This window comes from Pseudomonas sp. 31 R 17, assembly GCF_900004915.1.
GTDB lineage: Bacteria > Pseudomonadota > Gammaproteobacteria > Pseudomonadales > Pseudomonadaceae > Aquipseudomonas > Aquipseudomonas orientalis_A.
This window is the reverse complement of sequence record NZ_CVTN01000075.1, coordinates 160403-206172: the sequence shown is the minus strand read 5'-3', so window position 1 is coordinate 206172 and position 45770 is coordinate 160403. Positions and strand designations below refer to the sequence as shown.

The 45770-nt window shown below is 61.4% G+C and carries 41 protein-coding genes; 13 read left to right on the top strand and 28 right to left on the bottom strand.

Going from position 1 to position 45770, the window contains the following annotated elements; all coding sequences use genetic code 11:
• A partial coding sequence (locus BFP89_RS19840; RefSeq protein ID WP_141689112.1) for a DUF3482 domain-containing protein occupies positions 1-345 on the top strand: 345 nt, incomplete at its 5' end.
• Here the strand turns inward: BFP89_RS19840 and BFP89_RS19835 are convergent.
• The 7 genes from BFP89_RS19835 to BFP89_RS19805 form a co-directional block, all read right to left on the bottom strand.
• Positions 324-896, bottom strand: coding sequence for a phosphonate degradation HD-domain oxygenase (locus BFP89_RS19835; protein ID WP_065887078.1), 573 nt, complete (start codon positions 894-896; stop codon positions 324-326). The two genes, BFP89_RS19840 and BFP89_RS19835, sit on opposite strands and share 22 nt — an antisense overlap.
• Complete coding sequence (locus tag BFP89_RS19830) at positions 896-2020, bottom strand: TIGR03364 family FAD-dependent oxidoreductase (protein WP_065887077.1); 1125 nt, start codon at positions 2018-2020, stop codon at positions 896-898. Before BFP89_RS19830 ends, BFP89_RS19835 begins: the two co-directional genes overlap by 1 nt.
• Positions 2021-2150: 130 nt before the next feature.
• Entirely contained in the window at positions 2151-3164 is a 1014-nt protein-coding gene (locus BFP89_RS19825) for a putative 2-aminoethylphosphonate ABC transporter substrate-binding protein (protein WP_065887076.1), read from the bottom strand.
• A 20-nt stretch (positions 3165-3184) separates the two neighbouring features.
• Complete coding sequence (locus BFP89_RS19820) at positions 3185-4897, bottom strand: putative 2-aminoethylphosphonate ABC transporter permease subunit (protein ID WP_065887075.1); 1713 nt, start codon at positions 4895-4897, stop codon at positions 3185-3187.
• A 1-nt stretch (position 4898) separates the two neighbouring features.
• Positions 4899-5963: a putative 2-aminoethylphosphonate ABC transporter ATP-binding protein gene (locus tag BFP89_RS19815; RefSeq protein WP_065887074.1), complete on the bottom strand. Its 1065-nt coding sequence runs from the start codon at positions 5961-5963 to the stop codon at positions 4899-4901.
• Between the two features lie 226 nt (positions 5964-6189).
• Positions 6190-7053 (bottom strand): LysR family transcriptional regulator, encoded by an 864-nt coding sequence (locus BFP89_RS19810; protein ID WP_065887073.1) that lies wholly within the window; start codon positions 7051-7053, stop codon positions 6190-6192.
• A gap of 16 nt (positions 7054-7069) precedes the next feature.
• Positions 7070-9316, bottom strand: a complete 2247-nt coding sequence (locus BFP89_RS19805) for a heavy metal translocating P-type ATPase (protein ID WP_065887072.1) — start codon at positions 9314-9316, stop codon at positions 7070-7072.
• Positions 9317-9401: 85 nt separating this feature from the next.
• On the opposite strand from BFP89_RS19805, the gene cadR reads away from it, so the two are divergent.
• Positions 9402-9842 carry a Cd(II)/Pb(II)-responsive transcriptional regulator gene (gene cadR, locus BFP89_RS19800; RefSeq protein ID WP_065887071.1) on the top strand — a complete coding sequence of 147 codons (441 nt, stop codon included), beginning with the start codon at positions 9402-9404 and terminating at the stop codon, positions 9840-9842.
• 130 nt (positions 9843-9972) lie between these two features.
• On the opposite strand, the gene BFP89_RS19795 is transcribed toward cadR, so the two are convergent.
• Together BFP89_RS19795 and lgt are read right to left on the bottom strand one after the other, a co-directional pair.
• The gene (locus BFP89_RS19795; RefSeq protein ID WP_065887070.1) at positions 9973-10806 is read right to left on the bottom strand and encodes a thymidylate synthase; all 834 of its coding nucleotides are present in this window, start codon (positions 10804-10806) and stop codon (positions 9973-9975) included.
• 51 nt (positions 10807-10857) lie between these two features.
• A complete protein-coding gene (gene lgt / locus BFP89_RS19790; protein WP_065887069.1) occupies positions 10858-11670 on the bottom strand; it encodes a prolipoprotein diacylglyceryl transferase in 813 nt (270 codons plus the stop codon).
• A gap of 217 nt (positions 11671-11887) precedes the next feature.
• On the opposite strand from lgt, the gene BFP89_RS19785 reads away from it, so the two are divergent.
• Complete coding sequence (locus BFP89_RS19785; protein ID WP_065887068.1) at positions 11888-12634, top strand: NRDE family protein; 747 nt, start codon at positions 11888-11890, stop codon at positions 12632-12634.
• Positions 12635-12699: 65 nt separating this feature from the next.
• Here the strand turns inward: BFP89_RS19785 and ptsP are convergent, their stop codons facing one another.
• Positions 12700-14979 (bottom strand): phosphoenolpyruvate--protein phosphotransferase, encoded by a 2280-nt coding sequence (gene ptsP, locus BFP89_RS19780; protein WP_065887067.1) that lies wholly within the window; start codon positions 14977-14979, stop codon positions 12700-12702.
• A gap of 22 nt (positions 14980-15001) precedes the next feature.
• On the bottom strand, positions 15002-15481 hold the full coding sequence (locus tag BFP89_RS19775; protein WP_053128161.1) for an RNA pyrophosphohydrolase: 480 nt from the start codon (positions 15479-15481) through the stop codon (positions 15002-15004).
• A 143-nt stretch (positions 15482-15624) separates the two neighbouring features.
• On the opposite strand from BFP89_RS19775, the gene BFP89_RS19770 reads away from it, so the two are divergent.
• Complete coding sequence (locus BFP89_RS19770) at positions 15625-16281, top strand: histidinol-phosphatase (RefSeq protein ID WP_065887066.1); 657 nt, start codon at positions 15625-15627, stop codon at positions 16279-16281.
• A gap of 95 nt (positions 16282-16376) precedes the next feature.
• On the opposite strand, the gene BFP89_RS19765 is transcribed toward BFP89_RS19770, so the two are convergent.
• Positions 16377-16790, bottom strand: coding sequence for a DUF2269 family protein (locus BFP89_RS19765; protein ID WP_065887065.1), 414 nt, complete (start codon positions 16788-16790; stop codon positions 16377-16379).
• 40 nt (positions 16791-16830) lie between these two features.
• Complete coding sequence (ilvA, locus tag BFP89_RS19760; protein WP_065887064.1) at positions 16831-18345, bottom strand: threonine ammonia-lyase, biosynthetic; 1515 nt, start codon at positions 18343-18345, stop codon at positions 16831-16833.
• Positions 18346-18482: 137 nt separating this feature from the next.
• Between ilvA and rpiA the strand changes: the two genes are divergently transcribed.
• A complete protein-coding gene (gene rpiA / locus BFP89_RS19755; RefSeq protein WP_065887063.1) occupies positions 18483-19154 on the top strand; it encodes a ribose-5-phosphate isomerase RpiA in 672 nt (223 codons plus the stop codon).
• Positions 19155-19316: 162 nt separating this feature from the next.
• Here the strand turns inward: rpiA and BFP89_RS19750 are convergent, their stop codons facing one another.
• From BFP89_RS19750 to BFP89_RS19735, 4 genes are all read right to left on the bottom strand, one after another.
• Positions 19317-20225, bottom strand: coding sequence for an SdiA-regulated domain-containing protein (locus tag BFP89_RS19750; RefSeq protein WP_065887062.1), 909 nt, complete (start codon positions 20223-20225; stop codon positions 19317-19319).
• A gap of 120 nt (positions 20226-20345) precedes the next feature.
• Positions 20346-21272 carry an SdiA-regulated domain-containing protein gene (locus BFP89_RS19745; protein ID WP_065887061.1) on the bottom strand — a complete coding sequence of 309 codons (927 nt, stop codon included), beginning with the start codon at positions 21270-21272 and terminating at the stop codon, positions 20346-20348.
• A gap of 228 nt (positions 21273-21500) precedes the next feature.
• On the bottom strand, positions 21501-22166 hold the full coding sequence (locus BFP89_RS19740; protein ID WP_065887060.1) for a fumarylacetoacetate hydrolase family protein: 666 nt from the start codon (positions 22164-22166) through the stop codon (positions 21501-21503).
• Between the two features lie 22 nt (positions 22167-22188).
• A complete protein-coding gene (locus tag BFP89_RS19735; RefSeq protein ID WP_065887059.1) occupies positions 22189-23583 on the bottom strand; it encodes an FAD-binding oxidoreductase in 1395 nt (464 codons plus the stop codon).
• A gap of 205 nt (positions 23584-23788) precedes the next feature.
• On the opposite strand from BFP89_RS19735, the gene serA reads away from it, so the two are divergent.
• Positions 23789-25018, top strand: coding sequence for a phosphoglycerate dehydrogenase (serA, locus tag BFP89_RS19730; protein ID WP_003176761.1), 1230 nt, complete (start codon positions 23789-23791; stop codon positions 25016-25018).
• A 66-nt stretch (positions 25019-25084) separates the two neighbouring features.
• On the opposite strand, the gene BFP89_RS19725 is transcribed toward serA, so the two are convergent.
• A complete protein-coding gene (locus tag BFP89_RS19725; RefSeq protein WP_065887058.1) occupies positions 25085-25525 on the bottom strand; it encodes a DUF4399 domain-containing protein in 441 nt (146 codons plus the stop codon).
• 134 nt (positions 25526-25659) lie between these two features.
• Between BFP89_RS19725 and BFP89_RS19720 the strand changes: the two genes are divergently transcribed.
• On the top strand, positions 25660-26139 hold the full coding sequence (locus BFP89_RS19720; protein ID WP_065887057.1) for a transporter substrate-binding domain-containing protein: 480 nt from the start codon (positions 25660-25662) through the stop codon (positions 26137-26139).
• A gap of 79 nt (positions 26140-26218) precedes the next feature.
• Here the strand turns inward: BFP89_RS19720 and BFP89_RS19715 are convergent, their stop codons facing one another.
• Positions 26219-26851, bottom strand: a complete 633-nt coding sequence (locus BFP89_RS19715) for a 2OG-Fe(II) oxygenase (RefSeq protein ID WP_065887056.1) — start codon at positions 26849-26851, stop codon at positions 26219-26221.
• Positions 26852-26982: 131 nt separating this feature from the next.
• Between BFP89_RS19715 and BFP89_RS19710 the strand changes: the two genes are divergently transcribed.
• Entirely contained in the window at positions 26983-27735 is a 753-nt protein-coding gene (locus BFP89_RS19710; protein ID WP_065887055.1) for a DUF2059 domain-containing protein, read from the top strand.
• 119 nt (positions 27736-27854) lie between these two features.
• Here BFP89_RS19710 and BFP89_RS19705 read toward each other — a convergent pair whose 3' ends face one another.
• Positions 27855-28790, bottom strand: coding sequence for an alpha/beta hydrolase (locus BFP89_RS19705; protein ID WP_176718433.1), 936 nt, complete (start codon positions 28788-28790; stop codon positions 27855-27857).
• Positions 28791-28889: 99 nt separating this feature from the next.
• Here BFP89_RS19705 and BFP89_RS19700 point away from each other — a divergent pair, with 99 nt between their 5' ends.
• A complete protein-coding gene (locus BFP89_RS19700) occupies positions 28890-29465 on the top strand; it encodes a DUF6436 domain-containing protein (protein WP_065887053.1) in 576 nt (191 codons plus the stop codon).
• Between the two features lie 27 nt (positions 29466-29492).
• Complete coding sequence (locus BFP89_RS19695; protein ID WP_065887052.1) at positions 29493-31847, top strand: penicillin acylase family protein; 2355 nt, start codon at positions 29493-29495, stop codon at positions 31845-31847.
• Between the two features lie 556 nt (positions 31848-32403).
• Here BFP89_RS19695 and BFP89_RS19690 read toward each other — a convergent pair.
• Complete coding sequence (locus BFP89_RS19690; protein WP_065887051.1) at positions 32404-33414, bottom strand: GlxA family transcriptional regulator; 1011 nt, start codon at positions 33412-33414, stop codon at positions 32404-32406.
• 268 nt (positions 33415-33682) lie between these two features.
• Between BFP89_RS19690 and BFP89_RS19685 the strand changes: the two genes are divergently transcribed.
• Complete coding sequence (locus tag BFP89_RS19685; protein ID WP_065887050.1) at positions 33683-34324, top strand: HD domain-containing protein; 642 nt, start codon at positions 33683-33685, stop codon at positions 34322-34324.
• Between the two features lie 130 nt (positions 34325-34454).
• Here BFP89_RS19685 and BFP89_RS19680 read toward each other — a convergent pair whose 3' ends face one another.
• From BFP89_RS19680 to BFP89_RS19650, 7 genes are all read right to left on the bottom strand, one after another.
• Complete coding sequence (locus BFP89_RS19680; RefSeq protein ID WP_057723417.1) at positions 34455-35339, bottom strand: ABC transporter permease subunit; 885 nt, start codon at positions 35337-35339, stop codon at positions 34455-34457.
• Positions 35336-36256: an ABC transporter permease subunit gene (locus BFP89_RS19675; RefSeq protein ID WP_065887049.1), complete on the bottom strand. Its 921-nt coding sequence runs from the start codon at positions 36254-36256 to the stop codon at positions 35336-35338. Before BFP89_RS19675 ends, BFP89_RS19680 begins: the two co-directional genes overlap by 4 nt.
• A complete protein-coding gene (locus BFP89_RS19670; protein ID WP_057723416.1) occupies positions 36253-37395 on the bottom strand; it encodes an ABC transporter ATP-binding protein in 1143 nt (380 codons plus the stop codon). Before BFP89_RS19670 ends, BFP89_RS19675 begins: the two co-directional genes overlap by 4 nt.
• Before the next feature lie 62 nt (positions 37396-37457).
• Positions 37458-38552 (bottom strand): polyamine ABC transporter substrate-binding protein, encoded by a 1095-nt coding sequence (locus BFP89_RS19665; RefSeq protein WP_065887048.1) that lies wholly within the window; start codon positions 38550-38552, stop codon positions 37458-37460.
• A gap of 218 nt (positions 38553-38770) precedes the next feature.
• Positions 38771-39865, bottom strand: coding sequence for a polyamine ABC transporter substrate-binding protein (locus tag BFP89_RS19660; RefSeq protein ID WP_065887081.1), 1095 nt, complete (start codon positions 39863-39865; stop codon positions 38771-38773).
• Between the two features lie 149 nt (positions 39866-40014).
• Positions 40015-41379 (bottom strand): aspartate aminotransferase family protein, encoded by a 1365-nt coding sequence (locus BFP89_RS19655; protein ID WP_065887047.1) that lies wholly within the window; start codon positions 41377-41379, stop codon positions 40015-40017.
• Positions 41380-41436: 57 nt separating this feature from the next.
• On the bottom strand, positions 41437-42795 hold the full coding sequence (locus BFP89_RS19650) for a glutamine synthetase family protein (RefSeq protein WP_057723413.1): 1359 nt from the start codon (positions 42793-42795) through the stop codon (positions 41437-41439).
• A 597-nt stretch (positions 42796-43392) separates the two neighbouring features.
• On the opposite strand from BFP89_RS19650, the gene BFP89_RS19640 reads away from it, so the two are divergent.
• Both BFP89_RS19640 and BFP89_RS19635 read left to right on the top strand, forming a co-directional pair.
• Complete coding sequence (locus tag BFP89_RS19640; RefSeq protein ID WP_003176781.1) at positions 43393-44769, top strand: glutamine synthetase family protein; 1377 nt, start codon at positions 43393-43395, stop codon at positions 44767-44769.
• A 222-nt stretch (positions 44770-44991) separates the two neighbouring features.
• Complete coding sequence (locus tag BFP89_RS19635) at positions 44992-45615, top strand: TetR/AcrR family transcriptional regulator (RefSeq protein WP_065887045.1); 624 nt, start codon at positions 44992-44994, stop codon at positions 45613-45615.
• Positions 45616-45770 lie beyond the last annotated feature (155 nt).

The following is a 45770-nucleotide window of genomic DNA, read 5'->3' as shown; positions in this document are numbered from 1 at the left end:
ATTGCCGGCGGCGCCCTGCAAACCGCACGCAGCTATGGCAGTCGCCTGCTCGGCAAGATCAAGGGCCAGCGCGAGCTGACCGTCGACGACAGCGTGCTGCGCCTGCTCGCCCTGCGCCAGCGCCAGTTGGTCAAGGCCTTGAACCTGCGCGGCCATGCGGCCATGCACAGCATCAAAGTCGACACGCCCCAGGACAAGACCTGGCGCGAAGGCAAGCTGCCGGACGCATTGAACAGGGCCCGCGCCTATCCGCAATGGTCGTCGCTCAACCCACACCCCAAGTTGAACCAGACCGAGCGTCAGGAGCAAATCCAGGCGCTGGCTCAGCGGCTGGACGCGTCCTGATCGGCCAATAGTCGCAGGGCCTTGGCCTTGAGCACTTCAAGGTCCAGCACCGAGACGTGCATCTGCTTGGCCTGTTCGTCCCAATGGCGCATGCGCAGGCTGATGTGACAGAGCGGGTCCTGCTCGAATGCCTGTGCTTGCTGCGCGGTCATCACTCCTCCCTGATACGCCAGCGTGCGGCGGCTGGCCTCGCTCAACTGTGCGTAATAGTCCGGCTGCTTGAAGGTCAGGTAGCGCTTGGCTTGTACGTGATATTCCACCAACTTCGCCATGCGTTCGCTGAAGCCCGCACGGCGCAGGTAGTCTGCGCCAAGCCGCTCATGGCTGAGCACGCCATACCCACCCATGCCCTCGCCACCCTGACCACAGAGGTGGCCGATATCGTGGAAGAACGCCGCCAGCACCACTTCATCGTCGAAACCTTCGGCCATCGCGAGCTGCGCGGCCTGGGACATGTGCTCGATCTGCGACACCGGCTCGCCGATGTAATCGGCCGTGCCATGCCGTTCGTACAGGCCGAACAGCTCGGCAAGCAAGCGCTCCCGAGTCATTACGCCGGCCCCCACACTGTGGTGATATTTCGCTCGGCCATCGCCGGGCCCACGCTCATGCCCACACCGGTATGCATCAACGCGGCGCTGATGCCCGCAGCCGCCTGGACAAAAGAAAACGGCGCGGGCCCACGCGAGCCATACACACCCTGCCAACGCTCCACCACCTGGATCTTGCAACCCAGGGTCTGCTCGGCCAGCTCGATCAGCCAGTCATCGATCTGTTCGGCGTTGAAAGGCGATGCATCGCTGCCGTAATCATGGGAATCGCCGATGATCAACTCGCCATGGGGCGTGGGGCTGATCAGCAGGTGAATCCCGTGCGCCTGCAAGTGCGGCGTTTCGCGCAGGATCTGCGCCTGTACCGCGGCGGCCCCGGGCAAGTCGGCAAACGCACCGTAATGCACGCAACTGAGGCCGGTCAGCAAGGCATGTTGCAGGTTCAGGTCATGCGCCGGCCGTGCCCGCAGCATTTGCAGGCGGCAGACTTGCGGGTTGAGTGCGGCCATCGAATCGGCCAGCAGGGTCTGGTAGTCGTGACCGGAACACACAATGATCTGCTCGCCGCGAAAACGCCCCGCCGTGCTGTGCAACTGGCCCGGCTCGACGTCATGCACCAGGGTGGAAAAGTGAAACTCCACGTTCAGCGCTTGCGCCAGGTAGTTGATCAGCGCCGGAATCGCTTCGCGTGAATAGAGTTGCTGGTCGTCCCTGCCATGCAGCGCGGCGCGGTGATGGCGGAACTGGCCGGCGTACAGGTCATTCAAGGCCGCGCCTTGCAGCAGCTCGACGTTGTAGCCGTGCTCGCGGGCACGCCCGCGGCAAAAGGCTTCGAGCAGATGCACTTCGGCTTCGGTACGGGCGAACAGGTAGGAGCCATTGCGCTTGAGCGCAAGGCCGGCCACCTGCGCCCAATGTCCCCAGATAGCGCGGCTTTCCCTTGCCAGGTCGAGCATCGGCCCCGGCGGTTGGCCGGTGACCAGCGCCTGGCCGAAGTTGCGCACCGAGGCGCCCAGGGGCGTGGCGCTGCGTTCGAAGACCTTGACCTTGAGGCCGCGCTTGGCGGCGGCGTAGGCATGGGAGAGGCCGAGGATGCCGGCGCCGACAATCAGTAAATCTGTCATGGAGTATGCAGCCCTCTGTAGGAGCGAGCTTGCTCGCGAAAGTCGCCAACGATGACGCAGTGCGTCTGATTACCCGCGTCGCCTGTTGGTTTTTCGCGAGCAAGCTCGCTCCTACAGGTTGAGGTAAAAGTTATTGTTTCTCCGACTTCCCGTCATAACGCTTGCGCCACTCAGCCAGAATGCTGTCGCGATGCTTCGACGCCCACACAAAGTCGTTCTTGATCAACCGCTGCTCGTAATCGGCGGGCAATTCGGTCTGCGGCTTGGCGATTCCCGGTTGGGCGAGCACGGCGAAATTGTCCTTGTACAACGCCATCGCCGCCGGGCTTGCAGAGAAGTCCGCCAGTTTTTTCGCAGCCTCGGCATGGGTCGTGCCCTTGATCACCGCCGTGGCTTCGATGTCCCAGCCCAGGCCCTCTTTGGGCAGGATGATGTCCAGCGGTGCGCCCTGGCGCTTCAACTGCACGGCCGGGTATTCAAACGAAATCCCGATCGGGAACTCACCGGATGCCGCCAACTTGCAGGGCTTGGAGCCGGAGTGAACGTACTGGCCGATGTTCTGGTGCAGGTCGTCCATGTACTGCCAACCCTGCTTCTCGCCGAAGGTCTGCAACCAGGCGCTCACGTCCAGGAAGCCGGTGCCGGAGGAGGCCGGGTTGGGCATGACGATCTTGCCCTTGTACTCAGGCTTGGTCAGGTCCTGCCAGCTCACCGGCTTGCTCAGGCCCTGCTTTTCGGCTTCGACGGTGTTGAAGCAGATGGTGGCGGCCCATACATCCATGCCGACCCAGGCCGGCGGGTTGGCGGCGTCGCGGTAGTTTTTGCCGATCTTGTCCAAGTCCTTGGGCGCGTAGCTGTCCAGCATGCCTTGCTGGTCGAGTATTGCCAGGCTGGAGGCGGCCAGGCCCCAGACCACGTCAGCCTGCGGGCGGTCTTTTTCGGCCAGCAGCTTGGCGGTGATGATGCCGGTGGAGTCGCGTACCCATTTGATCTCGATGTCGGGGTTGGCCTGTTCGAAGGCCTTTTTGTAGGTCTTCAACTGTTCGGCTTCGAGGGCCGTGTACACGGTCAGCTCAGTCTTGGCGAAGGCATTCAGGCTGAATGCAGTGAGTACGGCAGCGACCAGCGCCAGGGGCTTGAACATGGAATACCTCCTTTGAAGGATCATTGCCCGGGCGCGGTCTGGCGCCAGGCTTGGGAGCGGCGCAAGGCGCCACGTGAAGCCCACGCCAGCAGCAACGAAACGCTGCCTGAGGTGAACAGAATCAGGGTCGACATGGCCGCCGCACCGCCCACATTGCCGGCGTCGTCCATGTTCAACACGGCAACGGCGGCGAGGATGGTGTCGGGGCTGTAGAGAAAGATCGCAGCGGAGACGGTGGTCATTGCCGACACGAACAGGTAACGCAGAATATCCAGCAGCGCGGGCAGGCAGATCGGCACCGTCACTTTCAGGTAATGGCGGTAGAGCGGCGCCTTGAGGGACAACGCGGCGGCTTCGAACTCGGCGTCCAGTTGGCGCAATGCGGTGGTGGCGGTCATTTGTGCAGTGGTCAGGTAGTGAGCGATGGTGCACACCACCAGCAGTGCCATGCTGCCGTAGAACACATGCAGCGGGTTGCCGCCGAGGTTGAAAAAGAACACATAGCCCAGGCCAAGCACCAGGCCCGGCACGGCCATCGGCACAAAGCTGAGCAGGCGCAGGGCCAGATTCAGGCCCTTTTGGCCCTTGGTTTTTTCCATCAAATAGGCACCGGTGAAGATCAGCACACTGCCGATCAGCGCCGTGCACAGTGCCATGGTCAGGCTGTTGCGATAGGCCAGCCAACCGCCACCGGCGGTGTCTTCGAACTGATAGTGGTTGAGCGACAGCGACAGGTTATAGGGCCAGAATTTGACCAGCGAGGAATACACCGCCATGCCGAACACCAGCAGCAGGGCCGCGCAGATCAGCAGCACGATGGCCAGGTAGCAGCCATCCCTTGGACGCGACGGCAGCGGCTGAAAGACCTGGGCACGGCCGCTCATCGCATCACCGTGACGGCGGCGCAACCACGCATCCACGCCAAAGCTGAACAGCGCCGGCAACAGCAGCACCATGCCGATCAACGCGCCACGCCCGAATTGTTGCTGACCAACCACCGCCTTGTAGGCTTCCAGGGCCAGCACCTGGTAGTCGCCGCCGACCACCACCGGCACGCCGAAGTCGGTGATCGTCAACGTAAACACCAGGCAGAACGCCGCGAACACCGCCTGGCGCGTGGCCGGCCAGGTGATGCTGCGAAAGGCCCGGGCGGGGCTGGCGCCCATGCTGGAAGCTGCGTCGAACAAGCGCGCATCCGCCAGCGACAATGCGGACAGCAGAATCATCAGGGCGTGTGGGAAGGTGTAAATCACTTCGCCCAGGACAATGCCCCAGAAACCGTAGATATTGTCCGAGAGCAACCCACGCAGCAGCCCCTGGTTGCCGAACAGATACACCAGCGCGATGCCCGGCAACATCGAGGGCGCCATTAAGGGCAGCAGCGACACACCGCGCCAGATCACTTTGCCGGGAATCAAGGTGCGCTGCAGCGCGTAGGCAAACAGATAGGCCAGCGGTACGACGATGGCGGCTACGCTCAGGGAGACTTTCAGGCTATTGCCCAGCAACCAGTGGAAATTGGCGCTGGTCAGCAATTCCCGTGCGGCGATCAGGCCGCCGCCCTGTCCGGCTTCGCTGCTGAAGCCACGCCAGAAGATCGCCAGCAGCGGCAGCAGCACCGCCACCACCAACAGGCCCAGCCAGAGCCATTTGCCGCCGACCACGAAGAGGCGGTCACCCCACCCGGCGCGGGCCGCCTGACGCGGCAGCTGCACGCTCATGATCGCAGCCATCTCAGGCAAACACCTGCAGGCTGCGCGGCGGCAACGCCACCCAGATATCCTGGCTGCCCAGGCGCGGCATGTCGTGTGGCGCAAGTTCGGCCAGCAACGCGTGGCCCGGCAGCTGCGCCAGTTCGAAGCTCATGCGGCAGCGGTTGCCCAGAAACGTGATCTCGCGCACCTTGGCCGCAAACAGGTTTTCTTCATGCACCGGCGGATTCACGCTGATGGCTTCCGGCCGGCAGAACAGGCGACCGGAGGTGGCCATGCCGGCGTCGTCGGCCAGGCGCATCTTCAGCCCACCGACCTGGGCGTGGCTGGCGCTGTTGCGGCTGAACGGCAACCAATTGCCCTGGCCGACAAATTCCGCCACGAACGGCGTGGCCGGGCGGTCGTAGATGTCCTGGGGCGTCGCGTATTGCTCGACCTTGCCGTTGTTCATCACGGCGATACGGTCGGCCATCAGCATGGCTTCGTCCTGATTGTGGGTGACCATCAGCGTGGTGATGCCCAGGCGTCGTTGCAGTTGGCGCAGTTCGGTGCACAGATGCTCGCGAACCTGGGCGTCGAGGGCCGACATCGGTTCATCCAGCAGCAATAACGAAGGTGCCGGCGCCAGGGCACGCGCCAGGGCTACCCGCTGCTGTTGCCCGCCGGACAATTGGCCGGGGTATTTCTTTTCGCTGCCGAGCAGGCCGACCAGCTCAAGCATCTGCCCGACACGCTTGCGCACCTCATCGCGACCGCTGCCGGTAAGGCCGTAGCCGATGTTCGCTTCTACGGTCAGGTTGGGAAACAGCGCGTAGGACTGGAACAGGATGCCGTAGTCCCGCGCCTGGGGCGGCAGCCGGGAAACATCGCGGTCACCCAGGTAAATTTCGCCGCTGTCCTGGTGCTCAAGGCCGGCGATGCAGCGCAGCATGGTGGTCTTGCCGCAGCCGGACGGGCCCAGCAGGCACACCAGCTCACCGGCGGCGACATCCAGGGACACGTTATCGAGCGCGGTAAAGGCGCCGAAGCGTTTCTGGAGACCGCGCACCTTCATCGGTGCGCCGGGGTGGGTCAGGGCTGTGTTCATGGTGGCGCCTCATCGATCGGATGAAGGCCATGCTAGGGGGGGAATACTTCGCTGATGTGGCAGAAGGGCAAAAGGGCGTGATAGGGGTATTGGTGGATTTGGGTTGTGCATCTACCGCTATCGGGGGCAAGCCCCCTCCCACATTTTGACCACGTTCTCATGTTGGAACTCGGTCAACTGTGGGAGGGGGCTTGCCCCCGATTGGCCCTCAAGCCAGCCACAAAGGTTAAATTGGCGACATTTCCTGAGCCAGGCCAAGGAAAGCCGCCGGCAGCCGCGCACCTTTGCGCTCCTTGAGGCAGTACAGATACTCCGGAATCTGCGGCGCATTCTCGAGGGTCAGCACCTTCAGCTGCGGATCATGGGGCACTTCCTGCCGCGCAATGATGCTGATGCCGATATTGCGCAGCACCGCCTCGCGGATCGACTCACGACTGCCGATTTCCAGCAGCGGCCCGTAGCTGACGCCAGCGCCCTGAAGCATGTCTTCCGTCAGCCTGCGGGTGGTGGACCCCGCTTCACGCATCAGCAGCGTATGCCCGGCCAGCGCAGTCAACGGCACATGATCAAGCCTGGCCAACGGATGGTTGCGATGCACCGCCAATACCAGAGGATCAGTGCCGAGCACACGACGCACCAGGCGCGCGTCCTCCAGCAGTTGCGACGAGGCGGCGACGTCGACACGGTAGTCGTCCAGCGCTTCGAGCACCTGCTGGGAGTTGCCGATTTCCACCGACACTTCCACTTGCGGCAGGCGTTCGCGAAAGGCTTTGACCAGATCGAGGATGTAATACGGCGCCGTCGCGGCGATCCTCAGCGCGCCTTGAACCTGGCCGTTGTTACGCAGGAAAAACTCGATATCCGCTTCCTGCTGCAACAGCGCCTTGACCATCGGCAACAGCCGCGCGCCTTCATCGCTTACCGTCAGACGGCGACCGCCACGGTAGAACAGTTCAACGCCGTATTGGCTTTCCAGGTTGCGAATCTGGGTGGTGACTGTGGGCTGGCTCAGGCCGAGTTTTTTCGCCGCCTGGGTGATGCTGCCCAGGCGGGCGACCTTGTAAAACGCCTTCAGCTCAGCACTCAGCACACCGCCCTCTCATCGTCTATTTGCGCAACAGGCGCAGGCCATTGAACACCACCAGCAGGCTGACGCCCATGTCGGCGAACACCGCCATCCACATGGTCGCCATGCCCAGGAACGTGACCGCCAGGAAAATCGCCTTGATCACCAGCGCCAGGGCGATGTTCTGCTTGAGGATACTCGACGTTTGCCTGGAGAGCCGGATGAATGCCGGAATCTTGCGCAGGTCATCGTCCATCAATGCCACGTCGGCGGTCTCGATCGCGGTGTCGGTGCCCGCCGCAGCCATGGCAAAGCCGATTTCGGCACGGGCCAGGGCCGGTGCGTCGTTGATGCCGTCGCCGACCATGCCGACGCGGTAGCCCTGGCCGTAGAGCGTTTCAATCGCTTGCAGCTTGTCGGTGGGCAACAAGTCGCCCCGGGCCTGATCGATACCGACCTGAGCCGCAATCGCCTGGGCGGTGTGGGTGTTATCACCGGTCAGCATCAAGGTCTTGACGCCCAGGTCGTGCAGTTGCCGGATGGCTTCGCGGCTGCTGTCCTTGACGGTGTCGGCCACCGCGAACAAGGCCAGTGGGCCGGACTTGTCGAGCAGCAACACCACGGATTTGCCCTGTTTTTCCAGGGCGAAGAGCTTCTCCTCCAGCGCCGGCGAGCACAGCCCGAGGTCTTCCACCAGACGGTGGTTGCCCAGATGGTAGGTTTCGCCGTTGATGTCACCGCGCACACCACGCCCGGGCAATGCCTCGAAGTTATCCACAACGTGGGACGGCAGGTTTTTATCCACCGCCGCGTTGGCAATGGCCAGGGACACCGGGTGGTCGGAACGCCCCGCCAGACTCGCGGCCAGGGCCGGCGCGCTGTCCTGTACGGTGTCGAACAGCGGCACATAGTCGGTTTGCACCGGCTTGCCGTGGGTGATGGTGCCGGTCTTGTCCAGGGCCAGGTAGTCGAGCTTGTAACCGCCCTCCAGGTACACGCCGCCCTTGATCAGGATGCCTTTGCGCGCCGCCGCCGCAAGGCCGCTGACGATGGTCACCGGGGTGGAGATCACCAGGGCGCACGGGCACGCGACCACCAGCAACACCAGGGCGCGGTAGATCCAGTCGAACCAGACGCCCGCCATGAACAGCGGCGGGATGACGGCCACGCCCAGGGCGAACAGGAACACCGCCGGGGTGTAGATTGTCGAGAAGCGGTCGACAAAACGCTGGGTCGGTGCTCGGGCGCCCTGAGCCTGCTCCACCGCGTGGATGATCCGCGCCAGGGTGGAGTTGTTGGCCGCTGCGGTCACTGTGTATTCCAGGGAACCGGCCTGGTTGATCGTGCCGGCGAAGACTTTATCGCCCACGGTCTTCTCAATCGGCAGGCTTTCACCGGTGATCGGTGCCTGGTCGATAGTGGATTGCCCAGCAGTCACCTCGCCGTCCAGGCCAATGCGCTCACCGGGCTTGACCCGCACAATGGCGCCAAGATCGATGCTTTTCACTTCCTGTTCCATCCAGGCACCATCAGCCTGCCGCACCGTGGCCTGTTCCGGGGTCATCTGCATCAAGCCGCTGATGGCATTGCGCGCACGGTCCAGCGACTTGGCTTCGATCAACTCGGCCACCGTAAACAGGAACATCACCATCGCCGCTTCCGGCCACTGGCCAATCAGCACCGCGCCGGTCACGGCGATACTCATCAATGCGTTGATGTTCAGGTTGAGGTTTTTCAGGGCAATCCAGCCCTTTTTGTAGGTGGTGAGACCACCGCTGAGGATCGACACCAATGCCACCAGGGCAATCACCCAGGTCGGTGCAATGCCGCTGAAATGCAGGACCTCGGCGCCCAACGCGCCCACGCCCGACACAGCCAGCGGCCACCAGTGCTTCTTGGCAGGCGGGGCGGCGGCAGGCGTGCCTTCTTCAATCGGGTCGGCCTGCATGCCGATGGATTTGATCGCGTCGATGATCGGCGCAGTGCTCGGCAAATCGTGGGTGACGCCGAGGATGCGGTTGACCAGGTTGAATTCCAACTGCTGCACGCCGGCAAGCTTGCCCAGTTTGTTCTGGATCAGCGTCTGTTCGGTAGGGCAGTCCATCGCTTCGATGCGAAAGGTACTCAGGCGCGAGCCGGCGGTGGGGGCGTCGCTCAGTTGCACCCGCGCAGGTGCCGGAGCGCCGGAACAGCAGGCGCCGCCGTGGTCATGCACCGGCTTGAGCGTGTGCTCGCCGTGATCGTGATCGTGGTCGTGCTTGTGCGGGGTGTGGAGGGAATCGCTCATGGTGTCGCGTCCGGAAAGGTGCCTGTTGCCAAGTAAAGACCCTGTAGCCACTATAGGGTCAAGCACCCATTTGGAGATTGCTGCGATGAAGATAGGCGAACTGGCCAAACTCACCGACTGCCCGGTGGAAACCATCCGTTATTACGAGAAGGAAGGCCTGCTGCCACCCCCCGCGCGCACGGACGGCAACTACCGCGTGTACACCCAGGCGCATACCGAGCGGCTGATCTTTATCCGCAACTGCCGCAGCCTCGACATGACACTGGAAGAAATCCGCAGCCTGCTAAACCTGCGCGACAGCCCCCAGGACCAGTGCGAAAGCGTGAATGCGTTGATTGATGAGCATATCCACCATGTAAAGGCGCGGATCGATGGGCTGCTGGCGTTGCAGGAGCAATTGCTGGACCTGCGCCAGCGCTGCGGGGGTGGGGAGCCGTGTGGAATCCTGCAGCAGTTGGAAGTCAGCGGCGGGATTGCGGCCAGCGAGGCCGAGCCCTCGCACGTGGGCCGCAGCCACGGCCATTAGCCTCAAGTGAACACAGATCAAAATGTGGGAGGGGGCTTGCCCCCGATTGCGGTGTGTCAGTCAGAATATTGGGTACTGACACACCGCTATCGGGGGCAAGCCCCCTCCCACACTTTTACCGAGACTGGGTTTAGATCGCGACTTCAGCCTTGATGCTCGGGTCCGCGTCATAGCCAACGATTTCGAAGTCTTCGAACTTGTAGTCGTAGATCGATGCCGGTTTACGCTTGATCACCAGTTCCGGCAGCTTTTTCGGCGTGCGCGCCAGCTGGGTGCGGATCTGTTCCATGTGGTTGCTGTAGGCGTGGGTATCGCCGGTGGTGACGATGATCTCGTGGGGGATCAGGTCGCACTGCTGAGCCAGCATGTGGGTGAGCAACGCCAGCGCGGCGGTGTTATAGGGCAGGCCGAGGAAGACATCGGAGCTGCGGATGTACAACTGCATCGACAGGTGGCCGTCGTGCACGAACGCCTGGTAGAGCAGGTGGCACGGTGGCAGCGCTTGCTTGCCGTTACGCGCGTTTTCCTGGGGGCTCTTGGTTTCGTCCGGCAGGTATTCGACGTTCCAGCCGTGGAACAGGATGCGGCGGCTGTTGGGGTTGGTCTTGAGCGTGTGAACCATGTAGTCGATCTGGTTGATCGTGCCGCCGTCCCTGGTGGGCCAGGCGGTCCACTGCTCGCCGTACACCGGGCCCAGGTCGCCGTCTTCGGTGGCCCATTCGTCCCAGATGCGCACGCCGTTTTCGTTGAGCCACTTGATGTTGGTGTTACCGCTCAACATCCAGATCAGCTCGTTGGCGATGCTTTTGAAGTGCAGCTTCTTGGTGGTCAGCAGCGGGAAGCCGTCGGCCAGGTTATGCCGATACTGGCGGGCGAACACGGCCTTGGTGCCGGTGCCGGTACGATCGCCCTTGGTCAGGCCATTGGTCACGACGTCGTGCAGGAGTTCGAGGTATTGCTTCATGTGATTACCCGTATCGTTGAAGCCAGGACCTCCTGGTCCTGGCATTCGAATTTAAAGCGCGGCGTTCTTCAGCGGTTGCGGACGGTTGTATGCCCACCACAACAGGCCCAGGCCCGCCAGGATCATCGGAATACTGAGGACCTGGCCCATGGTCAGCCAGCCCCATGCCAGGTAGCCCAACTGCGCATCCGGCACCCGCACGAACTCGACGATAAAGCGGAAGATCCCGTAGAACAGCGCGAACATCCCGGAAACCGCCATGGTTGGGCGAGGTTTACGTGAAAAGAGGTAGAGGATGAGGAACAGTGCCACACCTTCCAGGGCGAATTGGTACAGCTGCGACGGATGGCGCGGCAGTTGCGCCGGGTCGCTGAACGGCGGGAACACCATGGCCCACGGCACGTCGGTGGGCTTGCCCCACAGCTCGGCGTTGATAAAGTTACCGATGCGCCCGGCGCCCAGGCCGATGGGCACGAGCGGTGCGACGAAGTCCATCAACTGGAAGAACGACTTGCCGTTGCGTCGGCCGAACCACCAGGCGGCGATCATCACGCCGACAAAGCCGCCATGGAACGCCATGCCGCCCTTCCACACCTCGAAGATCAGCGTCGGGTTGGCGATATACGCCGACAAATCGTAAAACAGCACATACCCCAGGCGTCCGCCGACAATCACCCCCATCGACATCCAGAACACCATGTCGGAGAGCTTCTCCTTGGTCCAGGTCGGGTCGAAACGGTTCAGGCGCCGGGAAGCCAGCAGCCAGGCACCGCCGATGCCGATCAGGTACATCAACCCGTACCAGTGGATTTTCAGCGGACCGATGGCCAGGGCCACCGGATCGATCTGCGGGTAAGGCAGCATTGCGACTCCTCGTTAAACATTTAGTCATGACGCATCGGACCATGCCGATGCGCGATTAAGCCTGCGTTACAGCTGCGAGATCAAATTAAGAAGTTCACATACACACCCAACGGCCCGGCATGTTAACGGATCGAAGGTGCGCGGCCCAACTTCGTTGCGATGGAACGCCTGCGGTTGTGTGGGTAGAGTGGAGAAAAAACACACAAGGGATCGCCCGATGTGCCTGATTGTCTTTGCCTGGCGGCCGGGCCATGCCCAACCGCTGATCGTCGCGGCCAACCGCGATGAGTTCTACGCCCGGCCCAGCCTGCCCCTGGCGCAATGGCCGGATCTACCCCAGGTCTATGCCGGTCGCGACCAGGAAGCGGGCGGCACCTGGCTGGGGGTTAACGCCGACGGGCGCTTTGCCGCACTGACCAATATCCGCGACCCGCACCAGCCACCGTCACGCAAGTCCCGTGGCGAACTGGTGGCGCGTTTTCTCAGTGGTTTGCTGTCGATTGACGACTATCTGGCCGATGTTAATGGCCGCTCGATTGAATACGCCGGGTTCAACCTGCTGGTGGGCACACCGGACCAATTGTGGCATTACAACGCCAACGAGACCACGCCGACGCGGTTGAAGGCCGGCGTGTACGGTTTGTCTAATGCCGGGCTGAATACGCCCTGGCCGAAGTTGCTCAAGGCCAGGGCCGCACTCGCAGACATCCTCGACGATCCGCAGCCACAGGCGTTGCTGGATATCTTGAGCGACCCGCAGACCGCACCGTTCGCCGAGCTGCCGGATACCGGCGTCGGCCTGGCGACGGAGAGCCTGTTGTCGAGCGTATTTATCGCCAGCCCCAGTTACGGAACACGGGCGAGCACGGCGCTGATTGTGAATGCCAACGGCACGCGGCGGATGGTGGAGCGCAGTTTCGGGCCGCAGGGTGGCAGGCTGGGTGAAGTCGAACTCAATCTTTAATCACACCAAAAATCAAATGTGGGAGGGGGCTTGCCCCCTCCCACATTTTTGATCAGCGCATGTCTCTAGAGAGTTTTCGCAGAAGCCGGATTGATCATCCGCGTCAGCCCCAGATTCTTCAGCGCCAATTGCAGCGAGCTGTGGATAACCTGCGGGTTGTCGATGGTCATCAGCTCGGCCAGCAAATCCTTGGCCATGCTCAATTCAACCTGGCGCAGCATCCACTTCACTTTCGGCAAGTTGGTGGCGTTCATCGACAGGCTGTCAAAGCCCATCGCCATCAACAGCACCGCCGCCGCCGGGTCGCCGGCCATTTCCCCGCAGATACTCACCGGCTTGCCTTCGGCATGGGCGTCGCGCACGACGTGTTGCAGCGCTTGCAGCACGGCCGGGTGCAGGTAGTCGTAAAGGTCGGCGACCCGTGGGTTGTTGCGGTCCACGGCCAGCAGGTACTGGGTCAGGTCGTTGGAGCCCACCGACAGGAAGTCCACCTGCCGCGCCAGCTCCTTGGCCTGGTACACCGCCGCCGGAATTTCGATCATCACGCCAATCGGCGGCATCGGCACGTCGGCGCCTTCGTCGCGCACTTCGCCCCAGGCGCGGTGGATCAGGTGCAGGGCTTCTTCCAGCTCGTGGGTGCCGGAGATCATCGGCAGCAGGATACGCAGGTTGTTCAGGCCTTCGCTGGCCTTGAGCATGGCGCGGGTCTGCACCAGGAAAATTTCAGGGTGGTCGAGGGTGACGCGAATACCGCGCCAGCCGAGGAAGGGGTTGTCTTCCTTGATCGGGAAATACGACAGTGACTTGTCGCCGCCGATATCCAGGCTGCGCATGGTCACCGGCAACGGATGGAAGGCTTGCAGTTGCTCGCGATAAATCGCCAGCTGCTCCTTCTCACTCGGGAAACGCTGGTTGATCATGAACGGCACTTCGGTGCGGTACAGCCCTACCCCTTCCGCGCCACGCTGCTGCGCACGGGCCACATCGGCCAGCAGACCGGTGTTGACCAGCAGCGGCACACGGTGGCCGTCGATGGTCACGCACGGCAGTTCGCGCAATGAGTCCAGGCCCAGCGCCAGCTGTTTCTCTTCCTCGACCACCTCGGCGTATTGCTTGCGCAGCAATTCGCTGGGGTTGGTGAAGACTTCGCCGCGATGGCCATCGACGATCATGTCGATACCATCCACTTTGGAATACGGCAGGTCCACCAGGCCCATCACCGTCGGGATGCCCATGGCACGGGCCAGGATCGCCACGTGGGAGTTGCCCGAACCCAATACCGAGACCAGGCCCACCAGTTTGCCCTCAGGCACTTCGCCGAGCATGGTGGCGGTCAGTTCTTCGCTGATCAGGATGGTGTTGTCGGGGTAGACCAGGTTGGTGGTGCGGTCTTCCTGCAGGTAGGCGAGCAGACGGCGACCCAGGTCGCGTACATCCGAGGCACGCTCGCGCAGGTAGGCGTCGTCCATCATTTCGAAACGGTTGACGTGATCGGTGACCACCTGGCGCAGTGCGCCCTGGGCCCACTGGCCGGTCTTGATCACGGTCTTGACTTCGTTGCCCAGGGACGCGTCGTCCAGCATCATCTGGTAGACATCGAACAGCGCACGCTCTTCGGGGCGCAACTGGGTCGCCAGCTTGGTCGACAGGTTGCGCATATCGGCGCGCACGCCTTCCAGGGCGGTCTTGAACAGTTTGATCTCAGCGTCGATGTCATCGACGGTCTTGTCCGGCACCACATCGAGGTCGGCCGGTGGCAGCATGACCACGGCGGTACCCACGGCGGCACCCGGCGAACCCGGCACGCCGACGAACTTGGCTTCCTGGATGCCCTTGCCCTGGCGCCCCAGGCCGCGAATCGAGCCGGTGGCCTCGGCGTGGGCGATAACCCCGGCGAGCTGCGCGCTCATGGTCACCAGGAAGGCTTCTTCACCTTCGTCGAACTGACGGCGTTCTTTCTGTTGGATGACCAGCACGCCGACGACGCGGCGGTGGTGAATGATCGGTGCACCGAGGAACGAGGCGTAGCGTTCTTCGCCGGTTTCGGCAAAGTAGCGATAACGCGGGTGATCGGCCGCATTTTCAAGGTTCAGGGGTTCTTCACGCGTCCCCACCAGGCCCACCAGACCTTCATTGGGCGCCATGCTGACTTTGCCGATGGAGCGCTTGTTCAAGCCCTCCGTGGCCATCAGCACAAAACGGTTGGTCTCGGGGTCCAGCAGGTAAACCGAGCAGACCTGGCTGCCCATGGCTTCCTTGACGCGCAACACAATAATCCCCAACGCCGCCTTGAGATCCTTGGCGGAGTTAACTTCCTGGACGATCTTGCGCAGCGTATTGAGCATGGCTCGGGGTCGAACTCCGTCGTCAGTCGCGCGATAAAAGGCGCGGGGCAAGCTCTTTGAGAGCGCGACGATAAACCTCGCGCTTGAATGTCACCACCTGGCCCAGCGGGTACCAATAACTGACCCAGCGCCAGCCGTCGAACTCCGGTTTACCGGTCAAATCCATCCGCACCCGCTGCTCATTGGAGATCAGGCGCAGGAGAAACCATTTCTGCTTCTGGCCGATACACAGCGGTTGGCTGTGGGTACGCACCAGGCGTTGCGGCAAACGATAGCGCAACCAGCCACGGGTACAGGCCAGAATTTGCACATCTTCGCGCTCAAGGCCGACTTCTTCGTTCAACTCACGGTACAAGGCGTCTTCAGGGGTTTCATCGGGGTTGATCCCACCTTGAGGAAACTGCCAGGCATCTTGGTTGATTCGGCGAGCCCATAGCACCTGTCCGGCATCATTCGTGAGAATAATCCCGACATTAGGACGGAAACCATCGGGGTCGATCACGGCAACAACCTCGCAAACGCATATCGTCGCATTGTTCCACAAAGCTTCCTCCAGCGGCAACGAGGCTTCTTACCTTATGTGCACTCTTGTGAAAAGACCGTATTCTGGACGCCTTTTTACAGACTTTTCAGCGAGTAACTGCAATGCGCCTGGCTTTATTCGACTTGGACAACACCCTGATCGGCGGTGACAGCGACCACGCCTGGGGCGATTACCTGTGTGAACGCGGGATTCTCGATGCGGTGGCCTACAAGGCCCGCAACGACGAGTTCTACCAGGACTACCTGGCCGGCACGCTGGACAACGCCGCTTACCTGAACTTCTGCCTGGAAATCCTCGGCCGCACCGAGGTGGCTCAGTTGGATGAATGGCACAACGACTATATGCGCGACTGCATCGAGCCGATCATCTTGCCCAAGGCCCTGGAACTGCTGGCCACGCACCGCGCCGCCGGCGACAAGCTGGTGATCATCACCGCCACCAACCGTTTCGTCACCGCGCCGATTGCCGCACGCCTGGGCGTTGAAACCCTGATTGCCACCGAATGCGAGATGGAAAACGGCCGCTACACCGGACGCAGCACCGATGTGCCGTGCTTTCGCGAAGGCAAGGTGACGCGCTTGAACCGTTGGCTGGAAGAGACCGGGTATAGCCTGGAGGACAGCTACTTCTATAGCGACTCGATGAATGATTTGCCGTTGCTGGAGCAGGTGACGCATCCGGTGGCGGTGGATCCGGACCCCAATTTGCGGGCTGAGGCTGAACGTCGCGGCTGGCCGGTGATTACGCTGCGCAGCTGATAACGCTATCGGGGGCAAGCCCCCTCCCACACTTGGAACGCATTTCAAATGTGGGAGGGGGCTTGCCCCCGATGAAGCCGACGCGGTCTCAAGCCTTAAACCGGCTTGGCCCCCATAAGCCCGGCAATCGCCACAAACCCCACCAGGCTCACCACCGCCAGCACCACAGTGAAATTCAGGCTGCCACCCTCGCCTCTACGCAGCCGATTAAGCCGCGCCACCAGCCAGAACCACGCCAGCGCCGCCACGGTGTAGAGAATGCTGGAGCCCAGAATCCAGGTTTGCCCCAGCGGCCAGCCGGTCAGGTGCACCAGCCACCAGCCGGTGAACGGCATGCTGAGCAGGCAGATACCCATCAGCAGCCACACAAATGCCCACGGCCGTTGCACAGTCACCGCCGGCCCGGCGCTGCGCTTGCGCCAGGCCAGTACCGCCAGGCCGAGGCCGCTGAGCAGCAGCAACACGGTGGCGGCAATGTGGATAACCTTGAGGGTGGTCAGCGTTTCCATAGTCTCGATTCCTTGAAGGCCGCTCAGTCAGTTTAGTCGCTCAACCGAGGAACAACTGGTAGGCCGGGTTTTCGCTTTCATCCCAGTATGGGTAGCCGATTTCCGCCAGGGCCGCCGGCACCAGGTGGCGCTCTTCCGCCGGCACTTGCAGGCCGGCGACCACACGGCCATCGGCAGCGCCGTGGTTGCGATAGTGGAACATCGAGATATTCCAGCGCCCGCCCAGTTTGTTAAGAAAGTTGAACAGCGCCCCCGGCCGTTCGGGGAACTCAAAACGAAACACCAGCTCGTCGCTGACCTTGGCGGCGTGCCCACCCACCATATGGCGGATATGCAGCTTGGCCAATTCGTTTTCGGTCAGGTCCAGCACCGGGAAACCCTGGTCCGTGAGGCTTGCGATCAACGCACTGCGCGGATCGTTTTCCGGGTGGGTCTGCACGCCGACGAAGATGTGCGCCTCGCTGCCGGTGTGATAGCGGTAATTGAATTCGGTAATCTGGCGCTTGCCCACCGCCTCGCAGAACGCCTTGAAGCTGCCCGGCTTCTCGGGAATGGTCACGGCGATGATGGCTTCGCGGCCTTCACCCAGTTCGGCACGTTCGGCTACATGGCGCAGGCGGTCGAAGTTGACGTTGGCGCCCGAATCGATGGCGACGAAGGTCTGGCCGCTGACGCCGCGGGTCTCGACGTACTTCTTGATCCCGGCCACGCCCAACGCACCGGCCGGCTCGGTGATGGAGCGGGTGTCGTCGTAGATGTCCTTGATCGCCGCACAGATTTCATCGGTGCTGACGGTGATCACTTCATCCACATAGTCTTTGCAGATGTCGAAGGTGTGCTGGCCGATCTGCGCCACCGCCACGCCATCGGCGAAGATGCCCACGGTCGGCAACACCACACGCTCACCGGCGGCCATCGCCGCTTGCAGGCAGTTGGAGTCGTCCGGCTCGACGCCGATGATCCTGATCTCCGGACGCAGGTATTTCACGTACGCCGCGATACCGGCGATCAGCCCGCCGCCGCCCACCGGTACGAAGATCGCATCCAGCGGCCCGGGGTGCTGGCGCAGGATTTCCATCGCCACCGTGCCCTGCCCGGCAATGGTGTGCGGATCATCGTAGGGGTGAATGTAGACGTAGCCTTTTTCGTCAACCAGCTTCAGCGAATAGGCCAGCGCTTCCGGGAAGGAATCACCGTGCAGTACCACTTTGCCGCCACGGGAGCGCACGCCTTCGACCTTGATTTCCGGCGTGGTCTTGGGCATCACGATGGTCGCCTTGACCCCCAGCACCTTGGCCGCCAGGGCCAGGCCCTGGGCATGGTTGCCCGCCGAGGCGGTGACCACGCCGCGTGCGCGTTCCTCGGCGCTGAGCTGGGTCAGCTTGTTGTAGGCGCCGCGAATCTTGAACGAGAACACCGGCTGCAAGTCTTCGCGCTTGAGCCAAATCTGATTGCCCAGCCGCTCGGAAAGCTGGCGGGCAGTCTGCAAGGGTGTTTCTACGGCAACGTCGTAAACGCGCGAGGTGAGGATCTTTTTGACGTAGTGTTCAAGCATCGGCAGGCATCTACTTCGGGGGTTGGGCAGGACCACGGAGTCTAACCCGGCTTTTGGCCGGGAGACCACACGAATCCCAAGGTTTGTTGGGGTATACTCGCCGCCCTCGATAACTCCCCGCCCGCTCCGGAGCCCGCATGACCCAGGATCAACTCAAACAGGCAGTGGCCCAGGCCGCCGTCGATTTAATCCTTCCCAAACTCGACGACAAGAGCGTCGTCGGTGTCGGCACCGGCTCCACTGCCAACTGCTTTATCGATGCGCTGGCCCAGCACAAAGGTGCGTTCGATGGCGCCGTGGCCAGCTCCGAAGCGACCGCCGCACGCCTTAAAGGCCATGGCATTCCGGTGTACGAGCTCAACACCGTGAGCGACCTGGAGTTCTACATAGACGGCGCGGACGAAAGCGATGAACACCTGAACCTGATCAAGGGCGGCGGCGCAGCCCTGACCCGCGAGAAGATCGTCGCGGCCGTGGCCAAGACCTTCATTTGCATCGCCGACGCCAGCAAGCTGGTGCCGGTACTCGGTGCTTTCCCGCTGCCGGTGGAAGTCATCCCGATGGCCCGCAGCCACGTGGCCCGCGAGCTGGTGAAACTGGGCGGCGACCCGGTGTACCGCGAAGGCGTGCTGACCGATAACGGCAACATCATCCTCGATGTATTCAACATGCAGATCACCCACCCGGTGGAGCTGGAGACGCAGATCAACGCCATCGTTGGCGTGGTCACCAACGGCCTGTTCGCCGCACGTCCGGCGGATGTGCTGCTGCTGGGCACCCCGGAAGGCGTAAAAACCCTCACAGCTTGAGAACACCGCAGTTCCAATGTGGGAGGGGGCTTGCCCCCGATAGCGGTATATCAGTACCCGATAGGCTGACTGACACACTGCAATCGGGGGCAAGCCCCCTCCCACATTTGGTATGGGCTCCACGCTGGGTTTATGTAACACAGCGTGCAGTGGATGTTCTGATCAGGGCTTTTTGAACACGTAGAACAGGTTCGGCTCACTGACCAGATACAGCGTGCCCTCGTCGTCCATGGCGATGCCTTCGGCCTGGGGCACACGCTTTTTCAGGCCGTGGCGCCCGTTGAGCAGCGACAGACTGCTCAGCGGGCGACCGTCGATGTCCAGCTCCAGCACCAGGAATGACTCATCCGACAGCGCCAGCAAATGGCCGCTGCGCTCGTCGTATTGCAGGCTCGACAGGTCGCGCACAAACAGCCCGGCATCGCGCTTGGGGTTGTTGATCACGTGCACCGAGTAGGTTTTTTCCGCTTTGAAGTGGGGAAAACCGTGGACCTCGTAAATCACCATCGGGTCGCGTTCCTTGGCGACAAACAGGCGCTTGCCCACCGAATCATAGGCCAGGCCCTCGAAGCCCTTGTTGCTGCCAATGTGCACGCCCAGGGTCATTTGCTCCGCATCGGCGGCATCGAGAAACTGGGTGTCATCATCCACATGCACTTTGATCAGCCGTTGCTGGCGCTCGTCGCTGATCACATAGATGTTGTCGCTGATGAACTCCACCGCCTCGGCATCGCCAAAGCCCACCAAGGGAATCCGCCGCAGGATCTTGCCCTGCAGGGACAGCTCGACCAACTCGGCGTTTTTATTGGTGACGGTAAACAGGCTTTTGCGCACGGGGTCGTAGGTGAGGGCCGACACATCGTCGTCGAGCCCCTCGATCACCTGGCCCTCCAGGGACACGCGGTAATCGGCCAGGCCTATGCTGCGTTCATCGGCGGGCTGATGCCACACCCGCCAGTTGAACCAGGCACGTTCGAACAGACGAAACTGCTGCGCAACGACCCCGGCGGCAACCAGGGCAATCAGAATCAGGATGACTAAAGCGGGTTTGGGGCGGGCAAGTCGACGCATCGGGGCGGGCTCAGTGAAAAAACTGGCGAATAGATATCAAGGTCGCCTGAATTTAAACTTAAACGCGCCGGGATGCCTGTCGAATGCCGCTCATGGAGAATTCCCTGACGTAAACGGGCGTTATTTCTGTTTCTCAAAACGATAAAACAGATTCGGCTCGCTGACGATATACAGCGTACCGCTCTCGTCCATGGTCACGCCTTCGGCACGCGGGATGGTGTCCTTCAGGCCGTTGAAACCGCCCAGCAAGGTCATGAAGCTGACTTGCTCACCCTTCTCGTCCAGCTCCAGCAACAGGTGGGAGTCGGCCGACAGCACCAGCAGATGCCCGGTACGCGGGTCGACGGCCAGCGCCGAGAGGTTGCGCATATCAAGCTCGGTGCTGGCCAGTTTTTGCTTGTCGCCTGCCAGGGTCTGGCTGCCATCGCTTTTCCAGGTGAACAGCGCCGGTGGGCGCTCTTCGCCCAGCACGAGCTGCTGGTTGCGCTTGTCCCAGGTAATGGCTTCGAAGGCTTTGTTCTGGTCCTTGGACGGGCCGAGGTCATAACTGGGAAAATCGGCCTTGTTCAACGCCGTGGTGCCGGCGTCGACCTTGATCAGGGTCAGGCTGTGCTGGCGCTCATCGACCACAGCCATCAGGCCGTTTTCCATCACCGTTACGCCTTCCGGGTTGTTCCAGCCATTGAGCGGCATCTTGCGCAGCACATCGCCTTGCAGGCTCAGCTCCACCAGGAACGGGTTCTTGCCCATCACGGAAAACAGGGTTTTTGTCTGGGGGTTGTAGGACAGGTCCGAAGCCTCATCCTTCTCCATACCGGGCAGCAGCTTGGCGTCGATGACCACGCGATAGTCAGGCAGCCACACACTTTCCCGGCGTTCGGCCGGGCTTTCAAAACCCTCCAGCACCCACAGCACACCCCGATCGTCCCAGTGCATGGCCCAGGCGATGCCATACAGGATCGCGCCGGCCAGGAACACCCAGGAATACCAGCGCATGGTCAGGCGCGAGCGAAGCGTAGGTTTGGAAGTGGGCAGAGGCACGGCCATGGGGCGCTTTTTTCCGGAAAGTCAGCGGTAGGGAATAGCACAGGATCGGGATTATCCGGGTGACGTGTGAAAAAAATGCAAAAACACCGGTTTTGGCAGATGTACACAATCAAATGTGGGAGGGGGCTTGCCCCCGATAGCGGAGTGTCAGCCACAGATTTGCTGGCTGACACACTGCAATCGGGGGCAAGCCCCCTCCCACATTTTTTACAGCATATATGCAGATAATCAGCGCACCACGCTTTCGAAGCGGTTCACGCCCGACAACTCCAGCACCAGCTTGTCACCGACATTCAGCGGCCCGACGCCCGCCGGTGTGCCGGTCAGGATCACATCACCGGCCTGCAGCGAGAAGCAGCCGGCCATGTGCTGGATCATCGGCACGATCGGGTTGAGCATCTGCGCGCTGTTGCCGTTCTGGCGCACTTCGCCATTGATGGTCAGGCGAATGCCGATATCGGTCACGTCGGCGAAGGTGCTGCTCACCACGAAAGGCGCGATCACCGCAGCGCCGTCGAACGACTTGGCGATCTCCCATGGCAGGCCCTTGGCCTTGAGCTCCGCCTGTTTGTCGCGCAGGGTCAGGTCCAGGGCCGGGGCGAAGCCGGAGATGGCGTCCAGCACTTCTTCGCGGCTTGGCTTGTTCGACAACGGCTTGCCGATCAGCACCGCGATCTCCGCTTCGTAATGCACTGAACCGCGCTCGGTTGGAATGGCGAAACCGCCTTCGAGCGGCACCACGCAACTGCCCGGCTTGATGAACAGCAGCGGCTCGGTGGGTACCGGGTTGTCCAGTTCCTTGGCGTGCTCGGCGTAGTTACGCCCGATGCACACCACTTTACCCATGGGAAAGTGGATATTGGTGCCGTCGACGTACTTGTGCTGGTAGCTCATGAAACGACTCCTTCAGGGGCGGTTAAACAGCGAAGATCTTGCCAGGGTTCATGATCCCGTTGGGGTCGAACACGGCTTTCACTGCTTTCATGTATTCGATTTCAACCGGCGAGCGGCTGTAGGTCAGGTAATCGCGCTTGGTCATGCCCACGCCGTGTTCGGCGGAGATCGAGCCGTTGTACTTGGCGACGGTCTCGAACACCCACTTGTTCACGGTGGCGCACTTGGCGAAGAACTCGTCCTTGCTCAGGTTTTCCGGCTTGAGGATGTTCAGGTGCAGGTTACCGTCGCCAATGTGACCGAACCACACGATTTCGAAATCCGGGTAGTGTTCGCCGACGATTGCGTCAATTTCGCTAAGGAACGCCGGCACTTTGGAAACGGTGACCGAGATATCGTTCTTGTACGGCGTCCAGTGGGAAATCGTCTCGGAGATGTACTCGCGCAGTTTCCACAGGTTATGCAGCTGGGTTTCGCTCTGGCTCATCACGCCGTCCAGCACCCAGCCCTGCTCGACGCAATGCTCAAAGGTTTCCAGGGCGTGATTGGCGACTTCTTCGGTGGTGGCTTCGAATTCCAGCAGTGCGTAGAACGGGCATTCGGTTTCGAACGGCGCCGGCACATCGCCACGGCCGAGGACCTTGGCCAGGGCCTTGTCGGAAAAGAATTCGAACGCGGTCAGGTCGAGCTTGCCCTGGAAGGCATGCAGCACCGGCATGATCGAGTCGAAGTCGATGGTGCCCAGCACCATGGCGGTGAGGTTTTTCGGTGCACGGTCCAGGCGCATGGTGGCTTCCACCACAAAGCCCAGGGTGCCTTCGGCGCCGATGAACAGCTGGCGCATGTCGTAGCCGGTGGCGTTCTTGATCAGGTCGCGGTTCAGTTCCAGCACATCGCCCTTGCCGGTGACCACTTTCATCCCGGCTACCCAGTTGCGGGTCATGCCGTAGCGAATCACCTTGATCCCGCCGGCATTGGTGCCGATATTGCCGCCAATCTGGCTGGAACCGGACGATGCGAAATCCACCGGGTAGTACAGGCCGTTTTCTTCAGCGACGTTCTGCAACTGCTGGGTGACCACGCCCGGCTGGCACTTGGCGGTGCGGTCGGTGAGGTTCACGTCGAGAATCTGGTTCATGTAGTCGAACGACACCACCACCTCGCCGTTGGCCGCAACGGCCGCCGCCGACAGGCCGGTGCGCCCGCCGGACGGCACCAGCGCCACCTTGTGGGTGTTGGCCCAACGGACGATGGCCTGCACCTGCTCGGTGGTCTTGGGGAACACGATGGCGCATGGCGCGGGCGCGAAGTGCTTGGTCCAATCCTTGCCGTAAGCCTCCAGGGAGTCGGCGTCGGTCAGCACTTTGCCGGGCTCAACCAGGGTCTTCAGCTCATCAATCAGGGCAGGATGGGTCATCGACAGAACTCTCGAACAATTCATGGTCATCCTGAGAACGCTTCACGTCGCAGGAATAGGTGTTTAGCGGGGCGCATATGCTAGCATACCGCCCCCGCAGGACAGAGCCCAAGGGCGTTTCTGCGGTGACGGCTTTCCTGCCGTCCGGGTCAGCTTGCGCTGCTCGATTCCCTGCCATTTTTCTCCGGGATACAGGTTTACGCAGATGAGCAAGACTTCTCTCGATAAGAGCAAGATCAAGTTCCTTCTTCTGGAAGGCGTCCACCCATCGGCTGTCGACGTTCTGAAAGCCGCCGGGTACACCAGCATTGAGTACATCACCAGTTCTCTGCCGGAAGCCCAGCTCAAGGAAAAGATCGCCGACGCGCACTTTATCGGCATTCGCTCCCGCACTCAGCTGACCGAAGAGATCTTCGACCACGCCAAGAAACTCGTGGCCGTCGGCTGTTTCTGCATCGGCACCAACCAGGTCGACCTCAACGCGGCGCGCGAGCGCGGTATCGCGGTGTTCAACGCACCCTACTCCAACACCCGTTCCGTTGCGGAGCTGGTGCTGGCCGAGGCCATCCTGCTGCTGCGCGGTATCCCCGAGAAGAACGCTTCCTGCCACCGTGGCGGCTGGATCAAGAGCGCGGCCAATTCCTTCGAAATTCGCGGCAAGAAGCTGGGGATCGTCGGTTATGGTTCGATCGGCACGCAGCTGTCGGTACTGGCTGAAGGCTTAGGGATGCAGGTGTTCTTCTACGACACCCTGACCAAGCTGCCGCTGGGCAACGCCACGCAAGTGTCGAGCCTGACCGAGCTGCTGGGCATGTCCGATATCGTCACCCTGCACGTTCCGGAAACCGCCGAGACCCAGTGGATGATCGGCGAGAAGGAGATCCGTGCGATCAAGAAAGGCGGGATCCTGATCAACGCCGCACGCGGCACAGTGGTCGAGCTGGACGCCCTGGCCGACGCGATCAAGGACAAGCACCTGATCGGCGCCGCCATCGACGTGTTCCCGGTGGAGCCGCGCTCCAACGACGACATCTTCGAAAGCCCGCTGCGCGGCCTGGACAACGTGATCCTGACCCCGCACATCGGCGGCTCCACCGCTGAAGCCCAGGCCAACATCGGCCTGGAAGTCTCGGAAAAGCTGGTCAAGTACAGCGACAACGGTACATCGGTATCGTCGGTCAACTTCCCGGAAGTGGCCTTGCCGGCTCACCCTGGCAAGCACCGTCTGCTGCACATCCACCAGAACATTCCGGGTGTGATGATGGAGATCAACAAGGTCTTCGCGGAAAACGGCATCAACATCTCCGGGCAGTTCCTGCAGACCAACGAGAAGGTCGGCTACGTGGTAATCGACGTCGACGCCGAGTACTCGGACCTGGCGCAAGAGAAGCTGCAGCACATCAACGGCACGATTCGTAGCCGCGTGTTGTTCTAACGCCTTAAACGCTGCACAAAAAAAGGGAGACCCGGCGGGTCTCCCTTTTTTTCGCCTGGACAACGCTTACTTGACGTTAACCGTGATGACTTTCGAGGCAACCGTCGGGTTGAACTGCATGTGCAGCTTGTCGCCGGCCACCAGTTGCAAGGTGTGCTTGCCTGGGGTCAGGGTCAGCTCGGTCTCGGTCTGGGCCTTGCCGTAATGGATCACGGTGTCGGTGGCCGGGATCGGCAGTTTTGCATCCGGCAGTTCTTTCTGGTCGATCAGAAGGTGGTGATGGCCGGTGCCGGGCGTCTGATCGGTGGCCGGGGCCAGTTTCAGGCCTTCCATGCCGAATTTCACGGTAAAGGTTTTATCGACGGTGGCGCCGTCTTTCGGCGAAACGATAAACACCTTCGCACCTTCAGGTGGAGCGCTACGCGGGATACCGTCAGCGGCGGTCGCCAACATCGAAGCACCCAGCAACAGGCTGGCCAGGGTTGCACGGGACAAAAGGGCTTTCATTCGCTTCTCCAGTTTTTCTGTGAAATCTGTAGGGTTATGACAACTTCGCGGCAAATTGCTGTCCAAGGCACTCAACACCATAGCAAAACGATGCTGAACAGCGCCTCGTACATCCGAATTCCTTAGGAGTGACCATGCGCTTCTCGCCTGGCCTGTTACTGTTGCTTCCCCTTCTGAGCCCGTGGGCTCACGCCGAGCTGATCGACGACGTCAACGATCGCGGTGAACTGCGCATCGCCCTCGAAGCCAATACCCCGCCCTTCAATTTCAAGGAAGGCGACAAACTCACCGGCTTTGAAGTGGAGCTGGGCGAGCAACTGGCCAAGGAAATGGACGTTCGCTCCTCGTTTATCACCACCGATGATGCCGACCTGCTGAACGGCGTGGCGACCGGCAAATACGACGTGGCAATCAACCATATCGCTATGACTGCCGAGCTGAAGGATCGTTTCGATTTCAGCGCTGCGTATAACGACAAACCTGAACTGGCGATTCCGTTTCAGAAGGGCAACCCTGCGTTCAAGAGCAGCCTGGACGGGGCGTTGAAACGGGTGAAGGACGATGGTCGGTTAAAGGCGCTGGAAGAGAAGTGGCTCGACGGGAATACGCGATAACCCATGTGGGAGGGGGCAAGCCCCCTCCACATTTTGTTCCAGGCAAGACTCGAGGGATGGGTCGGAGCCTTTTGCCTGCTCAGAACGGCTCGTTGCCGCGCCTACGAAACCAGCCGGTCAGGGACAGGCGTTCGCGCGTGGCGGGCAGGACTTCGTGGGGCACCTCGCCCGACAGGAACACCACCAGGCTGCCACCGGCGGGCACCACGTCATGTTCGATGCCGCCCTTGAGGTACATGCGCAACTGACCGCCGTGCTCGGGCAGCCAGGCTTCATTCAAATAGATCACCGCCGAGACCATGCGCCGGTCATCGTCGCGAAAACGGTCCAGGTGCTTGAGGTAGAACGCCCCGGGCGGGTACATCGCGAAGTGGCTTTCGAAGTCTTCCAGGCCGAGGAACAGGCCACGGTTCATCGCCAGGCGCAGGCCGTCCATCACGGCCATGTAGGTGTCGCAGACGGCGGCGTCGCCCTCCTCCAGCCATTGGATATGATCGCCGCGAATCCCCTCGCGAATTTCCTGGGCCGGCCCGCGCCCCACGGCCGCCGGAGCAAGCTCACCTTCGGCCGCACGTTTACGGCACTCGGCCGCCAGCTCCAGGGTCAGAGCCTGGGGCAGGAAGGCGTTCTGCTGCGACCAGCCTTTTTCGGCCAGGTCGTCGACAATGCGTTGCAGCAGCGGGTGATCGAGGGGTGTTTGCATGGCGCGCATAGTATCCATACGCCTGTGAATCCGACAGCGCCGTCGAGCGCCCGAATACACTTTAGTCAGGTGACTGATAGGACTTCTCGACAAATCCTACGCCCGACACGGACAATAGTGGCCGACTGACAGGAGTCCTTATGCGTCGTTTGTTTTTTTCCTTGCTGATGTTCTGCGTTTTACCCGCCTGGGCAGACGGCCATGACCAGTTGTACAACGTCGCCGGCTGGGCCGAACAACGCGCGCACTTCAACGACGCCCTCACTGCCGCACAGCAGCGCTACCGCAACAGCCTGCCGCCGGCGGTGTACCAGGCGCTGGTGGACAACAGCAGCAAACGCTTTGCGGCCCAGGCCATGGACCAGCGTGCCGAAGCGCAATTGCGCAAGCACCTGGCGGACCCGAAACCGGCCCTCGCGTTTTTCCAATCGCCCCTGGGCCGCAAGATTGTCGCCGCCGAGCTGCTCGCCACGCGTCGCGACCAATTGGCGAAAAACGCCCAGGGCCTGCCGAAAATCCAGGCCGACGCCACCCGCAGCCTGATCATCGGCCACCTGGCCCAGGCTCTGCCCGCGCGTGAAGCGGGCGCCGAAGTCAGCCTGGCGATTGCCGGCGTGGCGGCGGACAGCTTGAGCCAGATGATCCCCGGCCTGCTGGGCGGCGGTCAGGCCCAGGGCATGTTGAACGGGCAGCGTGAGCGGTTGATGCAGCAGATCGACAAGGATCTGAATAACACGCTGCTGTACGTCTATCGGGACTTGTCCGACCCGGAGCTGGAAGAGTTCGCGACGTTTGCCGAATCGCCGGAGGGGAAGGCGTATTACCAGGCGGCGCTGGCGGCCATCCGTGCGGGATTGGCTGTCGGCCAGAGCACCTCAAGCCTGGCGCAGTAATAAAATGTGGGAGGGGCGGTGCGACGATTCGACTTGCCCCCGATTGCGGTGGGTCAGACAAACATTTTTTGCTGAAACACCGCTATCGGGGGCAAGCCCCCTCCCACATTTGGATTGTGTCAGGTCAGATGGTTCGTCAAATAGCGGAAGTACTCCTCGCGAATCTCGGGGATCTCATTGGCCAGATGATGCCGGCCGCGCTTGAGCATCAACACTTCGGGCTGATCGAACTTACTGCGCAGCACCTGCAAGTTGTGCTGCCAATCCACCGTCATATCCTCCTCACCCTGCACGATCACTGGCCGCCGAGCGCTGCGGGGTGCGGCTTCGATGCGTTTGATCCAGCACGCCAGGGCGCCCACCCAGGCGGTGGGCAGTTGGCGCGGCTGCAACGGGTCGGCTTCGAGAAAAGGCCTGAATGCCGGGTCGTTGGAGTTATCGCTGAAACGTCGCGCGATGCCTTTGACGAACGGGCGCAGCAGGTAATAGCTGAGCTGCGACCAACCCCAGGCTCGCGGACGTACCAGGGGCGAGAGTAGAAACGTCTTGCCCTGGGCCGGGCTTTCGTCGCCGTGGTTGAGCAGGTGGTCAATCACGATTGCGCCACCGGTGCTTTGCCCGAACAGGTGCCAGGGGTGCGGCAGTTGCAACGCCGCGGCTTCGGCGAACAAGGCCTGCACCACGTGCTGGTACACCGCAAAATCATCGATGCTGGCCCGTATGCCGCTGGACAAGCCATGGCCCGGCAGGTCGCAGGCGATCACCACAAAGCCCTGCTCCAGCGCCCAGTCCACGGCATGGCGATACAGCCCCATGTGGTCGTAGAAGCCGTGAAACATGAACATCGTTGCCACCGGCGCCGAAGGCCACCACACCTGCGCAACCACCTCGAACCCGGCCACCTCCATACGCCCCAGGCGGCTCACGGCCTTGCGGGCCGGCAGGTCCAACCCGTAGAACCGCTGGTATACCCGCGCCTCGGCTGACAGCGGCTGCGCATGCATCAGGGGCTGCAAGCTTTCGCGCAGATGATCAGGGTCAAAGGTGACGGGCATAAAGGCTTCCAGACTGACGGTGAAGATGAATATCGAGCTGCGATATTCATCTGTCAGGACAAGCATGGCAAGCTACGCGACCCGCGAGGATACCTCTGAATGCGACAGCCCTACCGCACTGCCTTGTTCACCAGCCTGGTGCTGATTATCTGCGCCGGCGTGCTGTGGGCCGCGTATGACTGGTTCCAGGGCCGTTACCTGCGCGCCTTCAGCGAGCATACGGCGGTATTTTCCGGGGATGCGCTGCAACTGCCCGCCGCACTCAGCGGCCCTGGCCCGATTCGCCTGGTGCACTTCTGGGACCCGGCCTGCCCGTGCAACGTCGGTAACCAGCAACACCTGGGTGAGCTGATCGAGCACTACGCGCCGCAAGGCGTCGAGTTCTATGCCCTGCAAAAAGCCGGCAGCCACGGCGCCCTGCCGGACAACCTGCGCCGAATGAAAACCCTCGATGCCCTGCCCGGCGCCGATCAGGTACCGGCCAGCCCGGCCGTGGGCATTTGGGATCGTACGGGCAAGTTGGCGTATTTCGGGCCGTACAGCGAAGGGCTGACCTGCAATGCCGGCAACAGCTTTATCGAGCCGATCCTCAAGGCCCTGCAAGCCGGGCGCGAAATCAACGCCACGCACACCCTGGCGGTGGGCTGCTATTGTTCGTGGCCTGAGCAACCGTAGTCTGTCCATTCTGGGTAAGGAAAGTCGATGAAGCGTGTCTTGCTGGCTCTCGTGGTGCTGGTTGTGCTGGTTGCCCTCGGCGCCGGCGGGTATGTCTACAGCAAGCAACCCAGCCGCCAGGGCACGGTCACGCTGGCGCACCTGCAAGGCTCGGTCACCGTGCGCTACGACGACCGTGGCGTGCCGCATATCCGCGCCGAGAACGAAGCCGACCTGTACCGCGCGCTGGGCTATGTGCATGCCCAGGACCGGCTGTTCCAGATGGAAATCATGCGCCGCCTGGCCCGTGGCGAACTGGCCGAAGTGCTGGGGCCCAAGCTGCTTGAGACCGACAAGCTGTTTCGCAGCCTGCGCATTCGCGAGCGCGCCCTGAGCTACGTCGAGCACATGAACCCTGACTCGGACGCCTGGAAGGCCCTGCAAGCCTATCTGGACGGGATCAATCAATACCAGGCCAGCCACGCCAGCCCGATGGAGTTCGACGTACTGGGCATTCCCAAGCGGCCCTTCACCGCCGAGGACTCCATCAGTGTCGCCGGGTATATGGCCTACAGCTTCGCCGCAGCCTTTCGTACCGAACCGGTGCTGACTTACGTGCGCGACCAGTTGGGCAGCGACTACCTCAAGGTGTTCGACCTGGACTGGCAACCCAAAGGCGCGCTCAACCTGACGGCCGGCGATTGGAAAACCCTCGGCGCCCTCGCCCGCCTGAGCGAGCAGGCCCTGGCCGACAACGGCTTGCCGCAACTGGAAGGCAGCAACGCCTGGGCCATCAGCGGCAACCGTACCAAAAGCGGCAAACCGTTACTGGCCGGCGATCCGCATATTCGCTTTTCGGTGCCGTCGGTGTGGTACGAGGCGCAGCTGTCGGCGCCCGGCTTTGAGTTGTACGGCTATCACAACGCGCTGGTGCCGGTGGCATTCCTGGGCCACAACCTGGATTTCGGCTGGAGCCTGACCATGTTCCAGAACGACGACCTCGACCTGATCGCCGAGAAGGTCAACCCGGCCAACCCCAATCAGGTCTGGTACCACGGCGAGTGGGTGGACATGAGCAGCAGCGAACAGCAAATCCAGGTCAAGGGCCAGGCCCCGGTCACGCTCGTCCTGCGCCGCTCGCCCCACGGCCCGATCGTCAATGACGTGCTCGGTGAACAGGCCGGTGCCACGCCGATTGCCATGTGGTGGGCGTTCCTCGACACCGAGAACCCGATCCTCGAGGGTTTCTACCAGCTCAACCGCGCCGACACCCTGGCCAAGGCACGCGCCGCGGCGGCCAAGGTATCGGCGCCGGGCCTGAATATCGTGTGGGCCAATGCCAAGGGCGATATCGGCTGGTGGGCGGCGGCGCAGTTGCCGATACGCCCGGCCGGCGTCAACCCGGGGTTCATCCTCGACGGCAGTACCGCCCAGGCCGATAAATTGGGCTTCTACCCGTTCAGCGCCAACCCCCAGGAGGAAAACCCGGCGCGAGGCTATGTGGTCTCCGCCAATGCCCAGCCGGCATCGCCCAGCGGCATGGAAATCCCCGGCTATTACAACCTGGCCGACCGTGGCCAGCAGTTGACTGCGCAGTTGAGCGACAACCAAGTGAAGTGGGATGTGAACAATAGCCAGGCCCTGCAACTGGGCACCACCACCGCCTTTGGCCCGCGACTGCTGGCGCCGTTGTTGCCGGTGTTGCGCGAGGTGGTCACAGACCCGGCGCAGTTGAAGCTGGTGGAGCAACTGGCAAGCTGGACAGGCGACTACCCACTGGACTCGACCAGTGCCACCCTGTTCAACCAGTTGCTGTTCAACCTGGCCGATGCAACCTTCCACCCGAAACTGGGCGACGCCCTGTTCAAGACGCTGCTCGGCACCCGCGTGATCGACGCCGCCCTGCCACGCCTGGCCGCCACCGCGGATTCGCCCTGGTGGAATGGCACGCGGGCCGACACCGTCAAGCGGGCCTGGGACAACAGCCTGGCGCATCTGAAAGCCACCTTCGGCGATGACCCGTCCCAGTGGCAGTGGGGCAAAGCGCACACCCTGACCCACGGCCACCCGCGGGGCATGCAAAAGCCATTGGACAAACTCTTCAACGTCGGTCCCTTCGCGGCACCGGGCAGCCACGAAGTGCCGAACAACCAGACCGCCATGATCGGCCCGGCACCCTGGCCGGTGACCTACGGCCCTTCGACCCGCCGCCTGATCGACTTCGCCGACGCGGCCCATGCCCTGACCATCAACCCGGTGGGACAAAGCGGCGTGCCGTTTGATGCGCACTACAGCGACCAGGCGCAAACCTATATCGAAGGCGGGTACGAGCAGGCGCATTTCAGTGAAGAAGAAATCACGGCGAATACCCGCGGCACTTTGAAACTGTTGCCTGCCAGATAACCGAGTATCACTGGGTCAAAATATGAGAGGGGGCTTGCCCCCGATAGCCATAAGTATCTACACAACTCAGCAACGCCCAACCGTAACCACGATGCGAAGCGAGTCGCTCTTGATCTGCTTTTGATCTCAGGCGCCCCGTTAAACCACGCTGGCCGGACGCAGGCTTGAATCCGTGGGTAACCCGGCAGGACGCCGGGTTAGCCGCACTGGGCCAAGGATGGCCCATTGCGGCGGCCCACGGATTCAAGCCTGCGTTCGGGCACACCGAGCCTAAGCGAGGTGCCGAGTGGTGGGGCAAGAGCGTTTTGCTTACTTTTGCGCTTTTCAAAAGTGAGCCGCCGTCAGGGCGGAACCCTAAGCAGCCGTTACCGCAGAAACGGATATGTACTCAATCTGATCCAACATCCTGGCCAGCCCAGAGGCCGCCATCGGGGGCAAGCCCCCTCCCACAGTTCGACCTCGGAGCGTCAGGTAGATACGCGTTAGCTCCCTCGCCATAGGAGCGGTGTCGCACCAAAATTGTGTAGATACCTATGCCCCGATGAGGGAGTGTCAGTCAGCACATGTGTGACTGACCCACCGCCATCGGGGGCAAGCCCCCTCCCACATGTACGGCAAAGTTGAGCCTGAACTGCTGCGGCGTCACGCCCAGCCGGCGGTTGAACACACTGCGCATGTGCTGGGCATCGCGAAACCCGCATTGATAGGCCACGGTCTTCAGTGGCGCATGAGTGCTTTCGAGCATCACCCGCGCCGCGTCCACGCGCGCCCTCTCGACAAATTCCGCAGGCGTGATCCGCGCTTCACGGGCGAACACCCGGGAGAAATTGCGCGCGCTCATATTGGCCGCCCCGGCCAGGTCGGCAATGCTCAAATCCCCGGTCAGGTTCGCCAGCACGTACAACTGCACCAGCGCCACCGCCGAGGTGGCTTCGGCATGGGGCGTGAGGAACGGGCTGAACTGCGACTGGCCGCCCGAACGCTGGGTAAACACGACCAGGCGCTTGGCCACGCTCAATGCGACTTCCGGGCCATGGTCCTGGGCCAGCAGGTACAGCGATAGGTCGATCCCCGCCGTGACCCCGGCCGAGGTGTATAGGTTGCCGTCCTGCACATACAAATGATCGGCCTCGACCTGGGCCGAGGGGCACAACCGGGCCAGGTCGGCGGCGTCGCCCCAATGGGTGGTGACGGTTTTACCGTCCAGCAGGCCGGCGCGGGCCAGCATGAAGGCGCCGTTGCAGATCGAGCCGAAGCGCTGTGCCCTGGCAGCGGCGCCGCGCAGCCAGTCATTAAAGCGGGGGCCGAAATCTTCAAAGGGCAACTGCGGACCACCGGCGACCAGCAGCAGGTCGTAGGGTTGCAGGGCTTCGCTGTAGTGCTTGTGCGCCTGCAAGGACAAACCGTTCGAGCACGCCATCGTGCCGTGGCCGAGGCCAATGACTTCCAGGCGGTAATGCGCTTCGGGCGCCAGGAAGCGGTTGGCCTCGCAGAACACATCCATTGGCCCGGTCACATCCAGCGACTGGACACCGGGGAAGATCAGGATGGCGACAGTTTTGCTCATGAAGGCACACCTTTTTCCAACTGGATAAACACAAATCCCCTGTGGGAGGGGGCTTGCCCCCGATAGCGGTGGGTCAGTTCATCAGATGCCGACTGGCACTCCCTCATCGGGGGCAAGCCCCCTCCCACACTTGGATTGTCGCAGGCCTTACCCTAGTCGATTTTGCCTTGGCGCGATGTGGTGGCACATTGGCCGAGAACGCTCCATCGTTGCGATGGCTCCATCGCGCACGCGCAACGAGACTGGAGCTTTCCAGAGGAGAGCCACCATGAGCACCACCATCGCCGGTATCAAAATCCCCGACAGCGCCCTGGCCAGGGCCACCACCGAGTATATCCGCGACATTGAGTCAGACCTGCTCTACCACCACTCGCGCCGGGTGTTCCTGTTCGGCGCCTTGAGCGGTGAGCGCAAGCAACTGGCCTACAACCCGGAGCTGCTGTACGTCGGCGCGATGTTCCACGACCTCGGCCTGGTGGAGGGCCACCGCAGCGACCATGAACGTTTCGAAGTGGACGGCGCCAACGCGGCCGCCGCCTTTCTCAAGCCGTATGGGCTGAGCGACGACGATATCGAACAAGTGTGGTTATCCATCGCTCTGCACACCACGCCGGGCGTGCCGCAGCATCTGCGCCCTACCGTGGCGCTGGTGACTGCCGGGGTGGAGATGGACGTGCTGGGCATGGACTACGCCGCATTTTCCACGGTGCAGCGCGAAGCGGTGGTGCATGCGCATCCACGCGGTGAGGGGTTCAAGGAATGCATCATCTGCGCGTTCGCCGACGGCCTGCGCCATCGCCCGCAGACCACGTTTGGCAACGTGAAGACCGATGTGCTGGTGGATCAGGAGCCGGGGTTCAAGCCGATGAACTTTGTCGAGGTGATTCGCCAGTCGCCGTGGTCAGCTTAACCAGCCTGAAATGCAATCAAATGTGGGAGGGGGCTTGCCCCCGATAGCGGAGTGTCAGCCAAAGATTAGCTGGCTGACACCCTGCTATCGGGGGCAAGCCCCCTCCCACATTTTTACCCAGTTCCGGCAGTTAGACCGGGGCTGGGGCGCGGCGCTTGTCCGGCTGCTGCCAGCCATCCGCTGCGGCTTCTTCGATGGCTTGCTGGATGGCTTTCTTGCGGTGTTCTTCGGCACGGCGGCTGAAGAACCACACCAGGAAGGTCACCAGCGACACCGCCAACAGGATCAGGCTCGCCACCGCGTTGATCTCGGGCTTGACCCCAAGGCGCACCGCCGAGAACACTTCCATCGGCAAGGTGGTCGAACCCGGCCCCGACACGAAGCTGGCCAGTACCAGGTCGTCCAGGGACAGCGCGAACGACATCATGCCGCCCGCCGCCAGCGATGGCGCGATCATCGGGATGGTGATCAGGAAGAACACCTTCCACGGCCGTGCGCCCAGGTCCATCGCGGCTTCTTCGATCGACAGGTCCAGCTCACGCAGGCGCGCCGACACCACCACCGCCACATACGCCGCGCAGAACGTCGTGTGGGCGATCCAGATGGTGACGATGCCACGCTCCTGAGGCCAACCGATCATCTGCGCCATGGCCACGAACAGCAGCAACAGCGACAGGCCGGTAATCACTTCCGGCATCACCAGCGGCGCCGTGACCAGGCCGCCGAACAGCGTGCGGCCCTTGAACTGGCTGATGCGCGTCAGCACGAACGCCGCCAGCGTCCCCAGCGCGACGGCCGCCACCGCCGTGTAGCAGGCGATTTCCAGGGAGCGCGCCACCGAGCCCATCAGTTGGGTGTTGTCCAGCAGGCCCACGTACCACTTGATCGACCAGCCGCCCCACACCGTCACCAACTTGGACTCGTTGAACGAGTAGATCACCAGGATCAGCATCGGCAGGTAAATGAACAGCAACCCCACGACCAGCATGAAGCTGGAGAAACGAAAGCGCTTCATATCTTGCCCTCCAGCTCTTTGGCCTGGCTGCGGTTGAACAGGATGATCGGCACGATCAGGATCGCCAGCATCACCACCGCCAGGGCGGACGCCACCGGCCAGTCACGGTTGTTGAAGAATTCCTGCCACAGCACTTTACCGATCATCAGGGTTTCCGGGCCGCCGAGCAGTTCAGGAATCACGAACTCGCCCACCACCGGGATAAACACCAGCATGCACCCGGCGATGATGCCGTTCTTGGACAGCGGCACGGTGATTTTCCAGAAGCTGTTGAAGGTGCTTGAGCCCAGGTCCGACGCCGCTTCCAACAGGCTCTGGTCATGTTTGACCAGGTTGGCGTACAGCGGCAGGATCATGAACGGCAGGTACGAATAGACCACGCCGATATACACCGCGATGTTGGTGTTGAGGATCTGCAGCGGTTCGTTGATCAGCCCCATGGACATCAGGAAGCCGTTGAGCAAGCCGTTGTTGCTGAGGATGCCCATCCACGCATAGACGCGGATCAGGATCGCGGTCCAGGTCGGCATCATGATCAGCAACACCAGCACGGTTTGCATTTCCTTGCGTGCGGTGGCGATGGCGTAGGCCATCGGGTAGCCGATCAGCAGGCACAGCAGCGTGCTGAAAAAGGCCATCTTCAGCGAGCCCAGGTACGCGGCGATGTAGAGCTCGTCGCCCGCCAGCAAGCTGTAGTTGGCCAGGTTCAGCACCACTTGCAGCTTCTGCTCAACGTAGGTGTAGATCTCGGTGTAGGGCGGGATCGCCACATCGGCTTCGGCAAAGCTGATTTTCAACACGATGAAGAACGGCAGTGCGAAGAACAGGAACAGCCAGAGGAAGGGAATCCCGATGACCACCTGCTTGCCATTGGGGATTATGCGATCCAAGCGCCGCTTGAATTTCTTCATGTTCATGAGCGCAGTACCACGCCGCTGTCGTCTTCCCACCATACGTAGACCTGGTCACCCCAGGTCGGCCGCTGGCCACGGCGCTCGGCGTTGGCGACGAAGGACTGCACCAGCTTGCCGCTCGGCAGTTCCACGTAGAACACCGAGTGTCCGCCCAGGTAGGCAATGTCGTGCACCTTGCCGCTGGACCAGTTGTGCTCGCAGGTCGGCATTTGGGTGGTGACCAGCAGTTTTTCCGGGCGAATCGCGTAGGTCACCGACTTGTCTTCCACCGAGGTGGCGATGCCGTAGCCCACGTAAATGTCGCGGTCCAGGTCCGGGCACTTGAGCACGGCGTGGCCTTCGGCATCGTCCACCACTTGGGTGTCGAAGATATTGACGTTGCCGATGAACTCGCACACCAGGCGGCTGGTAGGTGTTTCGTAGATGTCGATCGGGCTGCCGATCTGGGCGATCCAGCCCAGGTGCATGATCGCGATACGCTCGGCCATGGTCATGGCCTCTTCCTGGTCGTGGGTCACCATCACGCAGGTCACGCCGACGCGTTCGATGATCTCCACCAGCTCCAGTTGCATCTGCGAGCGCAGCTTCTTGTCCAGCGCCCCCATCGGCTCATCGAGCAACAGCAGTTTCGGACGCTTGGCCAGGGAGCGGGCCAATGCCACACGCTGGCGCTGGCCACCGGACAGCTGGTGCGGCTTGCGCTTGGCGTACTGGCTCATCTGCACCAGCTTTAGCATCTCGGCCACGCGGGCATCCACTTCGGCCTTGGGGATCTTGTCCTGTTGCAGGCCGAACGCGATGTTCTGCGCCACGGTCATGTGCGGAAACAGGGCGTAGGACTGGAACATCATGTTGATCGGCCGCTCATAGGGCGGCATGTCGGTGATGTCCACACCATCGAGGTATATACGACCTTCAGTCGGGCGTTCGAAGCCTGCCAGCATGCGCAGCAGGGTGGACTTGCCCGAACCCGAGCCGCCGAGCAAGGCGAAGATCTCGCCTTTCTTGATTTCCAGGGACACATCGTCCACGGCAATCGTCTCGTCGAACTTCTTCGTGACCCGGTCGATTTTGACCAGCACCTTCTTCGGTGTCTGGTCGCCCTCGAGGGCTTTCTTATAGGCGCCGGAGGCAACTGCCATTTACGAAACTCCCAACAAATTTGCAGTTCGCCCCAGGTGAGCGAACTTGGATAGTTTGAGCCTTACTTGCCCGTCTTGACCTTGGTCCAGCTACGGGTCATTAAACGCTGCACGGTCGGGGGCAGCTCGCCGTTGACGAATGTCCGATCGAGTACCGCCTGCGGTGGGTAAACCGCTGCGTCGGTGCGTATCGATTGCTCCATCAGTGAGTCCGACCCTGGGTTGGGGTTGGCGTAACCGACGTAATCACTGACCTGGGCGATCACCTCAGGTTGCAGCAAATAGTTGATGAACGCGTGGGCTTCCTTGACGTTGGTGGCGTCCTTGGGGATCGCCAGCACGTCAAACCACAGGTTGCCGCCTTCCTTGGGAATCGCGTAGGCGATGTTCACGCCTTTGCCCGCCTCGGCGGCACGTGCCCTGGCCTGGAACACATCGCCGGAAAACCCGGCGGCCACGCAGATATTGCCGTTGGCCAGGTCCGAGATGTATTTGGAGGAATGGAAGTAAGTCACGTAGGGGCGGACTTTGAGCAGCTTCTCCTCGGCCTTCTTGTAGTCGGCCAGGTTGGTGCTGTTCGGGTCCAGGCCCATGTAGTTGAGGACTGCGGGCAGCATTTCATCCGCCGAATCCATGAATGAAACACCGCAGCTGGCGAGCTTCTTCATGTTTTCCGGCTCGAACAGCACGGCCCAGGAGTCGATCTTGTCGACGCCCAGTACCTCCTTCACTTTGTCGACGTTGTAACCGATGCCATTGGTGCCCCACAGGTACGGCACGGCGTACGCATTGCCCGGATCGTTTTTCTCAAGGCGCTTGAGCAACGCCGGGTCGAGGTTGGCGTAGTGGGTCAGCAATGATTTGTCGAGCTTCTGGAACGCCCCGGCCTTGATCTGCTTGCCCAGGAAGTGGTTGGACGGCACCACCACGTCGTAGCCGGTACGCCCGGCGAGCAGCTTGCCCTCCAGGGTTTCGTTGGAATCGAACACGTCATACACGGGCTTGATGCCGGTGGCCTTTTCGAAATTGGCCAGGGTGTCGGGGCCGATGTAGTCCGACCAGTTATAAACATGCACAGTCGGTGCGGCCTGCACGCTGACAGCCAGCGTGATACCTGCACCCACCAGCAAGGCTTTGCGAAATAAAGAAATTGGCAAGTGGAGGTCCTCTTAAATAGTTGGGCCCGAAGTTGTTGCCCGGCAACAAACCGGCGCGCAACTTACCCTCGATAAACCGATCCGGCAAAAACTTTCTGTCATTTAACTGTAGGAGCGAGCTTGCTCGCGAAGGTCGTCAACGATCATGCGGGGCATCAGGCACCCCGCAGCGCTCTTGATTTTTTCGCGAGCAAGCTCGCTCCTACAGGTTTTTTACGTTACTTGCCCGATTTGATCTTGGTCCAGCTGCGGGTCATTTCACGCTGGGTTGCAGCCGGCAGGTCGGCAATGGCGTAGAGCTTGGCCTGCACGTCCGCTGGTGGGTAGATGCCCGGGTCGCTGGTGATGTCTTTGTCGACCAGTGCGGTGGCTTTCTCGTTACCGTTCGGGAAGCGCACGCTGTTGGTGATCGACGCCATCACTTCCGGCTTGAGCAGGTAGTTCATGAACGCGTAGGCGGCTTCGACGTTTTCAGCATCTTTAGGGATGGCGACCATGTCGAAGAAGCTGCCGGCGCCTTCTTTAGGAATGTCGTAGGCCACCTTGACCTTGCCACCGGCTTCAGCCGCACGGGACTTGGCCTGCTGGATGTCACCCGAGTAACCCACGGCCACGCAGATGTTGCCGTTGGCCAGGTCCGAGATGTACTTGGACGAGTGGAAGTAGCCAATCGAAGGACGGATTTTCAGGAACAGGTCTTCGGCTTGCTTGAGGTCGGCTTTCTTCTGGGTGTCGGTCGGCAGGCCCAGGTAATGCAGCGCGATCGGCAGCATTTCGGTCGGCGAATCGAGGAAGCTCACGCCGCAGCTTTTCAGCTTGGCGATGTTTTCCGGCTTCATCAGCACATCCCACGACTCGATCTTGTCCACGCCCAGCGCGGCCTTGACCTTCTCCGGGTTGTAGCCGATACCGATCGAGCCCCACATGTACGGGAACGCGTGCTTGTTGTCCGGGTCGCTGACCGACACGGCCTTGAGCAGGGATTTGTTCAGGTTGCTGTACTCGGGCAGCTTGGACTTGTCCAGCTCCTGGTACACGCCGGCCTTGATCTGCTTGGCGAGGAAGTTGTTCGACGGTACGACGATGTCATAGCCGGACTTGCCTGCCAGCAACTTGGCTTCCAGGGTCTCGTTGCTGTCGAACACGTCGTACACCACCTTGATGCCCGACTCCTTTTCGAAGTTGGCGATGGTGTCCGGTGCGATGTAGTCGGACCAGTTGTAGACGTGCAGGACTTTATTGTCCGCCTGGGCCACGCCCGCCATTGCGCCCATCAGGGACAAGGCGAGGAGGGTCTTGCCAGCGTTTTTCAAACCTAATGCCTTCATTGGGTCATGCTCCGATTTTTTCTTTTTGGGCCGCACGTAGTAAATGTTTCGGGCCCAGCCAAAGGGCAACAAAACAGGACGACAGTCTGGCAAGTTCGGGGGCCCCCTTTCAACCGGCCCCCACATTTATCTACTCAGTCCTGCAATGCCGCCAACGTCAGGTCCAGGCACTGGCGGGCCTTGGTCACCAGCTCGTCGATTTCAGCCTTGCTGATCACCAGCGGCGGCGAAATGATCATGGTATCGCCCACGGCGCGCATGATCAGGCCGTTTTCGAAGCAGAAGGTTCGGCAAATCATGCCGGCGCCTTTGCCTTCGTAGCGCTTGCGCGTGGCCTTATCCTGCACCAGCTCGATCGCACCGAGCATGCCCACACCGCGCACTTCACCCACCAGTGGATGGTCCGCCAGTTCCCGCAGACGTTTCTGCAAATACGGTGCCGTTTCTTCATGCACGCGGCTGACGATTTTTTCATCGCGCAGGATGCGGATGTTTTCCAGGGCCACCGCCGCCGCTACCGGATGCCCGGAGTAGGTGAAACCGTGGTTGAAATCGCCGCCTTCGTTGAGCACGGCCACCACGTCGTCGTGTACGATCAGGCCGCCCATGGGGACGTAGCCGGAGGTCAGGCCCTTGGCGATGGTCATCATGTGTGGCTTGAGGTCGTAGAAATCGCTGCCGAACCACTGCCCGGTACGGCCGAAGCCGCAGATGACTTCGTCGGCGACAAACAGGATGTCGTACTTGGCGAGGATTTCCTTGATGCGCGGCCAGTAGCTGTCAGGCGGCACGATCACGCCACCGGCGCCCTGGATCGGCTCGGCAATAAAGGCACCGACGTTGTCCACGCCCAGTTCCAGGATCTTCTCTTCCAACTGGTTGGCGGCCCAGATCCCGAATTCTTCAGGGCTCATGTCGCCGCCTTCGCCAAACCAGTACGGCTGGGCGATGTGGGTGATGCCCGGGATCGGCAGGTCGCCCTGCTCATGCATATAGGTCATCCCGCCCAGGCTGGCGCCGGCCACAGTGGAACCGTGGTAGCCATTCTTGCGGCTGATGATGGTTTTCTTGTTCGGCTGGCCCTTGATCGCCCAGTAGTGGCGGACCATGCGCAACATGGTGTCGTTGCCTTCGGAGCCGGAACCGGTGAAGAACACGTGGTTCATCCCGGCCGGTGCGACGTCGGAAATGACTTTGGCCAGTTCGAGTACCGGCGGGTGGGCAGTCTGGAAGAACAGGTTGTAGTACGGCAGTTCTTTCATCTGTTTGGCGGCGGCGTCGGCCAGTTCATCGCGACCGTAACCGATCGCCACGCACCACAGGCCGGCCATGCCGTCGAGGATCTTGTTGCCTTCGCTGTCCCACAGGTAAACGCCGTGGGCTTTGGTGATGATCCTTGGGCCTTTCTCTTTCAATTGCTTGAAGTCGCTGAACGGCGCGAGGTGGTGATCATTGCTCAAGGCTTGCCATTCACGGGTTTGCGGGTTGTTGCTGGACATACCGATCTCCTGGAATTTTCGGTGAAGGGCGCGCCATATGAAGGCGCGCCCGGCGCATCAGACGGCGAAGAGCAGGAATTCCCGCTCCCACGAACTGATCACGCGCTTGAAGTTTTCATGCTCGGCCCGCTTGACAGCGACGTAGCCTGTGATGAATTTCTGACCCAGGTATTTTTCGATGGTCTTGCTGTTTTCCATGCGTTCCAGGGCGTCCTCGATGGTCAGCGGCAGGCGCAGGTTGCGCCGCTCGTAACCACGGCCCACCACGGGTGCGCTCGGGTTATGGCCTTCGACCATGCCGATGTAGCCACACAGCAAACTGGCGGCAATCGCCAGGTACGGGTTGGCGTCGGCGCCCGGCAAGCGGTTTTCCACGCGGCGGTTCTGCGGCCCGGCATCCGGTACGCGCAGGCCCACGGTGCGGTTTTCTTCACCCCATTCCACGTTCACCGGCGCCGAGGTGTCGGGCAGGAAGCGGCGGAATGAATTCACGTTGGGGGCGAATAAAGGCAGCAACTCGGGGATGAATTTCTGCAGGCCGCCAATATGGTTGAGGAACAACTGGCTCATGCTCCCGTCTTCGTTTGAGAACACGTTCTTGCCGGTGGCGATGTCGATGATGCTCTGGTGCAGGTGCATCGCGCTGCCGGGCTCGCCGGTCATGGGCTTGGCCATGAAGGTGGCGGCCACGTTGTGCTTGAGCGCGGCTTCACGCATGGTGCGCTTGAACACCAGGATCTGGTCGGCCAGGGACAGCGCATCGCCGTGACGGAAGTTGATTTCCATCTGGGCGGTGCCGTCTTCGTGGATCAAGGTATCGAGGTCCAGCTCCTGCAGTTCGCACCAGTCATAGACGTCTTCGAACAGCGGGTCGAATTCGTTGGCGGCTTCTATAGAGAAGGACTGGCGCCCCGTCTCCGGGCGACCGGAACGGCCAATCGGCGGTTGCAGCGGGAAGTCCGGGTCTTCGCAGCGCTTGGTCAGGTAGAACTCCATCTCCGGCGCCACGATAGGCTGCCAGCCACGGTCGGCGTAGAGCTTGAGGACTTTCTTGAGTACGTTGCGCGGCGACAGCTCGATCGGGTTGCCTTGCTTGTCGTAGGTGTCGTGGATCACCTGGGCGGTCGGCTCGATGGCCCAGGGCACCAGGAATACCGCGTTCTGGTCGGGGCGGCAGATCATGTCGATGTCGGCCGGGTCGAGCAATTCGTAATAGATGTCGTCTTCGACATAGTCGCCGGTCACGGTCTGCAACAGAACGCTTTCGGGCAGGCGCATGCCTTTTTCGGCGATGAACTTGTTGGTCGGCGAGATCTTGCCCCGGGTGATGCCGGTGAGGTCGCCAATCATGCATTCGACTTCTGTGATCTTGTGGTCTTTCAACCAATCGGTGAGCTGGTCGAGGTTGTTACTCATAAATGCCTCTGGGCTGGGTTTCCTGGCATCCGTTAAAGGCCAGGCGTTGGTTGACGCAGCATCCGCGTCGTGTGTTCATTCAGGGTAGGAGCTTACCTGCCATTTGCTGCAACGTTGCATTCCTCACGCCAAAGTTGTGTGCAATTTTGATCGGCGAGGTGGACAAGGGCTTGTCAGTGGCGGATGAAATGGCAAAGAAGAGGCCGGACGGGCCGTCAAGAATATTAGCCGGTGCGTGGGCTTTGACGCGGGACGAGAGGAATGCGGACAACGCCCGGTTCAAGCAGGCATAGACACCCAATGGTGGCAGGTGAAACATGAAGCACCCCGATATTATTGCTGTTATGGGTTTGAATCGAGCTTAGCCTTGTTCATTTTCTTACACAACACCCCCGTAAAAAATACAACACGGCCCGCTCAAGCCGGCTGGTCCCAAGACCCTGAAACCCAAAAAACCGCTCTAAAAAGCCCCAAAAAAGGCGCCACGGCGCTTTTTTAGGGCAAAAAAGGCCTCGCTTGACTTCGGCATGCCGTTCGGGTTGACTGAAACCAGAAAAGATCAATGATTGATATTTTTAACAACAAAGGTGTTGCATCATGTCGGTACCCCCGCGTGCCGTTCAGCTTAACGAAGCGAACGCGTTCCTTAAGGATCATCCTGAGGTTCTGTACGTAGACCTTCTAATTGCGGATATGAATGGTGTGGTGCGCGGCAAGCGCATCGAACGCACCAGCCTCCACAAGGTTTACGAGAAGGGCATTAACCTGCCTGCCTCTTTATTTGCCCTGGATATCAATGGCTCGACGGTGGAAAGCACCGGCCTGGGCCTGGACATCGGCGATGCTGACCGAATCTGTTATCCAATCCCCGACACCCTGTGCAATGAACCCTGGCAAAAGCGCCCTACCGCGCAACTGCTGATGACCATGCACGAACTCGAAGGTGAACCCTTCTTCGCCGATCCACGCGAAGTACTGCGCCAAGTCGTGAGCAAGTTCGACGACATGGGCCTGACCATCTGCGCCGCCTTCGAGCTTGAGTTCTACCTGATCGACCAGGAGAACGTGAACGGCCGCCCTCAACCGCCGCGCTCGCCGATCTCCGGCAAACGCCCGCATTCGACACAGGTCTACCTGATCGACGACCTCGACGAATACGTCGACTGCCTCCAGGACATTCTGGAAGGCGCCAAGGAGCAAGGCATCCCGGCCGATGCCATCGTCAAGGAAAGTGCCCCGGCGCAGTTCGAAGTGAACCTGCACCACGTCGCCGACCCGATCAAGGCCTGCGACTACGCGGTACTGCTCAAGCGCCTGATCAAGAACATCGCCTACGACCATGAGATGGACACCACCTTCATGGCCAAGCCTTACCCAGGCCAGGCAGGCAACGGTTTGCACGTGCACATCTCCATTCTGGACAAGGACGGCAAGAACATTTTTGCCAGCGAGGATCCCGAGCAGAACGCCGCATTGCGTCACGCGATCGGCGGTGTGCTCGAGACCCTGCCCGCCCAGATGGCGTTCCTGTGCCCCAACGTCAACTCCTACCGCCGTTTCGGCGCACAGTTCTACGTGCCGAATTCGCCGTGCTGGGGCCTGGACAACCGCACCGTGGCGATTCGCGTACCGACCGGCTCGTCCGATGCGGTGCGCATCGAACACCGCGTGGCCGGCGCCGATGCCAACCCTTACCTGCTGATGGCTTCGGTATTGGCCGGCGTGCACCACGGCCTGACCAACAAGATCGAACCGGGCGCGCCCGTGGAAGGCAACAGCTACGAGCAGAACGAACAGAGCCTGCCGAACAACCTGCGCGATGCCCTGCGCGAGTTGGACGACAGCGAGGTGATGGCCAAGTACATCGATCCCAAATACATCGATATCTTCGTCGCCTGTAAGGAAAGCGAGCTGGAGGAGTTCGAACACTCCATCTCCGACCTCGAGTACAACTGGTACCTGCATACCGTGTAAGCGGTTGCGGCAGTGAAGAAACGCCACAGGCTTGAGGGTCTGTGGCGTTTTTTTATGGGGTTATCCAGGGAGTCCGAGTCGGCCTCATCGGGGGCAAGCCCCCTCCCACACTTGAATGTATTCACAGATCTAACTGTGGGAGGGGGCTTGCCCCCGATGGCGGTCTGGCAGACAACAAAGATTCCTGCTCATACAATGCCCGCTGCCTTGTAGGAGACTTCCATGACAACCGCCGCCCCTCGCAAACCCCGCGCCCGCAGTCAAGCGCGGATCGACGCGATCCTTGACGCCGCCCGCGCCTTGCTGGCGGCCGAAGGCGTGGCCGGTTTGTCGATCTACAGCGTGGCCGAACGGGCGCAGATCCCGCCATCGTCGGTGTACCACTTTTTCGCCAGCGTGCCGGCACTGCTCGAGGCGTTGACGACCGATGTGCACGCCGCTTTTCGCGCGGCCATCCAGGCGCCCATCGAACACGACTCGCTCAAGACCTGGCGCGACCTGTCCTGCATCGTCGAGCAGCGCATGCTCGCCATCTACAGCCACGACGCCGCCGCGCGCCAGTTGATCCTGGCCCAGCATGGGTTGACTGAAGTGACCCAGGCGGATCGTCAGCATGACCTGGAACTGGGCGATCTGATGTTGGCGGTATTCAACCGCCACTTTGAAGTGCCGACACTACCGAGCGATGTGGATGTGTTCGCCCTGGCGCTTGAATTGAGCGACCGCGTGTATGCGCGCTCGGTGCATCAGCATGGGCAGATTACGCCGCGCATGGCGCAGGAAGGGATGCGGGTGTTTGATGCGTATGTGGGGCTTTATCTGCCTGCGTATTTGCCCAAGCGCTGAGTCTTGTGTTGGCTGGGCCGGCGTCATCGGGGCATAGGTATCTACACACCTCCGTAGCACCCAACCGTAACCACGATGCGAAGCGAGTCGCTCTTGATCTTGATCTGCTTTTGATCTTGATCTCAGGCGCCCCGTTAAACCACGCTGGCCGAACG

Coding starts and splice junctions, on each gene's coding strand:
- BFP89_RS19835 (WP_065887078.1), bottom strand. CDS start 896: ATGACTCGGGAGCGCTTGCTTGCCGAGCTGTTCGGCCTGTACGAACGG.
- BFP89_RS19830 (WP_065887077.1), bottom strand. CDS start 2,020: ATGACAGATTTACTGATTGTCGGCGCCGGCATCCTCGGCCTCTCCCAT.
- BFP89_RS19825 (WP_065887076.1), bottom strand. CDS start 3,164: ATGTTCAAGCCCCTGGCGCTGGTCGCTGCCGTACTCACTGCATTCAGC.
- BFP89_RS19820 (WP_065887075.1), bottom strand. CDS start 4,897: ATGGCTGCGATCATGAGCGTGCAGCTGCCGCGTCAGGCGGCCCGCGCC.
- BFP89_RS19815 (WP_065887074.1), bottom strand. CDS start 5,963: ATGAACACAGCCCTGACCCACCCCGGCGCACCGATGAAGGTGCGCGGT.
- BFP89_RS19805 (WP_065887072.1), bottom strand. CDS start 9,316: ATGAGCGATTCCCTCCACACCCCGCACAAGCACGACCACGATCACGAT.
- cadR (WP_065887071.1), top strand. CDS start 9,402: ATGAAGATAGGCGAACTGGCCAAACTCACCGACTGCCCGGTGGAAACC.
- BFP89_RS19795 (WP_065887070.1), bottom strand. CDS start 10,806: ATGAAGCAATACCTCGAACTCCTGCACGACGTCGTGACCAATGGCCTG.
- lgt (WP_065887069.1), bottom strand. CDS start 11,670: ATGCTGCCTTACCCGCAGATCGATCCGGTGGCCCTGGCCATCGGTCCG.
- BFP89_RS19785 (WP_065887068.1), top strand. CDS start 11,888: ATGTGCCTGATTGTCTTTGCCTGGCGGCCGGGCCATGCCCAACCGCTG.
- ptsP (WP_065887067.1), bottom strand. CDS start 14,979: ATGCTCAATACGCTGCGCAAGATCGTCCAGGAAGTTAACTCCGCCAAG.
- BFP89_RS19770 (WP_065887066.1), top strand. CDS start 15,625: ATGCGCCTGGCTTTATTCGACTTGGACAACACCCTGATCGGCGGTGAC.
- BFP89_RS19765 (WP_065887065.1), bottom strand. CDS start 16,790: ATGGAAACGCTGACCACCCTCAAGGTTATCCACATTGCCGCCACCGTG.
- ilvA (WP_065887064.1), bottom strand. CDS start 18,345: ATGCTTGAACACTACGTCAAAAAGATCCTCACCTCGCGCGTTTACGAC.
- rpiA (WP_065887063.1), top strand. CDS start 18,483: ATGACCCAGGATCAACTCAAACAGGCAGTGGCCCAGGCCGCCGTCGAT.
- BFP89_RS19750 (WP_065887062.1), bottom strand. CDS start 20,225: ATGCGTCGACTTGCCCGCCCCAAACCCGCTTTAGTCATCCTGATTCTG.
- BFP89_RS19745 (WP_065887061.1), bottom strand. CDS start 21,272: ATGGCCGTGCCTCTGCCCACTTCCAAACCTACGCTTCGCTCGCGCCTG.
- BFP89_RS19740 (WP_065887060.1), bottom strand. CDS start 22,166: ATGAGCTACCAGCACAAGTACGTCGACGGCACCAATATCCACTTTCCC.
- BFP89_RS19735 (WP_065887059.1), bottom strand. CDS start 23,583: ATGACCCATCCTGCCCTGATTGATGAGCTGAAGACCCTGGTTGAGCCC.
- serA (WP_003176761.1), top strand. CDS start 23,789: ATGAGCAAGACTTCTCTCGATAAGAGCAAGATCAAGTTCCTTCTTCTG.
- BFP89_RS19725 (WP_065887058.1), bottom strand. CDS start 25,525: ATGAAAGCCCTTTTGTCCCGTGCAACCCTGGCCAGCCTGTTGCTGGGT.
- BFP89_RS19720 (WP_065887057.1), top strand. CDS start 25,660: ATGCGCTTCTCGCCTGGCCTGTTACTGTTGCTTCCCCTTCTGAGCCCG.
- BFP89_RS19715 (WP_065887056.1), bottom strand. CDS start 26,851: ATGCGCGCCATGCAAACACCCCTCGATCACCCGCTGCTGCAACGCATT.
- BFP89_RS19710 (WP_065887055.1), top strand. CDS start 26,983: ATGCGTCGTTTGTTTTTTTCCTTGCTGATGTTCTGCGTTTTACCCGCC.
- BFP89_RS19705 (WP_176718433.1), bottom strand. CDS start 28,790: ATGCCCGTCACCTTTGACCCTGATCATCTGCGCGAAAGCTTGCAGCCC.
- BFP89_RS19700 (WP_065887053.1), top strand. CDS start 28,890: ATGCGACAGCCCTACCGCACTGCCTTGTTCACCAGCCTGGTGCTGATT.
- BFP89_RS19695 (WP_065887052.1), top strand. CDS start 29,493: ATGAAGCGTGTCTTGCTGGCTCTCGTGGTGCTGGTTGTGCTGGTTGCC.
- BFP89_RS19690 (WP_065887051.1), bottom strand. CDS start 33,414: ATGAGCAAAACTGTCGCCATCCTGATCTTCCCCGGTGTCCAGTCGCTG.
- BFP89_RS19685 (WP_065887050.1), top strand. CDS start 33,683: ATGAGCACCACCATCGCCGGTATCAAAATCCCCGACAGCGCCCTGGCC.
- BFP89_RS19680 (WP_057723417.1), bottom strand. CDS start 35,339: ATGAAGCGCTTTCGTTTCTCCAGCTTCATGCTGGTCGTGGGGTTGCTG.
- BFP89_RS19675 (WP_065887049.1), bottom strand. CDS start 36,256: ATGAACATGAAGAAATTCAAGCGGCGCTTGGATCGCATAATCCCCAAT.
- BFP89_RS19670 (WP_057723416.1), bottom strand. CDS start 37,395: ATGGCAGTTGCCTCCGGCGCCTATAAGAAAGCCCTCGAGGGCGACCAG.
- BFP89_RS19655 (WP_065887047.1), bottom strand. CDS start 41,379: ATGTCCAGCAACAACCCGCAAACCCGTGAATGGCAAGCCTTGAGCAAT.
- BFP89_RS19650 (WP_057723413.1), bottom strand. CDS start 42,795: ATGAGTAACAACCTCGACCAGCTCACCGATTGGTTGAAAGACCACAAG.
- BFP89_RS19640 (WP_003176781.1), top strand. CDS start 43,393: ATGTCGGTACCCCCGCGTGCCGTTCAGCTTAACGAAGCGAACGCGTTC.
- BFP89_RS19635 (WP_065887045.1), top strand. CDS start 44,992: ATGACAACCGCCGCCCCTCGCAAACCCCGCGCCCGCAGTCAAGCGCGG.